This window comes from Streptomyces sp. NPDC048734 (genome assembly GCF_043198675.1).
Lineage (GTDB): Bacteria > Actinomycetota > Actinomycetes > Streptomycetales > Streptomycetaceae > Streptomyces.
This window is the reverse complement of record NZ_JBICUZ010000008.1, coordinates 1-57,363: the sequence shown is the minus strand read 5'-3', so window position 1 is coordinate 57,363 and position 57,363 is coordinate 1. Positions and strand designations below refer to the sequence as shown.

The 57,363-nt window shown below is 72.5% G+C and carries 48 protein-coding genes; 29 read left to right on the top strand and 19 right to left on the bottom strand.

The annotated features are described in order from the left end of the window. The first annotated feature begins 53 nt into the window (after positions 1 to 53). From ACGFQC_RS21700 to hutI, 3 genes are read left to right on the top strand one after another with little or no spacing between them, the layout of a single operon-like run. A complete protein-coding gene (locus ACGFQC_RS21700) occupies positions 54 to 1,256 on the top strand; it encodes an allantoate amidohydrolase (RefSeq protein ID WP_363086915.1) in 1,203 nt (400 codons plus the stop codon). Continuing rightward, the gene (locus ACGFQC_RS21695) at positions 1,253 to 2,626 is read left to right on the top strand and encodes a formimidoylglutamate deiminase (protein ID WP_363086525.1); all 1,374 of its coding nucleotides are present in this window, start codon (positions 1,253 to 1,255) and stop codon (positions 2,624 to 2,626) included. Before ACGFQC_RS21700 ends, ACGFQC_RS21695 begins: the two co-directional genes overlap by 4 nt. Beyond that, on the top strand, positions 2,623 to 3,918 hold the full coding sequence (gene hutI / locus ACGFQC_RS21690) for an imidazolonepropionase (RefSeq protein WP_363086524.1): 1,296 nt from the start codon (positions 2,623 to 2,625) through the stop codon (positions 3,916 to 3,918). Before ACGFQC_RS21695 ends, hutI begins: the two co-directional genes overlap by 4 nt. Here the strand turns inward: hutI and ACGFQC_RS21685 are convergent. Next, complete coding sequence (locus tag ACGFQC_RS21685) at positions 3,858 to 4,919, bottom strand: DMT family transporter (protein WP_363086523.1); 1,062 nt, start codon at positions 4,917 to 4,919, stop codon at positions 3,858 to 3,860. The two genes, hutI and ACGFQC_RS21685, sit on opposite strands and share 61 nt — an antisense overlap. Positions 4,920 to 5,164: 245 nt before the next feature. Next, positions 5,165 to 6,082 carry an RNA polymerase sigma factor SigF gene (locus ACGFQC_RS21680; protein ID WP_363086522.1) on the bottom strand — a complete coding sequence of 306 codons (918 nt, stop codon included), beginning with the start codon at positions 6,080 to 6,082 and terminating at the stop codon, positions 5,165 to 5,167. A 233-nt stretch (positions 6,083 to 6,315) separates the two neighbouring features. Here ACGFQC_RS21680 and ACGFQC_RS21675 point away from each other — a divergent pair, with 233 nt between their 5' ends. Together ACGFQC_RS21675 and ACGFQC_RS21670 are read left to right on the top strand one after the other, a co-directional pair. Continuing rightward, on the top strand, positions 6,316 to 6,693 hold the full coding sequence (locus tag ACGFQC_RS21675) for an STAS domain-containing protein (protein ID WP_363086521.1): 378 nt from the start codon (positions 6,316 to 6,318) through the stop codon (positions 6,691 to 6,693). A 343-nt stretch (positions 6,694 to 7,036) separates the two neighbouring features. After that, positions 7,037 to 7,519, top strand: a complete 483-nt coding sequence (locus ACGFQC_RS21670; protein ID WP_363086520.1) for an ATP-binding protein — start codon at positions 7,037 to 7,039, stop codon at positions 7,517 to 7,519. A 223-nt stretch (positions 7,520 to 7,742) separates the two neighbouring features. Here the strand turns inward: ACGFQC_RS21670 and ACGFQC_RS21665 are convergent, their stop codons facing one another. Then, entirely contained in the window at positions 7,743 to 9,239 is a 1,497-nt protein-coding gene (locus ACGFQC_RS21665) for an oligopeptide:H+ symporter (RefSeq protein WP_363086519.1), read from the bottom strand. A gap of 509 nt (positions 9,240 to 9,748) precedes the next feature. Between ACGFQC_RS21665 and ACGFQC_RS21660 the strand changes: the two genes are divergently transcribed. Further along, the gene (locus ACGFQC_RS21660) at positions 9,749 to 10,426 is read left to right on the top strand and encodes a response regulator transcription factor (RefSeq protein WP_363086518.1); all 678 of its coding nucleotides are present in this window, start codon (positions 9,749 to 9,751) and stop codon (positions 10,424 to 10,426) included. A gap of 354 nt (positions 10,427 to 10,780) precedes the next feature. Continuing rightward, complete coding sequence (locus ACGFQC_RS21655; protein ID WP_363086517.1) at positions 10,781 to 12,055, top strand: ATP-binding protein; 1,275 nt, start codon at positions 10,781 to 10,783, stop codon at positions 12,053 to 12,055. A 37-nt stretch (positions 12,056 to 12,092) separates the two neighbouring features. Here ACGFQC_RS21655 and ACGFQC_RS21650 read toward each other — a convergent pair whose 3' ends face one another. Next, positions 12,093 to 12,596: a GtrA family protein gene (locus ACGFQC_RS21650; RefSeq protein WP_363086516.1), complete on the bottom strand. Its 504-nt coding sequence runs from the start codon at positions 12,594 to 12,596 to the stop codon at positions 12,093 to 12,095. A gap of 200 nt (positions 12,597 to 12,796) precedes the next feature. On the opposite strand from ACGFQC_RS21650, the gene ACGFQC_RS21645 reads away from it, so the two are divergent. From ACGFQC_RS21645 to ACGFQC_RS21625, 5 genes are all read left to right on the top strand, one after another. After that, entirely contained in the window at positions 12,797 to 13,939 is a 1,143-nt protein-coding gene (locus tag ACGFQC_RS21645) for a 5-(carboxyamino)imidazole ribonucleotide synthase (protein WP_363086515.1), read from the top strand. Continuing rightward, positions 13,936 to 14,466, top strand: a complete 531-nt coding sequence (gene purE / locus ACGFQC_RS21640; RefSeq protein WP_363086514.1) for a 5-(carboxyamino)imidazole ribonucleotide mutase — start codon at positions 13,936 to 13,938, stop codon at positions 14,464 to 14,466. The genes ACGFQC_RS21645 and purE overlap by 4 nt, the downstream gene beginning before the upstream one ends. A gap of 5 nt (positions 14,467 to 14,471) precedes the next feature. Next, complete coding sequence (locus tag ACGFQC_RS21635) at positions 14,472 to 15,650, top strand: dipeptidase (RefSeq protein ID WP_363086914.1); 1,179 nt, start codon at positions 14,472 to 14,474, stop codon at positions 15,648 to 15,650. Positions 15,651 to 15,729: 79 nt separating this feature from the next. Further along, positions 15,730 to 16,002, top strand: a complete 273-nt coding sequence (locus ACGFQC_RS21630; RefSeq protein WP_363086513.1) for a type II toxin-antitoxin system Phd/YefM family antitoxin — start codon at positions 15,730 to 15,732, stop codon at positions 16,000 to 16,002. Beyond that, entirely contained in the window at positions 15,999 to 16,262 is a 264-nt protein-coding gene (locus ACGFQC_RS21625) for a Txe/YoeB family addiction module toxin (RefSeq protein WP_363086512.1), read from the top strand. Before ACGFQC_RS21630 ends, ACGFQC_RS21625 begins: the two co-directional genes overlap by 4 nt. Positions 16,263 to 16,401: 139 nt before the next feature. On the opposite strand, the gene ACGFQC_RS21620 is transcribed toward ACGFQC_RS21625, so the two are convergent. Both ACGFQC_RS21620 and ACGFQC_RS21615 read right to left on the bottom strand, forming a co-directional pair. Beyond that, on the bottom strand, positions 16,402 to 16,806 hold the full coding sequence (locus tag ACGFQC_RS21620; RefSeq protein WP_363086511.1) for a VOC family protein: 405 nt from the start codon (positions 16,804 to 16,806) through the stop codon (positions 16,402 to 16,404). 285 nt (positions 16,807 to 17,091) lie between these two features. Further along, positions 17,092 to 18,435: a UDP-glucose/GDP-mannose dehydrogenase family protein gene (locus ACGFQC_RS21615; protein ID WP_363086510.1), complete on the bottom strand. Its 1,344-nt coding sequence runs from the start codon at positions 18,433 to 18,435 to the stop codon at positions 17,092 to 17,094. A 206-nt stretch (positions 18,436 to 18,641) separates the two neighbouring features. Here ACGFQC_RS21615 and ACGFQC_RS21610 point away from each other — a divergent pair, with 206 nt between their 5' ends. Further along, positions 18,642 to 19,799, top strand: coding sequence for an acyl-CoA dehydrogenase family protein (locus ACGFQC_RS21610; RefSeq protein ID WP_363086509.1), 1,158 nt, complete (start codon positions 18,642 to 18,644; stop codon positions 19,797 to 19,799). A gap of 74 nt (positions 19,800 to 19,873) precedes the next feature. Here the strand turns inward: ACGFQC_RS21610 and ACGFQC_RS21605 are convergent, their stop codons facing one another. Together ACGFQC_RS21605 and ACGFQC_RS21600 are read right to left on the bottom strand one after the other, a co-directional pair. Then, the gene (locus ACGFQC_RS21605) at positions 19,874 to 20,503 is read right to left on the bottom strand and encodes an HAD-IA family hydrolase (protein ID WP_363086508.1); all 630 of its coding nucleotides are present in this window, start codon (positions 20,501 to 20,503) and stop codon (positions 19,874 to 19,876) included. Then, on the bottom strand, positions 20,496 to 21,782 hold the full coding sequence (locus ACGFQC_RS21600) for an LCP family protein (protein WP_363086507.1): 1,287 nt from the start codon (positions 21,780 to 21,782) through the stop codon (positions 20,496 to 20,498). Before ACGFQC_RS21600 ends, ACGFQC_RS21605 begins: the two co-directional genes overlap by 8 nt. Before the next feature lie 118 nt (positions 21,783 to 21,900). Between ACGFQC_RS21600 and ACGFQC_RS21595 the strand changes: the two genes are divergently transcribed. Then, positions 21,901 to 22,467: an acyl-CoA thioesterase gene (locus tag ACGFQC_RS21595; RefSeq protein WP_363086506.1), complete on the top strand. Its 567-nt coding sequence runs from the start codon at positions 21,901 to 21,903 to the stop codon at positions 22,465 to 22,467. Positions 22,468 to 22,612: 145 nt separating this feature from the next. Here ACGFQC_RS21595 and ACGFQC_RS21590 read toward each other — a convergent pair whose 3' ends face one another. Next, entirely contained in the window at positions 22,613 to 23,965 is a 1,353-nt protein-coding gene (locus tag ACGFQC_RS21590; protein WP_363086505.1) for an LCP family protein, read from the bottom strand. Between the two features lie 249 nt (positions 23,966 to 24,214). On the opposite strand from ACGFQC_RS21590, the gene ACGFQC_RS21585 reads away from it, so the two are divergent. After that, positions 24,215 to 25,258 carry a glycosyltransferase family 2 protein gene (locus tag ACGFQC_RS21585; protein ID WP_363086504.1) on the top strand — a complete coding sequence of 348 codons (1,044 nt, stop codon included), beginning with the start codon at positions 24,215 to 24,217 and terminating at the stop codon, positions 25,256 to 25,258. Positions 25,259 to 25,286: 28 nt separating this feature from the next. Here the strand turns inward: ACGFQC_RS21585 and ACGFQC_RS21580 are convergent, their stop codons facing one another. The 4 genes from ACGFQC_RS21580 to ACGFQC_RS21565 all read right to left on the bottom strand — a co-directional run bounded on the left by ACGFQC_RS21580 (position 25,287) and on the right by ACGFQC_RS21565 (position 31,317). Next, complete coding sequence (locus tag ACGFQC_RS21580) at positions 25,287 to 27,056, bottom strand: LCP family protein (RefSeq protein WP_393288518.1); 1,770 nt, start codon at positions 27,054 to 27,056, stop codon at positions 25,287 to 25,289. 53 nt (positions 27,057 to 27,109) lie between these two features. Then, positions 27,110 to 28,864, bottom strand: coding sequence for an LCP family protein (locus ACGFQC_RS21575; RefSeq protein WP_363086502.1), 1,755 nt, complete (start codon positions 28,862 to 28,864; stop codon positions 27,110 to 27,112). 265 nt (positions 28,865 to 29,129) lie between these two features. After that, complete coding sequence (locus tag ACGFQC_RS21570; RefSeq protein ID WP_393288517.1) at positions 29,130 to 30,167, bottom strand: LCP family protein; 1,038 nt, start codon at positions 30,165 to 30,167, stop codon at positions 29,130 to 29,132. A 391-nt stretch (positions 30,168 to 30,558) separates the two neighbouring features. After that, on the bottom strand, positions 30,559 to 31,317 hold the full coding sequence (locus ACGFQC_RS21565; RefSeq protein WP_363086500.1) for a TIGR03089 family protein: 759 nt from the start codon (positions 31,315 to 31,317) through the stop codon (positions 30,559 to 30,561). 129 nt (positions 31,318 to 31,446) lie between these two features. Here ACGFQC_RS21565 and ACGFQC_RS21560 point away from each other — a divergent pair, with 129 nt between their 5' ends. Continuing rightward, entirely contained in the window at positions 31,447 to 32,958 is a 1,512-nt protein-coding gene (locus tag ACGFQC_RS21560) for a peptidoglycan recognition protein (protein ID WP_363086499.1), read from the top strand. Positions 32,959 to 33,165: 207 nt separating this feature from the next. Beyond that, positions 33,166 to 34,248: an NDP-sugar synthase gene (locus tag ACGFQC_RS21555; protein WP_363086498.1), complete on the top strand. Its 1,083-nt coding sequence runs from the start codon at positions 33,166 to 33,168 to the stop codon at positions 34,246 to 34,248. A gap of 93 nt (positions 34,249 to 34,341) precedes the next feature. Here the strand turns inward: ACGFQC_RS21555 and ACGFQC_RS21550 are convergent, their stop codons facing one another. The 4 genes from ACGFQC_RS21550 to ACGFQC_RS21535 form a co-directional block, all read right to left on the bottom strand. Further along, complete coding sequence (locus tag ACGFQC_RS21550) at positions 34,342 to 35,385, bottom strand: DNA-3-methyladenine glycosylase family protein (RefSeq protein WP_393288515.1); 1,044 nt, start codon at positions 35,383 to 35,385, stop codon at positions 34,342 to 34,344. Positions 35,386 to 35,487: 102 nt separating this feature from the next. After that, positions 35,488 to 36,792, bottom strand: coding sequence for a coenzyme F420-0:L-glutamate ligase (locus tag ACGFQC_RS21545; protein ID WP_363086497.1), 1,305 nt, complete (start codon positions 36,790 to 36,792; stop codon positions 35,488 to 35,490). After that, the gene (gene cofD, locus ACGFQC_RS21540; RefSeq protein ID WP_363086496.1) at positions 36,789 to 37,748 is read right to left on the bottom strand and encodes a 2-phospho-L-lactate transferase; all 960 of its coding nucleotides are present in this window, start codon (positions 37,746 to 37,748) and stop codon (positions 36,789 to 36,791) included. Before cofD ends, ACGFQC_RS21545 begins: the two co-directional genes overlap by 4 nt. Before the next feature lie 76 nt (positions 37,749 to 37,824). Next, positions 37,825 to 38,355 carry a cysteine dioxygenase family protein gene (locus ACGFQC_RS21535; protein ID WP_363086495.1) on the bottom strand — a complete coding sequence of 177 codons (531 nt, stop codon included), beginning with the start codon at positions 38,353 to 38,355 and terminating at the stop codon, positions 37,825 to 37,827. 716 nt (positions 38,356 to 39,071) lie between these two features. Between ACGFQC_RS21535 and ACGFQC_RS21530 the strand changes: the two genes are divergently transcribed. The 3 genes from ACGFQC_RS21530 to ACGFQC_RS21520 all read left to right on the top strand — a co-directional run bounded on the left by ACGFQC_RS21530 (position 39,072) and on the right by ACGFQC_RS21520 (position 44,778). Further along, positions 39,072 to 39,341: a WhiB family transcriptional regulator gene (locus ACGFQC_RS21530; protein WP_363086494.1), complete on the top strand. Its 270-nt coding sequence runs from the start codon at positions 39,072 to 39,074 to the stop codon at positions 39,339 to 39,341. 167 nt (positions 39,342 to 39,508) lie between these two features. Continuing rightward, entirely contained in the window at positions 39,509 to 43,177 is a 3,669-nt protein-coding gene (locus ACGFQC_RS21525) for a glycosyltransferase (protein WP_363086493.1), read from the top strand. After that, positions 43,174 to 44,778, top strand: coding sequence for a DUF5719 family protein (locus tag ACGFQC_RS21520; protein ID WP_363086492.1), 1,605 nt, complete (start codon positions 43,174 to 43,176; stop codon positions 44,776 to 44,778). Before ACGFQC_RS21525 ends, ACGFQC_RS21520 begins: the two co-directional genes overlap by 4 nt. A gap of 36 nt (positions 44,779 to 44,814) precedes the next feature. Here the strand turns inward: ACGFQC_RS21520 and ACGFQC_RS21515 are convergent, their stop codons facing one another. Next, positions 44,815 to 45,264, bottom strand: coding sequence for a metallopeptidase family protein (locus tag ACGFQC_RS21515; protein ID WP_363086912.1), 450 nt, complete (start codon positions 45,262 to 45,264; stop codon positions 44,815 to 44,817). A gap of 294 nt (positions 45,265 to 45,558) precedes the next feature. Between ACGFQC_RS21515 and ACGFQC_RS21510 the strand changes: the two genes are divergently transcribed. From ACGFQC_RS21510 to ACGFQC_RS21475, 8 genes are all read left to right on the top strand, one after another. Then, positions 45,559 to 45,981, top strand: a complete 423-nt coding sequence (locus ACGFQC_RS21510) for a DUF3499 domain-containing protein (protein WP_363086491.1) — start codon at positions 45,559 to 45,561, stop codon at positions 45,979 to 45,981. A gap of 212 nt (positions 45,982 to 46,193) precedes the next feature. Beyond that, complete coding sequence (locus ACGFQC_RS21505; RefSeq protein ID WP_363086490.1) at positions 46,194 to 47,558, top strand: phosphomannomutase/phosphoglucomutase; 1,365 nt, start codon at positions 46,194 to 46,196, stop codon at positions 47,556 to 47,558. Positions 47,559 to 48,213: 655 nt separating this feature from the next. Next, positions 48,214 to 48,384 (top strand): Trm112 family protein, encoded by a 171-nt coding sequence (locus ACGFQC_RS21500; protein WP_150471318.1) that lies wholly within the window; start codon positions 48,214 to 48,216, stop codon positions 48,382 to 48,384. 267 nt (positions 48,385 to 48,651) lie between these two features. Next, positions 48,652 to 49,785: an SIS domain-containing protein gene (locus tag ACGFQC_RS21495; RefSeq protein WP_363086489.1), complete on the top strand. Its 1,134-nt coding sequence runs from the start codon at positions 48,652 to 48,654 to the stop codon at positions 49,783 to 49,785. A gap of 197 nt (positions 49,786 to 49,982) precedes the next feature. Then, a complete protein-coding gene (manA, locus tag ACGFQC_RS21490; RefSeq protein ID WP_363086488.1) occupies positions 49,983 to 51,134 on the top strand; it encodes a mannose-6-phosphate isomerase, class I in 1,152 nt (383 codons plus the stop codon). A gap of 194 nt (positions 51,135 to 51,328) precedes the next feature. Continuing rightward, positions 51,329 to 52,309, top strand: coding sequence for a cation diffusion facilitator family transporter (locus ACGFQC_RS21485; RefSeq protein WP_363086487.1), 981 nt, complete (start codon positions 51,329 to 51,331; stop codon positions 52,307 to 52,309). A gap of 349 nt (positions 52,310 to 52,658) precedes the next feature. Beyond that, positions 52,659 to 54,116, top strand: a complete 1,458-nt coding sequence (ahcY, locus tag ACGFQC_RS21480; protein WP_363086486.1) for an adenosylhomocysteinase — start codon at positions 52,659 to 52,661, stop codon at positions 54,114 to 54,116. Between the two features lie 187 nt (positions 54,117 to 54,303). Then, on the top strand, positions 54,304 to 54,918 hold the full coding sequence (locus tag ACGFQC_RS21475) for a hypothetical protein (RefSeq protein ID WP_363086485.1): 615 nt from the start codon (positions 54,304 to 54,306) through the stop codon (positions 54,916 to 54,918). A gap of 17 nt (positions 54,919 to 54,935) precedes the next feature. Here ACGFQC_RS21475 and ACGFQC_RS21470 read toward each other — a convergent pair whose 3' ends face one another. After that, positions 54,936 to 55,868, bottom strand: a complete 933-nt coding sequence (locus ACGFQC_RS21470; RefSeq protein WP_363086484.1) for an RDD family protein — start codon at positions 55,866 to 55,868, stop codon at positions 54,936 to 54,938. A gap of 127 nt (positions 55,869 to 55,995) precedes the next feature. Between ACGFQC_RS21470 and ACGFQC_RS21465 the strand changes: the two genes are divergently transcribed. Beyond that, positions 55,996 to 57,000, top strand: coding sequence for a stage II sporulation protein M (locus tag ACGFQC_RS21465; RefSeq protein WP_363086483.1), 1,005 nt, complete (start codon positions 55,996 to 55,998; stop codon positions 56,998 to 57,000). The last annotated feature ends 363 nt before the right edge of the window (positions 57,001 to 57,363 follow it).

Genomic DNA, 57,363 nt, shown 5'->3' with positions numbered 1-57,363 from the left:
CACCGCACGGGCCGGCGTCACCGCACGGGCCGGTCGGGGAGTCCTTCCACCGGATGTGGCGTGACCTGCGCCCGATCGGACGGCACCCGGACTCCGGCGGCTACCGCCGCTACGCCTGGACTGCCGCCGACGCCGACTGCCGGGCCTGGTTCAAGGAGCAGGCCGAGGCACGAGGGCTGGTCCACGAGGTCGACCGCAACGGCAACCAGTGGGCCTGGCTCGGCGACCCCGCCGCCGGGGACGCCGTCGTCACCGGGTCCCATCTCGACTCGGTGCCCGACGGCGGCGCCTTCGACGGACCCCTCGGCGTCGTCTCGGCCTTCGCCGCCCTCGACGAACTGCGCCGCAGGGGAGCGCGCTTCACCAAGCCCCTCGCCCTCGTCAACTTCGGCGACGAGGAGGGCGCCCGCTTCGGGCTCGCCTGTGTCGGCTCCCGGCTCACCGCCGGACACCTCACGGCCGAGCAGGCCCACCGGCTGACCGACGGCGAGGGCATCACCCTCCCGCGCGCCATGGAGGCCGCCGGGTACGACCCCGGCGCCATCGGACCGGATCCCGAGCGGCTCGCCCGGATCGGCGCGTTCGTCGAACTCCACGTCGAGCAGGGCCGCGCCCTCGACCTCAGCGGCGACCGGGTCGGCATCGCCAGCGCCATCTGGCCGCACGGCCGCTGGCGGTTCGACTTCCGGGGCGAGGCCAACCACGCCGGCACCACCCGGCTGACGGACCGCCGCGACCCGATGCTGCCTTACGCCGAGACCGTGCTCGCCGCCCGCCGTGAGGCCCGGCTCGCGGGTGCCGTCGCCACCTTCGGCAAGATCTCCGTCGAGCCGAACGGCGTCAACGCCGTCCCCTCCCTGGTGCGCGGCTGGCTCGACTCCCGCGCCGCCGACCAGGAGAGCCTCGACCGGGTGGTCGGCGGCGTCGAGGAGGCGGCCCGCGCGTACGCGCGGACGCACGGCGTCGACCTGGACGTCGTCCGCGAGTCCTTCACGCCCGTCGTCGAGTTCGACCACGCGCTGCGCGACGAACTGGTCCGGCTCCTCGGCAAGGACACCGACCTCAAGGTCCCCGTCCTCGGCACGGGCGCCGGACACGACGCCGGGATCCTCTCCGGGAGCATCCCGACCGCCATGCTGTTCGTGCGCAACCCCACGGGCGTCTCGCACTCCCCGGCCGAGTCGGCGGCCGAGGACGACTGCGTGGCCGGGGTGCGCGCACTCGCCGACGTACTGGAAGGGCTGGCCTGCACGTGACCCCCACGCAGCGGACACGGACGTACTGGCTGGAGCACGCCTGGCTCGACACCCGCGTCGAGCCGGGCGTCGCCCTCACGGTGTCGACGGGCGGCTCCGCCGCGGGCGCGGACGGCCGCATCACCGCCGTCCGCACGGGTGTCGCCACCCCGCCCCCCGGCGCCGAGATCCTGCGCGGCCTCACCCTCCCCGGGCTGGCGAACGCCCACAGCCACGCCTTCCACCGCGCCCTGCGCGGCACCGCCCAGGTCGGGTCCGGGACCTTCTGGACCTGGCGCGAGGTCATGTACTCCGTCGCCGACCGGCTGACCCCGGAGACCTACCACCAGCTCGCCCGCGCGGTGTACGCCGAGATGGCGCTGGCCGGCATCACGGCCGTCGGCGAGTTCCACTACGTGCACCACGCGCCCGGCGGCACGCCCTACGCCGACCCCAACGCGATGGGCGAGGCCCTGATCGAGGCCGCCGCCGACGCCGGCATCCGCATCACCCTCCTCGACACCGCCTACCTCTCCGCCGGCTTCGGACAGCCACCCACCGCCCACCAGCTCCGCTTCTCCGACGGCGACGCGCAGGCCTGGGCCGAACGCTGTTCACTTCTCAAGGAACGGGATCACGCACGGATCGGGGCCGCGATCCACTCCGTACGGGCCGTGCCCGCCGGGCAGTTGACGACCGTGGCCCGCTGGGCGCGGGAGCGCGGGGCGCCCCTGCACGTCCACCTGTCCGAGCAGACCGCCGAGAACGACGCCTGCCGCGAGGCCCACGGCCGCACCCCGACGCAGCTCCTCGCCGAGCACGGCGTCCTCGGCCGGGGCACCACCGGTGTCCACAACACGCACCTCACCGACGAGGACATCGCCCTCCTCGGCCGCTCCGGCACCGGCACCTGCATGTGCCCGACGACGGAACGGGACCTCGCCGACGGCATCGGCCCGGCCGTCGCCCTCCAGCGGGCGGGCTCCCCGCTCTCCCTCGGCTCCGACAGCCACGCCGTGATCGACCTGTTCGAAGAGGCCCGCGCGATGGAGCTGAACGAGCGGCTGCGCACCCGCACCCGGGGGCACTGGACGGCCGCCGCCCTCCTGCGGGCCGCCTCCGCCGACGGTCACGCGGCCCTCGGCCGGGACGACGCGGGCACCCTGCGGACCGGCGCGGCCGCCGACTTCACGACGATCGCGCTCGACTCGGTCAGGACGGCAGGGCCGCTTCCGCGGCTCGGGGCCGAGACGGCGGTATTCGCCGCGTCGGCAGCGGACGTGTCGCATACGGTCGTGGCCGGCCGGCACGTCGTACGGGACGGGGTCCACCGCCTCGTACCGGATGTGCCGAAGGCCCTTGCGGACGCCGTCGCAGCCCTGCGCGGATGACCGCGGGCCGCCCCTTCGCACGGCCCGTCCCCGTCCCCGAACCCGACCCCACCGCCGACCAGGCCAGCAAGGACGCCATGAGCAACGCGACGACCGACAGCCCCGCCCACTCCGCGAGCACCGCGAGCACGCTCGTCACCAACATCGCCGTCCTGGTCACCAACGACCCCTCCCTGGGTGACTTCTCCCCCCTCGGACTGATCCAGGACGCGGCCGTCGTCATCGAGGGCGACCGCGTCGTGTGGACCGGTGGACAAAGCAAAGCACCCGCCACTGACAACCGGGTCGACGCCGGCGGCCGGGCGGTCGTCCCCGGCTTCGTCGACTCCCACTCCCACCTCGTCTTCGCGGGCGACCGGACCCAGGAGTTCAACGCCCGGATGTCGGGGCGGCCGTACGGCGCGGGCGGCATCCGCACGACCGTCGCGGCCACGCGGGCGGCGAGCGACGCCGACCTCGAACGCAACCTCGCCCGCTACCTCGCCGAGGCACTGCGCCAGGGCACGACGACCTTCGAGACGAAGTCCGGCTACGGCCTGACCGTCGCCGACGAGGCCCGCGCCCTGCGCATCGCCGCCGCCCACACCGACGAGGTCACCTACCTGGGCGCCCACATCGTCCCCCCGGACTTCGCCGACGACCCCGCCGCCTACGTCGCCCTCGTCACCGGCGAGATGCTCGACGCCTGCGCCCCGCACGCCCGCTGGATCGACGTCTTCTGCGAGCAGGGCGCCTTCGACGGCGACCAGGCCCGCGCGATCCTCACCGCCGGCAGGGCCAGGGGCCTGCACCCCCGCGTCCACGCCAACCAGCTCTCCCACGGCCCCGGCGTGCAGCTGGCTGTCGAACTGGACGCGGCCAGCGCGGACCACTGCACCCACCTCACCGACGCCGACGTGGACGCCCTCGCGAACAGCGCGACGGTCGCCACGCTGCTGCCCGGCGCCGAGTTCTCCACCCGGGCCGAGTGGCCGGACGCCCGCCGCCTGCTGGACGCCGGCGTCACCGTGGCCCTCTCCACGGACTGCAACCCGGGCTCGTCCTTCACGTCCTCGGTCCCGTTCTGCGTCGCGCTCGCCGTACGCGACATGCGGATGACCCCCGACGAGGCCCTCTGGGCGGCCACGGCGGGCGGCGCCGCGGCCCTGCGCCGCACGGACGTGGGCCGCCTGTCCCCCGGCGCCCGCGCCGACCTGGTCCTCCTGGACGCCCCGAGCCACGTCCACCTGGCCTACCGCCCCGGCGTGCCGCTCGTCTCGGAGGTGTGGCGACGGGGCGTGCGGGTGGCCTGAGAGGGCTCGCTCACGGTGTCGCGCCCCTCGCCCGTGCCCCCGCGCCTCTCGCTCACGGTGTCGCGCTCCTCGCCTGCCGCCGTGCGCCCCCGGTCCGCCACCGACCGCCCCCACGCCGTACCGACGAGGACCAGCACCGCGCCCGCGAACCCCGGCCACCCCGGCCGGTCCCCGGCGAGCGCGATGCCCACGGCCGCCGCCCACACCGGCTCGGTCCCCAGCAGCAGGCTGACCCGGGACGGCGACGTACGGCGGACGGCCCACATCTGCACGAAGAACGCGAACAGCGTGCAGAACACGGAGAGGTAGACCAGGCCGGCCCAGTCCCCGGCGTCGAAACCGGCGGCGGCGGCCCACGGCGAGGCGCCCGTCCCCGGCATCGTCACCAGCACCGTGAACACGGCGACCGCCCCGCCCAGTTGGACCGTGGTCAGGGACAGCGCGTCCGCTCCCCGCACGGACTCCATCCGCGCCATCGCCAGCACGTGCACGGTCCGGGCGACCGCCGCCCCCAGCATCAGCAGATCGCCCCCGGACGGAGCGGTGAACCCGGCGCCCTGCGTCAGCAGCGCCACCCCCAGCACCGACACGCCCGCCGCCGCCAGGAACGCACCCGGCAACCGCACCCCGCGCACCCGGCTCTCCGCGAGCGGCGTGAACACCATGGTCAGGCTGATGATCAGCCCCGCGTTCGTGGCCGAGGTGTGCACCACCCCGTACGTCTCCAGCAGGAAGATCCCCGCGAGGACCAGCCCGAGCAGAGCGGCCCCCCGCCACTGCGCGCCGCTCAGCGCCCGCAGCCGCCGCCGGCCGACGGCCACCAGCACCGGGAGCACCACGGCGAACCGCAGCACGAGCACGGCCGGCACGGTGGCGGCGGTGGTGACGCCCTTCGCGGCGAGGTAACTGGACCCCCACACCGCGGCGACCAGCAGCACGGGAACGTCGATGAGCGGGCCGAGGCGGCCGAGGCGGGCCGGGACGGCGGGGGAGCCGGGCATGGGGTTCCTCACGAGCGGACGACGTGGCCGACCCAGCAGCGCCGCTGGTCATGGGACGGGGACAGCGTAGTCACCGGGGGGAATCCGGCCAGTGGGTTTCCACCATGAGGACACCCGACGTGGCACCCCGCGTGCGTACGGCTCCGCACGGCAAGGCCGCGCCCGGGTGGCGGCGTCCGACCGCTCACCCGGGCGCGGACCGCACTGGTCTCCGGCCGGCCCCGGTCCCCACCGGGGAGGCGCGCTCACTCCTCCAGCGTCAGGCCCTTGCGCAGCCGCACCAGCGTGCGCGACAGCAGCCGCGAGACGTGCATCTGCGAGATGCCGAGTTCCTCGCCGATCTCCGACTGGGTCATCCCGGCGACGAAGCGCAGCGAGAGGATCTTCCGGTCGCGGGGCGCGAGTCCGGCGATCAGCGGCTTCAGCGACTCGACGTACTCGATGCCCTCGAGTCCGTGGTCCTCGTAGCCGATGCGGTCGGCGAGGGCGCTCTCCGCGTCGTCCTCCTCCGGCTGGGCGTCCAGCGAGGCGGCGGTGTACGCGTTCGAGGCGGCCATGCCCTCGACGACCTCCTCGCCGGCGATGCCGAGGCGCTCCGCCAGCTCTGCCACGGTGGGGGCGCGGTCGAGCTGCTGGGCGAGTTCGTCGCCGGCCTTGGCCAGGTCGATCCGCAGCTCCTGGAGCCGGCGCGGGACGCGCACGGACCAGGACGTGTCACGGAAGAACCGCTTGATCTCGCCCACGATGGTTGGCATCGCGAAGGTGGGGAACTCCACACCACGGCTCAGCTCGAAGCGGTCGATCGCCTTGATCAGGCCGATCGTGCCGACCTGGACGATGTCCTCCATGGGCTCGCTGCGGGAGCGGAAGCGGGAGGCCGCGAACTTGACCAGCGCGAGGTTCAGTTCGACGAGGGTGTTGCGCACGTACGAGTACTCGTACGTGCCTTCCTCCAGCGACTCCAGTCGCTCGAAGAGGGTCTTGGACAGGGCCCGCGCGTCGACCGGTCCGACCTGGTCGTACGGCGGGATCTCCGGGAGTCCGGCGAGGGCGTCACGGGGATCGCCGCTCCGCTCGATGGGATTCAGCTGTTCCGGAGGGGGTGTCGACGTCGCCCTGTGGGTATGCGGAGCGTCGAGCCGGGGTGACATGATGTCCTCCATCGTTCTCGGCATATGGCTGCCGAAGCCAGTGCGTGCACTACGGTGTGCGGCGCCTCCAAAGCCGGCCGTGTCGGGTGTGTTCCTCTAGCCCTACCCGCTTTACTCAACCGATCGCAAGTATGGTTTGTTGGGTTATGTCCGTTTGTGGGTGATTGTTCGGCTGTTGGAGTGCGGATCGAAGGCGTAGTGTTCGAGGGCGTCAGCAGCAGTCACGACCTCGGGAGAGACACGGCATGGACCGCGGGACGGTCGGCAGCGCACAGTCTGGCCGGCTCATGGTGGAAGTGCGGGAAGAGGGCACCAGTGCCGTCGTGACCCCCGCCGGTGAGCTGGATCACCACACGGCCGATCTGTTGCGCGAGCCACTCGACGAGTGCCTCGCCAAGGGGCTGAGCCGGCTGGTCGTGGACTGCTCCCGGCTGGAGTTCTGCGACTCCACGGGGCTCAACGTCCTGCTCGGCGCCCGCCTGAAGGCCGAGGCCGCGGGTGGCGCGGTGCACCTGGCGGGCATGCTGCCCGTGGTGGCCCGGGTGTTCGAGATCACCGGCGCGGACGCCGTCTTCACCGTGCACGACACGGTCGAGGCGGCCCTCGTGGACGGCGACCGCTGACTCCGGGACCCGCCCGTCGGCCCTCACGGCGGCCGGGCGCGACCGGGACTCCCGCGCGCCACGGACGACCGGGGACGGACGGGCCGGTCACCTGTGGGCGAACGAGGGGTGTCCCGCCGGTCGTGTCGGGCAGGAGACACCTGAACATGTCGGTGGCACAGCACGAGGAGAGGGCGGGATGCGCAGACCGACCGTGCAGCGGCCGCTGAACGTGTGCAGGGACTCCGGTGCCGCCGGGGTGTCGTGCACCCTGGGGATCCCCCGTCGTGCGAACGATGAACCGCGGCACGAACTGAACGCTGAAGTGAACCCTGAACTGGTGAATCGGTGAGGTGAAGCGCTGATGAGCACCACCCGGCCTTACTCGCCGGGCGACCGCGGCCCGGAGCCCAGCGGCGCTTCCGGAGCGTCGTCGGGTCGTCAGGTCCGTACGCTGAGCTTCGACGGCGAGAGCGGTGTCGTCCCGCTCGCCCGCGACTTCGCCCGTCAGGCGTTGTACGCGTGGGGCTGGCTGCCCGCCGGAGGCGCCGACCAACGGGCCGCCGCCGAGGACGTGCTCCTCGTCGTCTCCGAACTGGTGACCAACGCCTGCCTGCACGCCGAGGGGCCCGACCGGCTCCAGATCGGCTGCGACAACAAGGTGATCCGCGTCGAGGTCTCCGACCGCGGCAGCGGCCAGCCCGCCCCCCGCAACCCCCACCGCGCCGGCCGCCCCGGCGGCCACGGCATGTTCATCGTGCAGCGTCTCTGCCTGGACTGGGGGGTCGTACGGACCCCGGGCGCCGCGGGCAAGACGGTCTGGGCGGAACTGGGCGCCCCGGCCTGAGCCGCGGCGCCCCTCGCGGCGCCGCCGTGGCCTCCCCTCCCGCGCTGCCGCCACGGCGCCCCCTCCCCGCGGTGCGTGCGTGCCGTACCGGATGCCGCCCGCGCCCCTGGCAAGACGGCGCCGGCGCCGCGGCGCCCCGCTGAACGCGCCGAGGGCCGCCGCGACCGGAGTCGTGGCGGCCCTGCGGGAACCGTGAGGGACGGGAACCGTGCGGGAGGGGACGTCAGCGGACGTCGCCCATGAGTTCCTTGACGCGCTTGCGGTACATCCACACCGCGACACCGGCGACCACCGCGAGCGTGGCCTCCGTCGCGACGATGCCCGTCCTGTTCAGGTCGACGCCGGCGATGGAGAGCAGACCGGTGGTGGCGTCGCCGGCGGTGACGGCCAGGAACCAGACGCCCATCATCTGCGAGGCGTACTTCGCCGGCGCCATCTTCGTGGTGACCGACAGGCCGACCGGGGAGAGCAGCAGCTCGCCGACGGTCTGCACGAAGTAGATCGCCACCAGCCACATCGCGGCCGCCTTGTGACCGCCCTCGGCGATCGACAGCGGGGCGAGGAAGAGGAAGAAGGACGCGCCGACCAGGACCAGGCCCGAGGCGAACTTCACGATCGTGCTCGGCTCCTTGCCGCGCCTGTTCAGCGCGAGCCAGAACCAGGCGAAGACCGGGGCCAGGGCCATGATCAGTACCGGGTTGACCGACTGGTACCAGGAGACCGGGAACTCCCAGCCGAGGACGGTGTTGTCGGCGGAGGAGTCGGCGAAGATCGACAGGGTCGAGCCGCCCTGGTCGTAGATCATCCAGAACACGGCGGCGGCCACGAAGAACCAGATGTACGCGGACATCTTCGACTGCTCGGAGCGGTCGAGCTCCCTGTCCCGCTTGATGTTGACCAGCACCATCACCGGGATGATCACACCGAGCAGGGTCAGCGGGACCAGGATCCAGTTCAGCGTGTAGTGGCCGGAGAAGCCGACGATCGCGTACGCCACGACGGCGATGCCGGCCCAGATCGCGGCCTTGCGCAGCGTGCCGGCCTTCTCCTCGGCGGACAGCGGCTTCGGCACGACGCTGGAGCGGTCGGCCAGGTGGCGGCTGCCGAGCAGGAACTGTGCCAGGCCCAGCGCCATGCCGAGCGCGGCGAGCGCGAAGCCGAAGTGCCAGTTCACGTTCTCGCCGATGGTGCCGATGATCAGCGGGGCGGCGAAGGCGCCGAGGTTGATGCCCATGTAGAAGACGGTGAAGCCGCCGTCACGGCGCGGGTCGTCCGGGCCGTCGTAGAGGTGGCCGACCATCGTGGAGATGTTGGCCTTCAGCAGCCCGGAGCCGATCGCGACCAGGCCCAGCCCGGCGTAGAAGGTCCCGGAGGACGGCAGGGCCAGGGTGAGGTGGCCGAGCATGATCACCGCACCGGCGACGGCGACGGTCCTGCGCGGCCCCCAGACGCGGTCGCCGAACCAGCCGCCGGGCATGGCGAGCAGGTACACCAGCGACACGTACACGGAGTAGATCGCGGTCGCGGTGCCCGCGTTCAGGTGCAGGCCGCCCGGTGCGACCAGGTACAGCGGGAGGAGAGCCCTCATGCCGTAGTAGGAGAACCTCTCCCACATCTCGGTCATGAAGAGAGTGGCCAGTCCGCGGGGGTGGCCGAAGAAGGTCTTCCCGGTTCCGGGGGTTCCCGGACTGACCGAGTCCTTCGTCAGGCTGGACGCCATGGTCGTTCCTTGCTGGTCGGGACGCGCGGTGAGGCGTGCGCGCCCGGTTGGGGCGGCCGGCACCGGCTCGATCGGCCCGTCCACCCACGCCCACGGGCAGGCCGCTCCGGGTCACGGAACGGCGGACGGCGACCACCGGGATCCACGCCCCGCGAGTGGGGGCCCGGCCACAGGTCGTTCCTTTCGAAGGCCGGCGGAGAGCCGGCCCGCACACAAAAGAGACCCTCAGCGTCAAGTCGAGCGCCAAAGGTCCCCGTGGTGCTACAGGCGTCCTTTCACCATACGGCAGGACAGAACCGGATATGGAAGGACTTGAGGCGCACATCACAGGCCAGACAGGAACCAGGGCGAGGTTTCCAAGGTCCATACCAGGATGGCATCCCGCGACCTCAGGTCCGTACCAGGGGCGGCGAGGCCGTCGCGGGCGGGTTGTCCGGCATGTCCCCGAGTAAGAGCCGGGGTCGGGCATCACACCCTTGGCCCAGTCCCACGCGGACTACCATCGCCTCATGACCCGTGTACTGCTCGCCGAGGACGATGCGTCCATTTCGGAGCCGCTGGCCCGCGCCCTGCGCCGGGAAGGGTACGAGGTCGAGGTGCGTGAGGACGGACCCTCCGCGCTCGACGCCGGAATGCAGGGCGGCATCGACCTGGTCGTGCTGGACCTCGGGCTCCCCGGCATGGACGGCCTGGAGGTCGCCCGGCGACTGCGCGCCGACGGCCACGCCATCCCCATCCTGATCCTCACCGCGCGCGCCGACGAGGTCGACACCGTCGTCGGACTGGACGCGGGCGCCGACGACTACGTCACCAAGCCGTTCCGGCTCGCCGAACTCCTCGCCCGCGTCCGGGCCCTGCTGCGGCGCGGCTCCGTCGAACCCCAGCAGCCGCCCGCCACGCACGGGGTCCGCATCGACGTCGAGTCGCACCGCGCCTGGATGGGCGAGGAGGAACTCCAGCTCACGGCCAAGGAGTTCGACCTCCTGCGGGTCCTCGTGCGCGACGCCGGCCGGGTGGTCACCCGCGACCAGCTGATGCGGGAGGTCTGGGACACCACCTGGTGGTCCTCGACCAAGACCCTCGACATGCACATCTCGTGGCTGCGGAAGAAGCTGGGGGACGACGCGGCGAACCCCCGCTACATCGCCACGGTGCGGGGCGTGGGCTTCCGCTTCGAGAAGAGTTAGCCGCTCCGAGGAAAACCGGCCGGTTCGAGAAGAGCCGGCCGCTTCGAGAAAGGCCGGCCGCTTCGAGAAAGGCCGGCCGCTTCGAGAAGAGCCGGCCGCTTCGGGAGAAGTGGGACGCTTCGAGAGGATCCGGCCGGCGAGCGGCCGGCCGGGGATCCGGCCGGCGAAGGGCACGACCGGCGGCGGCCCGGTCGGCGAGGTGCCCGGTCGCCGAAGGGCCGGCCGGCGGCAGCCGCGGGTCACCGCCGCCGGGGCCGGGCCGTCCGCGCCCCGCGTCAAAGCCGTGCGCGGAGGCGGCCCCACCCCGGGCGAGCCACCCCACCCGTCCCGTGAAGCCACCGTCCGGAGGGCCCTGTGCGTCGCCGTCTGATCCAGTCCACGCTGGCCGTCGTGCTCGTCGTGATCGCCGTGTTCGGGGTCTCCCTCGTCATCGTCGAGACGCGCACGATCAGCAACAGCGCACAGGAACGCGTCGAGCTGGAGGCGTCCCGCCTGGCCAGCATCGTGGACAGCCGGCTCGCCGGTGCCGGGACCGTCGACGCCGAGGTGCTGCGCAGCCAGCTCACCCACGAGCGGTACGCGGTGGTCCGGATGCCCGGGAGACCGGTCATCGCGGTCGGCAGCCGCCCCGAGGGCGACGTCATCCGGGGCGAGGCCCGGGGTGAGGAGGGGGAGACCGTCGTCGTCGAGGAGCCCCGCTCCTCCGTGACCCGCGAGGTCGGCCGCACCCTGCTCATCATCGGCCTGGTGGCGCTGCTCGCGGTGGTCGCCGCGGTCCTCCTGGCCATCCGCCAGGCCAACCGGCTCGCCTCCCCGCTCACCGACCTCGCCGAGACCGCCGAACGCCTCGGCTCCGGCGACCCCCGCCCCCGCCACAAGCGGTACGGCGTCCCCGAGCTGGACCGGGTCGCCGATGTGCTCGACTCCTCCGCCGAGCGCATCGCCCGCATGCTGACGGCGGAACGCCGGCTCGCCGCCGACGCCTCCCACCAGCTGCGCACCCCGCTCACCGCCCTGTCCATGCGCCTGGAGGAGATCACCCTCACCGACGACCCGGACACGGTGAAGGAGGAGGCCACGATCGCGCTGGCCCAGGTGGAACGCCTCACCGACGTCGTGCAGCGCCTGCTGACGAACTCCCGCGACCCCCGCACCGGCTCCGCCGTCACCTTCGACCTCGACGAGGTCATCCAGCAGCAGCTCGCCGAGTGGCGCCCGGCCTACCGCGGTGTGGGCCGCGCGATCGTCAGCTCCGGCAAGCGGCACCTCCAGGCGGTGGGCACCCCGGGCGCGGTGGCCCAGGTGCTGGCGGCCCTCATCGAGAACTCGCTCATGCACGGTGGCGGCACGGTCGCCCTGCGCACGCGGGTCACCGGCAACCAGGCGGTCATCGAGGTCACCGACGAGGGCCCCGGCGTCCCCCCGGACCTCGGCGCCCGCATCTTCGAGCGCACGATCAGCGGCCGCAACTCCACCGGAATCGGCCTCGCGGTGGCCCGGGACCTCGCCGAGGCCGACGGCGGCCGCCTGGAGATGCTCCAGACCAAGCCGCCGGTCTTCGGCCTGTTCCTGTCACGAACGCACCCGGAGAAGAAGTCGCACCAGGACACGGAACCCACGGTGAGGTGACCGGCCGGCCCGTCCGGGAGCCGCGGCCCCGGGCCCCTCAGCCCACCCGCTGCTTCGCCGCGGCCCCGGCCGCCGTCACCCGTGATTCCCCGACCGCGGACCCCCGTCGGGGCATCGCCTTGAACACCCACGTCCGGTACGACCAGAACCGGAACAGCGTGGCGATCCCGATCCCGAGGAACTTGAACACGTTGCTCTGCAACGGGCTGTCCCACCCGAACCCGTACGTCGCCAGGAACAGCAACCCGTTCTCGATGACCAGCCCCACCGCGCTGAACAGCAGGAACAGCGACATCTCCTTCGTACGCCCGCTCTTGTCCCGGTCCCGGTAGGTGAAGTACCGGAACCCGACGTAGTTGAAGGCGATGGCGACCACCGTGGCGATGACGCTCGCGCGCACCACCTGGAGATCGGTGACGTGCCGCACGAAGTTGAACACACCGAGGTTGACCAGCAGGCCCGCCCCACCGACCGCGCCGAATTTGGCGAGCTCGCGGGCGACCCTCCGCAGCCGTCCTTCCCCCGAGGAACCATGTGCCATGGTCGTGCAGGCCCCCGTCCGGGTGTCGGTTTCGTCAACCCAGCCATGCTAACCATCCCCCCTCGCGAGTTTCCTGTGCTGCCGCCCCACCGCCGCGGAACGGCCCGGTGGGAAGCCGGGAAACCGCCGCCGGCGGGCCGCCGAGGGCCCGGTGGGAGGCGCGGGACCGGCCGGTGCGGCGTGGCCGATACCCTAGGGGCGTGACGTTCCCGGTAGTCGGCATGGTCGGCGGGGGCCAGCTCGCTCGTATGACACACGAGTCGGGCATCCCGTTGGGCATCAGGTTCAAGCTCCTCAGTGACACTCCTCAGGATTCCGCGGCCCAGGTGGTGAGCGATGTCGTCGTCGGCGACTACCGCGACCTGGACACGCTGCGCGAGTTCGCGCGGGGCTGCGACGTGATCACCTTCGATCACGAGCACGTCCCCACCGAGCACCTCCGGGCCCTGGAGGCGGACGGCATCCCCGTCCGCCCGGGCCCCGAGGCGCTCGTGCACGCCCAGGACAAGGGCGTGATGCGCGCGAAGCTCGACGCGATCGGCATCCCCTGCCCACGGCACCGCATCGTGGCCGACCCGGCGGACGTCGCCGCGTTCGCGGCGGAGGGCGGTGAAGGTTTTCCGGTCGTCCTCAAGACGGTCCGCGGCGGCTACGACGGCAAGGGCGTGTGGGTCGTGAACTCCGCCGAGGAGGCCGAGGACCCCTTCCGCGCGGGCGTCCCCGTCCTCGCCGAGGAGAAGGTCGACTACGTCCGCGAGCTGGCCGCGAACGTCGTGCGCTCCCCGCACGGCCAGGCGGTCGCCTACCCGGTCGTCGAGTCCCGGCAGGTCGACGGCGTCTGCGACACGGTGATCGCCCCCGCCCCCGGCCTCGACGAGACCCTGGCGCTCCGGGCCGAGGAGATGGCCCTGACCATCGCCAAGGAACTCGGCGTCGTCGGCCACCTCGCCGTCGAGCTGTTCCAGACCCGCGACGGCCGCATCCTCGTCAACGAGCTGGCGATGCGCCCGCACAACTCGGGCCACTGGACCATGGACGGCGCGATCACCTCGCAGTTCGCCAACCACGTCCGCGCGGTCCTCGACCTCCCGCTCGGCGACCCGCGCCCGCGCGCCAGGTGGACGGTCATGGTCAACGTCCTCGGCGGCGACTACCCGGACATGTACTCCGCGTACCTGCACTGCATGGCCCGCGACCCCCAGCTGAAGATCCACATGTACGGCAAGGACGTGAAGCCCGGCCGCAAGGTCGGTCACGTCAACACCTACGGCGACGACCTCGACGACGTGCTGGAGCGCGCCCGTCACGCTGCCGGCTACCTGAGAGGCACGATCACCGAATGAGCCCAGTCGTAGGCATCGTCATGGGGTCGGACTCCGACTGGCCCGTCATGGAGGCCGCCGCCCAGGCCCTCGACGAGTTCGAGATCGCGTACGAGGTCGACGTCGTCTCCGCGCACCGCATGCCGCGCGAGATGGTCGCCTACGGGGAGCAGGCCGCCGACCGCGGGCTCAAGGTGATCATCGCCGGCGCGGGCGGCGCCGCCCACCTGCCCGGCATGCTCGCCTCCGTCACCCCGCTGCCGGTCATCGGTGTGCCCGTGCCGCTGAAGTACCTCGACGGCATGGACAGCCTGCTGTCGATCGTGCAGATGCCGGCCGGCGTTCCCGTCGCGACCGTCTCGGTCGGCGGCGCCCGCAACGCCGGTCTGCTCGCCGCCCGCGTCCTCGCCGCGCACGACGAGGACCTCCTCGCGCGGATGCGCGACTTCCAGCAGGACCTCAACGACCAGGCCACCGAGAAGGGCAGGCGCCTGCGCGCCAAGGTCGAGGGCGGCGCGAACGGCGGCGGCTTCGGCTTCGGGAAGTGACGGCGATGACCTTCCTGGAGCAGGCCCGGGAGCTGCTGCGCGAACACCCGGTCGTCGACGGCCACAACGATCTGCCGTGGGCGCTGCGCGAACAGGTCCGCTACGACCTCGACGCCCGTGACATCGCCACCGACCAGCACACCCACCTGCACACCGACATCCCCCGCCTGCGCGCGGGCGGCGTCGGCGCGCAGTACTGGTCGGTGTACGTCCGCTCGGACCTGCCGGGCGCGGTCCCGGCGACGCTGGAGCAGATCGACTGCGTACGGCAGCTCATCGACCGCCACCCCGGGGCGCTCAGGGCCGCCCTGACCGCGGCCGACATGGAGGCGGCGCGCGCGGAGGGCCGTATCGCCTCGCTCATGGGCGCGGAGGGCGGCCACTCCATAGCCAACTCGCTGGGCACCCTGCGCGGGCTGTACGCGCTCGGCGTGCGGTACATGACGCTCACCCACAACGACAACGTGGACTGGGCGGACTCCGCGACCGACGTGCCGAAGGCCGGCGGGCTGACGGCGTTCGGCCGCGAGGTCGTCCGGGAGATGAACCGCGAGGGCATGCTCGTCGACCTCTCGCACGTCGCGGCGACGACGATGCGGGACGCCCTCGACGTCTCCGCCGCGCCGGTGATCTTCTCGCACTCCTCCTCGCGGGCGGTCTGCGACCACCCGCGCAACATCCCCGACGACGTGCTGGAGCGGCTGCCCGCCAACGGCGGCGTCGCCATGGTGACGTTCGTGCCGAAGTTCGTGCTCCAGGCGGCCGTGGACTGGACGGCCGCCGCGGACGAGAACATGCGCGCGCACGGCTTCCACCACCTCGACACCACCGCCGACGCGATGGCGGTCCACCGCGCCTTCGAGGAGGCGAACCCCCGCCCGGTCGCCACCGTGGCGACGGTCGCCGACCACCTCGACCACATGCGCGAGGTCGCGGGCGTCGACCACCTCGGCATCGGCGGCGACTACGACGGCACCGCCTTCACCCCCGAGGGCCTCGGCGACGTCTCCGGCTACCCGAGGCTCCTCGCCGAACTGCTGGAGCGCGGCTGGTCGAAGTCCGACCTCGCCAAGCTGACCTGGCAGAACGCGGTCCGGGTCCTGGCCGCCGCGGAGGACGTGGCCCGCGACCTCCGGGCCACCAGGGCACCGTCCAACGCGACGATCGAGTCGCTCGACGGCTGAGGCCGTCCGCAGCGGTACCGGAATGTCGTACGAGTGCGGTACGGTGTTCCGGTACCGTATTCGGAAGGGGTGGCCGTCCATGACCATAAGCGCCAGCGAAGCCCGCCGGGACCTGTTCCCCCTCATCAAGCGGGTCAACGACGACCACACGCCGGTCCGGATCAGCTCGAGGAGCGGTGACGCGGTGATCATGTCGGCGGACGACTACGAGGCGTGGCAGGAGACGGTCTACCTCCTGCGGTCACCGGCGAACGCGCGACGCCTGATGGAAGCCGTCGCCCGGGACAGGGCGGGAGCTTCGACCGTCGCCATGACCGTCGAGGAACTGCGGGACCTTGCGGGGGACGGGTGAGGAGCGTCCACTTCGACCCGGACGCCTGGGAGGACTTCCTCTTCTGGCTCGGCTCGGACCGTGGAATGGCCCGTCGGATCACCCGCCTGATCGGCGAGATCCAACGGGACCCCTTCACCGGCATCGGCAAGCCCGAGCCCCTCAAGGGCGACCTCTCCGGCTACTGGTCCCGCCGGATCGACGACGAACACCGCCTCGTGTACCGGGCCGACGACAAGGAACTGAAGATCCTCAAGGCGCGCTACCACTACCACCACTGAGGCCGGCGGCTTCGTGCCACGCCCACCCGACCGGTCCCGGGAGGCCCCGGCACCGGACCCCGCTCCCCGATCAGGCCCGACCCGAACGAAAGACCCCAGGGCCTCCCGTCCGGATCCGGTCGGGCCCCCGGGCCGGCGCTCACGACGAGGCGTGCTCGATGCGGCACAGGCAGAACGGGTGTCCCGCCGGGTCGGCGTACACCTGGAAGTCCTTCTTCTCCCGGTCCTCCAGGTCCAGCGGCCGCGCGCCCAGCTCCAGCACGCGGGCGTGGGCCGCGTCGACCTCCTCCCAGGTGGCGCCGGCGTCGAGGTCGAGGTGGAACTGCTGGGAGTTGCGGTCGGAGCGCGGCCACTCGGGCGGGGTCAGCCCCTCCGCGCGCTGGAAGGCCAGCCGGGGCCCGCCGGGGACCTGGAGCACGTACCAGTCCCCGTCCCCCTCCTCGGCCTGCGGGGTGCCGCCGACGACGGCGGCGTAGAACTCGGCCAGGGCAAGCGGGTCGGGACAGTCGAGCACGACGGAACGCAGACGGGCGGCGGGTGCCATGACAGCCTCCTCGGTCGGGGTGCGACGGATGCCGAGGCGGACGGGTGCCCGGAGGGGCCGCCGCCCTAACGCACAGGGAGTTCACATGTCGCGCACCGCGCCCGTGCGGCACAATGCACACAGACGACGGTTCGGCCGACTGAGCCTCGGCCGAACCGGCGTCACCCGCGCGCCGGACCCGCGCGCCGGACCCGCGCGCCGGACCCGCGCGCCGGACCCGTGTGCCGGGCGCCCGTGTGCCGGAGGCCCGCGTGTCAGGTGCCTCCGTGCCGCGTGCCCCCCGTGTCAGGCGGTCGGGCGGCCCATCGCCCGGTACGTCCAGCCGGCCTTGCGCCACAGCACCGGGTCGAGCGCGTTGCGCCCGTCCAGGATCAGCCGCGCCGCCGTGACCTCGCCGAGCTGCGCCGGGTCCAGCTCCCGGAACTCCCGCCACTCGGTCAGGTGCAGGACGACGTCGGCGCCCCGGACGGCCTCCAGGGCCGAGTCGGCGTAACCGAGCGTAGGGAAGACGCGGCGGGCGTTGTCCATGCCCTTCGGGTCGTAGACGGTCACCTGGCCGCCCTGGAGGTGGATCTGCCCGGCGACGTTCAGCGCCGGCGAGTCCCGCACGTCGTCCGAGTCCGGCTTGAAGGTCGCGCCGAGCACGGCGACCCGCTTGCCGAGGAACGGCCCCCCGCCCAGCGACTGCCGGGCCAGCTCCACCATCTGCCCGCGCTGGCGCATGTTGATCGAGTCGATCTCGCGCAGGAAGGTCAGCGCCTGGTCGGCGCCCAGCTCGCCCGCGCGGGCCATGAACGCCCGGATGTCCTTCGGCAGACAGCCGCCACCGAAGCCGATGCCGGCCCGCAGGAACTTCTTTCCGATCCGGTCGTCGTACCCGATGGCCTCCGCCAGCTTGGCCACGTCACCGCCGGCGGCCTCGCAGACCTCCGCCATCGCGTTGATGAAGGAGATCTTGGTGGCGAGGAAGGAGTTCGCGGAGGTCTTCACCAGCTCGGCCGTCGGGAAGTCCGTGACGACGAACGGGGAGCCCTCCCCGACCGGTCCGGCGTACACCTCCCGCAGCGTCCGCTCGGCCCGCTCGCTGCGCACCCCGACCACGATCCGGTCCGGGTGCAGGGTGTCCTGCACGGCGAAGCCCTCCCGCAGGAACTCCGGGTTCCACGCCAGTTCCGCGTCCTCGCCGGCCGGCGCCAGCTCGGCGATCGTGCGGGCCAGCCGGTCCGCGGAGCCCACCGGCACGGTCGACTTGCCCACCACCAGCGCGGGCCGCTCCAGATGCGGGGCGAGCGAGGCGATCGCGGACTCGACGTACGACATGTCGCAGGCGTACTCGCCGTGCTTCTGCGGGGTGTTCACGCACACGAAGTGGACGTCGCCGAACGCGCCGACCTCCGCCCAGTCCTGGGTGAAGCGCAGCCGCCCGCTGGAGCCCTCGAACCCGGCGACGTGCCGCCGCAGCAGCTCCTCCAGGCCCGGCTCGTACATCGGGGTCTCGCCCCGCTCCAGCATCTCGATCTTCTCGCGCACGACGTCGAGCGCCAGCACCTCGAAGCCCAGTTCGGCCATGGCCGCGGCGTGCGTGGCACCGAGATAACCGGTGCCGATCACGGTGATCTTGAGGGCCATGCGTGCTCCTGGGCTGGGTCGGGCGGGGGCCGGATGCGCGCAACGAGCATAGTCGGGGCGTACGGGCGCCCCTCACCGGGCAGTTCACCGGTGCGGAGACCTGTCGCCAAGCTCACGTATCACTGTCGTGGGCAGGCCTCTAAAATTTGAGTTACTTAACGGTAATTAGCGAGATCACACCCAGCGTTCTTGGAGCGTGAGAGACCTTGGCCGGATCGGCTGACTTCGACCTGTACCGCCCGTCCGAGGAGCACGACATGCTCCGGGACGCCATCCGCTCGCTGGCCGAGGCGAAGATCGCGCCGTACGCCGCGGCGGTCGACGAGGAGGCCCGCTTCCCCCAGGAGGCCCTCGACGCGCTGGTCGCCAGCGACCTGCACGCGGTGCACGTACCCGAGGAGTACGGCGGCGCCGGCGCGGACGCGCTGGCCACGGTCATCGTGATCGAGGAGGTGGCCCGCGCCTGCGTGTCCTCCTCGCTGATCCCGGCCGTGAACAAGCTCGGCTCGCTCCCGGTGATCCTGTCCGGCTCCGAGGACCTGAAGAAGAAGTACCTGGCGCCGCTGGCCAAGGGCGACGCGATGTTCTCCTACGCCCTGTCCGAGCCCGACGCCGGCTCGGACGCGGCCGGCATGAAGACCCGCGCCGTGCGCGACGGCGACCACTGGATCCTCAACGGCGTCAAGCGCTGGATCACCAACGCGGGCGTCTCGGAGTACTACACGGTGATGGCCGTCACCGACCCCGAGAAGCGTTCCAAGGGCATCTCGGCGTTCGTGGTGGAGAAGTCCGACCCGGGCGTCTCCTTCGGCGCCCCGGAGAAGAAGCTCGGCATCAAGGGCTCCCCGACCCGCGAGGTCTACCTCGACAACGTCCGCATCCCCGCCGACCGCATGATCGGCGAGGAGGGCACCGGCTTCGCCACCGCGATGAAGACCCTCGACCACACCCGCATCACCATCGCCGCCCAGGCCCTCGGTGTCGCCCAGGGCGCCTTCGACTACGCCAAGGGCTATGTCCAGGAGCGCAAGCAGTTCGGCAAGGCGATCGCCGACTTCCAGGGCATCCAGTTCATGCTCGCCGACATGGCCATGAAGATCGAGGCCGCCCGCCAGCTCACCTACGCCGCCGCCGCGAAGTCCGAGCGTCTCGACGCCGACCTCACCTTCCAGGGTGCGGCCGCCAAGTGCTTCGCCTCCGACGTCGCCATGGAGGTCACCACGGACGCCGTCCAGCTCCTCGGCGGCTACGGCTACACCCGCGACTACCCCGTCGAGCGCATGATGCGCGACGCCAAGATCACCCAGATTTATGAGGGCACGAACCAGGTCCAGCGGATCGTCATGGCCCGCAACCTGCCGTAACGCCTTCGCGCCGCACGACTGTCGCCCCCGGCCCGCGGAACGGGCCGGGGGCGACAGTCGTGTGCGGACACGCCCTAGGCGAACAGCGGCTCCAGCGCCTTCTCCAGGTCGGCCGCCGTGCGGAAGTGGACGGCCGTCATGCCGAGGGCGGCGGCCGCCTCGACGTTCTCCTCGGTGTCGTCGACGAACAGGCAGCGGTCGGGGCGTACGCCCGCCCGTGCCGCGCCCAGCTCGAGGATGCGGCGGTCGGGCTTGACGAGGCCGACACGGGCGCTGCTGACGACCTCGTCGGCCAGCTCGGTGAGGCCCATGGCCTCCAGGTCGCGCTCCAGCCCGAGCGTGGCGTTGGTGACGAGGACCAGCGGCACCCGGACCCGTGCCCGGCGCAGCAGTTCCAGCACCGTCACGTCGGCCCGGAAGGGCGACTCCAGCAGGGCGGTGCCCAGCGCCCAGCCCGTCTCCTCGTCCACCAGCCCGGCCAGCCCGGCCGCGATGGACGCCACCCACTCCTGCTCGGTGATCCGCCCCAGCAGCAGCGGTCCGTCGACCTCGGGCGAGAACGCCACCTTCTTGGTGGTGCCCTCCGTGACCCCCGCGACCCGTTCCAGCGCCTCCAGGTGGGTGGAGTCGAAGGTCCGGATCACGTTGTCGACGTCGCACAGGACCGCGTCGAAGGGCCGCGCGGCGGTGGACCGGTCAGTCACTCGACACCGTGACCTTCTCGTCGTTCTTCAGCTGGCTCACCAGCTGCTTCACCTTCGCCTTGTCCCAGACGAGGTTGCCGCCGCTGGACCCCGAGATCGGCATGTTCATCGACTTCCCGTCGCCGCCGTTGACGCCCTTCATCGCGAAGAACATCGACCCCAGGTCGTACAGGCCCATGTCCTTGTCGACGACCAGGGTGTCCAGGCCGGCGCTCATGGTCGGGTACAGCTTGAACGGGTTGAGGACCGTGCCGGGCGTGGCGACCTGGCCCGCGAGGGCCGCGAGGAACTTCTGCTGGTTCTTCGTACGGTCCAGGTCGGAGCCGGCGAGCGCGTACCGGGTGCGGACGAAGGCGAGGGACTCCTCGCCGTTCAGGGTCTGCTTGCCCTTCTTGAGGTCCGCGCCGGACTTGGTGTCCTTGATGTCCTGCGGGATGTCGATCTCGACGCCGCCGACCGCGTCCACGATGTTCGCGAAGCCGGCGAAGCCGATCTCCACGTAGTGGTCGATGCGCAGCCCGGTGTTGAACTCGACCGTGCGGACGAGCAGCTCCGGGCCGTCCATCGCGTACGCCGCGTTCAGCTTGGTGTGCCGGCCCGTGCCCGCGTACCGCTTGCCCGACTCCGAGCCCACGAACGACGGGATCTCCACGTCCGAGTCGCGGGGCAGCGAGATCAGCGTGTCGCCGTTGGACCCGGTGTGCAGGATCATCATCGAGTCCGTGCGCTTGCCCTCGGCGGAGCCGGTGTGCAGCGCCTTCTTCTCCTCGGCGGACATGCCCTCACGGCTGTCGGAGCCGACGATGAGGAAGTTGGTGCCCTCGCCGGCCTCGGGCCGGTCGATGACCTTCGACAGGTCGACCTCGCGGTTCAGCTTGGAGTCGGCCCAGAAGTACGTCCCGACGGTCGTCACGACCAGCACCGTCGCGACGCTGATCGCGGTCCACTTGATCCGGCGGCGCCAGTCGGGCGCGGGGCGCGGGGCACCGGCGTCGCGGCCGCCCGGCCCGTCGGATCCGCCGCCGCCGTAGACCTGGCCCGTGCTGTAACCGCTGTCGTATCCGGTGTTCCGGGCGTTGGTGTAGTCACCGTTGCCGTCGCCGCCGTATCCGTGGCCGTCGACGTACGACGGCTGCGGCGGGACGCCGGCGCCCTGCGGCGGGGCGGCCGGACCGCGGCGGACCTGTCGCATCACGCGCGCGCTCTCGGGCCGTGCGCTCGCGCCGCCGCGTCCGTAGCCGCGGTTGTTGTCGGACCATCCCTCGGGCCAGTCATTCATGCGCCCAGTGTGCCGGGAAGCGCTGTGTCCCTCACAGGGGCGTCGGAGAATCAGCGCCCCGCTGTTGCCAACCTGACACAAAGTCCCGGCTTGTCCGCCTCGGCATAAGGTGGAGGCCATGACAGACCAGGTCACCCCAGGGGACTCGGACACCCCGGACGCCTCGGACATCCCGGGCAAGCCCACGTCCGCATCGCGCACCACGCTCAGCCACATCATGAGCCACAACGACACCAACCTCCTGGGCACGGTGCACGGTGGCGTGATCATGAAGCTCGTCGACGACGCGGCGGGCGCGGTGGCCGGCCGGCACTCCGGCGGACCCGCCGTCACCGCGTCGATGGACGAGATGGCGTTCCTCGAGCCGGTCCGCGTCGGTGACCTGGTCCATGTGAAGGCCCAGGTCAACTGGACCGGCCGGACCTCCATGGAGGTCGGTGTCCGGGTGCTGGCCGAACGCTGGAACGAGTCCGCGCCGCCCACCCAGGTCGGGTCGGCCTACCTCGTCTTCGCCGCCGTCGACGCCGACGGCAAGCCCCGCCGCGTCCCTCCGGTCCTGCCCGAGACCGACCGCGACCGCCGCCGCTACCAGGAGGCCCAGATCCGCCGCACCCACCGCCTGTCCCGCCGCCGGGCCATCCTGGAACTGCGCGAGCGCCGGGCGGCGGAGGGCTTCGACCACTGAGGCGACCGGGGCGACCGGGGCGAGCGGGGCGGCCGAGACGACCGGGGCGACCGGGGCGGCCGAGACGGCCGAGGTGACTGAGACGGCCGGGGCGGTGGTCGATCCGCCCGTCCAGGTGTCCCCTCGGCCCGGCGGAACCGGGCGGTCAGGCGCAGCCCACCTCGTCGCCGCGGACCACCGCGGACCCGCCCCGGTCCGGGGTGTCCGCCCGGACCTTGCGGACGTGGTGGGACTCCGTGCCGGTGGTGACCTTCAGGGTGGGGCCGAGGCCCGGGACCGGGCGCAGCACGCTGCCGGGGAGGGCGGCGGCCAGGGACTTCGCGGAGCGGTCCCAGCGGGGGTCGTGGGAGATGACCGTGCGGCGCACCGAGGTGTCGCGGGCCGTGGCCGGCTGTCCGGTCGTACGGAAGCCGGTGGCGCGCAGCGCCGTGTCGACCTGCTTGGCCAGGCCGGGCGTACGGGTGCCGTTCTCCACCTGGACGCGGATCTGCTGCGGGGGCACCTCCACCCGCACGGCCCGGCCGCGGGAGCGCGGCGCCGCGGCGAGGGGCTTGTCGTCTCGCAGGGCCCTGAAGAGGCGCTCGGCGCGGACCGGGTCCCACTTCACGGTCGAGCCGATGCCCTTCACGGCGTACCCCATCCGCCCGAGGGGGACGGTCGCGAACTCCGACGAGGAGGGGGAGAAGGTGCGCATCGCCCGCCCGAGGTCCAGCAGCTCGTCGGTGCCGAAGCCGCGGTCGGCCCGCACCGAGCCCAGTACCGCCCGCGTCACGTCGCGGAACTTCAGCGGGTTCAGCAGGATCCCGGAGGAGGTCGCCCGCTCCACCAGCCCGGCCAGGAACTGCTGCTGACGTTTCATCCGGCCGAGGTCGGAGGAGGCGTCGGAGTGCCGTGAGCGGACGTACTGGAGGGCCTCGCCGCCGCGCAGGATGTGGTCGCCGGGCGCGAGGTCGAGGCCGGTGTAGGAGTCGGTCAGCCGCCGGTCCGTGCAGATCCGCACGCCGCCGAGGACGTCGACGGTCTTCATGAAGCTGGTGAAGTCGACCTCCAGGTAGTGGTCGATCTTCACGTGGGTCATGTGCTCGACGGTCCGCACGGTCAGCTGCGGTCCGCCCTCCGCGTACGCCGCGTTGAGCTTGACGGGGTGGCCGTGGTGCTTCTCGCCGGTGGTCCGGTCGGTGTGCGGGGGCGTCTCGGCGTAGGAGTCGCGCGGCAGGCTCACCACGCTCGCCCGGTCCCGGTCCTCCGAGATGTGCACGATCATCAGCGTGTCGGTGCAGTGGCAGGGCGCGCCCCCGAGCCGGTAGCGCCGCCGTTCGGCCTCGGTGATCCGGTCGCGGCCGTCGGTGCCGACCATCAGCACGTTCATGCCGTGGCCGGCCCGCGGGCGGTTCTTCATGTCCTTGAAGGGGTCGACGCGGGCGATCCCGGAGTCGAGGCCGCTGACCAGGATGTGGCCGATCCCGGCGGAGGCCAGCACGACGACCGAGAGCGTCATGGTCGCCCGCACGGCCCAGCGGGGACGTTTCCCCGGTGCGGGGCGGGCCGGCCGGGGCCGCGGGCGGCGGGCCGGCCGGGAGGCGGGGGACCGGGGCGGGGCGGGAGACAAGCGGGTCACCTCCGGGCGACGGCCGTACGCGGCGTACGAGGGAGCCGTGAGCACCGTAGGCCGATGCGATCTGCCGCCCGCCGCACGCACCCGGCGGCGCGCACCGGTGTCCCCCGTTCGCGGTAACGTGATGCTCCTATGAACGCGAAGTCCGACGTGCAGCTCCCCGCCGTGTCCGTCATCATGCCCGTCCTCAACGAGGAGCGGCACCTGCGCGGAGCGGTCCAAGCCATCCTCGCGCAGGAGTACGCAGGCGAGATGGAGGTCGTGATCGCCCTCGGTCCGTCCACGGACCGCACGGACGAGATCGCCGCCGAACTCGTCGCGGACACCGCGGCCGACCAGAACAAGCGCGTCCACACCGTCCCGAACCCGACGGGCCGTACGCCCGCCGCCCTGAACGCCGCGATCAAGGCCTCGCGCCATCCGGTCGTCGTCCGCGTCGACGGGCACGGCATGCTCTCGCCGAACTACATCGCCACCGCCGTCCGGCTCCTGGAGGAGACCGGCGCGCAGAACGTCGGCGGCATCATGCACGCCGAGGGCGAGAACGACTGGGAGCACGCGGTCGCCGCCGCGATGACCTCGAAGATCGGGGTCGGCAACGCCGCCTTCCACACCGGGGGACAGGCCGGCCCGGCCGAGACCGTCTACCTCGGCGTCTTCCGGCGCGAGGCGCTGGAGCAACAGGGCGGCTACAACGAGGAGTTCATCCGCGCCCAGGACTGGGAGCTGAACTTCCGCATCCGCGAGGCCGGCGGACTGATCTGGTTCTCGCCCGAGCTGAAGGTGTCCTACCGCCCGCGGCCCAGCGTGAAGGCGCTCGCCAAGCAGTACAAGGACTACGGCCGTTGGCGGCACGTCGTCGCCCGCTACCACGAGGGCTCCATCAACCTGCGCTATCTCGCCCCGCCGACCGCGGTGTGCGCGATCGCGGCCGGGACCGTGGTCGGTGCCGCCCTCACCCCGCTCGGCTTCCTGGTCCCGGGCGGCTACCTGGCGGCGATCGCCCTCGGCTCGCTGCCGGCCGGCAGGGGACTGCCGCTCAAGGCGCGCCTGCAGATCCCGGTGGCCCTCGCCACCATGCACATGTCGTGGGGATTCGGCTTCCTGACCAGCCCGAAGTCGCTGGCGAAGAAGGTCATCGCCTCCCGCCGCCCCGCGGTCCTCAGCGCGAACTGAGCACCGCGCGGCGGCCGGTGGGCCCGGTCTACCAGGTGTAGGCCGGGTCCACGTGCATGCACTGGCTGGTGTCGGCGGCGTTCATCGTCTCCGCCGAGGCGGGCGTCCTGTCGTCCTTCACCGGCGCCTTGTACGCCGTGCCCGAACGCCAGTCCGCGCCCACGAAGAGGGTGACCCCGGAGACCTCGGTGGACCGCTTCACCTGGCCCGTCGGGACCCCGAGGACCTTCGCCACCCGCAGCGCGTCGGCCTGGAGGTCGGCGCTCGGGTAGCGGATCACCGTCGTCTTCTCGGGGGTGGCCGGCGAGGTGTCCGCCCTGGCCCCGGTGAAGCCCTTGCCGACCAGCAGCTCCGTCACCGAGGCCGCCCGTCCGCGGGCCGCGCCCAGCGTGTCGGTGTACGTGCCGTTGTGGACCCGCACGGCGATCTCGTCGTCCGCGGCGGCCGCGTCCGTGACCGACGGGGACGGGCTCGCGGTGGCCTTCGCGGCGTCCTTGCCGTCCAGGGCGATGTCCTCGCGCACCAGCCGGAACAGCTTCTCGGCGTCCTCGGTGGGCACCACCCGGCCGGGCTGCGCGGTGTCGTACCGGTTGGGCATCGTCGTCATGGTGATGCGCTCGGTGGGCACCTTCTGCAGCTCGGTCGCCAGGTCGTACATCTTCTTGATGCTGTCCAGGCCGTCGTCGACGGTGATCGCCCGCGTGGCCGCCTCGGCGAGCTTGCGCAGTCCGTTCGGGTTGGTCAGCTTCGCCTCCGAACGCAGCTGACGGACCATCGAGTTCATGTACATGTGCTGCGCCTTGGCGCGCGCCAGGTCGGTGTCGTCCTCGAAGCCGTAACGCGTGCGCAGCCACTGCAGGGCCTGCTCGCCCTTGATGTCGTGGGTGCCCTCCGCCAGCTTCAGGCCGGAGCCCTTGCCGGTGCTGGTGTGCGAGTGGATGTTGGCGTCCACGCACACCGGGACGCCGCCGATCGCGTCCGCCATCGACACCACGCCGGCGAAGTCGATCATCATGAAGTGGTCGATGTGGATGTCGGTGAGCTTCTCCCAGGTGGCCACCGTGCACCCCGGACCGCCGCGCCCCAGCGAGGAGTTGGTGATCTCCCGGGTGAGCGCCCGGTACACCTCGCCGGTGTCCGGGTCGGTGCACTTGGGGAGGTCGAGCAGGGTGTCGCGCGGCATGCTCACCACCGACATGTTGCTGCGGTCCGCGGACACGTGCAGCAGCATCTGGACGTCGGCGAGAGGCGTGCCGTTGAAGGTGTCCTTGGCCCCGCCGAGCTTCTGGTTCTCCGCGGTGTCCCGGGCGTCCGAACCGATCAGCAGGATGTTCAGCGCCTTCTGCCCGGCCTCGTTGGCCTTGGTGTCCGCCGCCCGGTCCTTGGCGTCGCCCAGGTTCAGCTCGTCGCTCTTGATGTTGGCGTTGAGATGCTCGTAGTAGAGGTATCCGGCCCCCGCGCCGCCCAGTATCACCAGGGTGAGCACGGTCGCCGACCAGCGCAGCGCACGCCGTCTGCGCCCTCTGCGGCCGGTGCCGCGGCCGCCGTCACCGGCCCCGCCCGCGCCGCCGTCCCGGGCGCCGTCCCCCGCGCCGCCGCCGTCCCGGGCGCCGTCCTCCGCGCCGCCGCCGTCCCGGGCGCCGTCCTCCGCGCCGTCGTCCTCGGCCGTCGTCCCGTCGTCCTCGGCCGTCGTTCCGTCGTCCGCCGTCGTGGACGTGGTGTCCCCGGTCCCGGGAACCGTCCCCCGTACAGTGCTCCGCCCCACTGGCCCTGCCCCTCCCCGCCGTGCGCCTGACATGACACGGGCCCGTCCCGCGTCAAGTCAGACGCTTGACGGGCCCGCAGGGTTACCTACTTGGCGCACTGGACCTTGTCCGCCGTGGACTTGTCGACCGTGTCCGGCACGGCCGTCGGGGCCGTGAGTGAGACGCCCGCGCCCTTGAAGTCCTTGCCCAGCGTCAGCGTCATCGTCGGCAGACCCTGGGCGTTGGTGACGCTCTCGCCCGGCTTCAGCGCGGTCCCCGGCAGCCCCATGACGGCGGCGAGCTTGCGTGCCTGGGCGGCCTGTTCCGGCGCGTACTCGAGCGTCGTCCTGCTGAGTTCCTCCGGCGCGTTGCCGGCGTTCTCGGACTTCGTCACGCCCTGATCATTCTGCAGCCAGCTGAGAGTGGCCTGTGCGCTGCCGCCCTTGGCGCCGCCGTTCATGATCCGCACCCGCACCTCGGAGGCCGCGGACTGCGTTCCCTTGAGCCGGGCCGCCGCGGCCGCGGCGGCCGCGTCCTTCGAGGCCTTCGCCTGCTCCTTCACCTCGGTGAAGGACACGTCGTCCTGGATCATCCGGAAGACGGTGGGCGCGGTCGACTGGTTCAGGACGACCGTGGCCTTGACCTTCTCGGCCGGGTTGTCGACGACCGGCACGGTGGTGAAGGTCAGGTTCTTGGTGTTGAGCTTGCCCAGCTCCAGACCGAGATCCTTCAGCTTGGAGATGCTGTCCAGCTGGGAGTCGACGGTGAGCGCCTTCGTGCCCGCCTCCGCCAGCTTGATCATCTTGGTGGGGCTGGTGAGCGTGTCGTTCGACTTCAGCTTGCGCATCAGCGAGCCGAGGAACTGCTGCTGGATCGCGATCCGGCTCAGGTCGCCGCCGAAGCCCACCGAGTGCCGGGTGCGCAGGAACGCCAGCGCCTGCTCGCCCTGGACGGTGTGCGTGCCCTTCGACAGCTTCAGGTGGGAGTCCGGGTCGTCGATGTCCTTGGCCAGGCACACCTCGACCCCGTCGACCGCCGTCGTCAGGGTCTTGACCGCGTTGAAGTCGGCCACCATGAAATTGTCCGCCTGGACGCCGGTCAGCTCGGTCACCGTGCGCACGGTGCAGCTCGGCGTGCGGCCGTCCTGGCCGAGGCTGGTGTTGAAGCGGGCGCCCTCGGTGCCCTTGATGACCTTGCTGGTGCCGTCCTCCTGCTCGGTCGGGCAGTCCGGGATGTCCACGATCAGGTCGCGCGGGATGCTCAGCGCGGTCGCGTTCGTCCGGTCCTTGGAGACGTGCAGCAGGATCGTGGTGTCGGCGTGGCCCGCGCTGCCGGCGTCGCCGTAACCCTCGTTGCCCGCGCCGGTGCGCTTGTCGGTGCCGATCACCAGGATGTTGATCGCCTTGTCCTTGCTGAAGCCACCGGTGCTCGCGCCGTCGTCGGAGACGGAGGTGATGTTGTCGTTGAGGTGCTCGAGGTAGAGGTAGGCCGCACCGGCGGTGCCCACCAGGACGAAGGCCATGACCCCGCCGGTCCACAGCAGGATCTTCTTCGTGTTCGTCTTCTTCGCCGGCCGGCGCCCGCGCCTGCCCGGCGACGGCTCCTCCGGCGCGCCGCGGCGGCGGCGCGGCCCCGGAACCTCCGGGGCGTCCCGTTCCGGAGCCGCCGTACGGCTGCCGGTGGCGGGTTCGGAGCCCGGCCCGCCGCCCGCCGCACGGGCGGGACGCCTACGGGGCCCGGGCACAGCCGGCTGCGGTGCGGAATCAGCCAGTCGCAGTTCGTATTCGCCGGTGTCCGGGTTGAGTACCCACTGGTCTGCGGGGTCGATGTTCTCCGCCCGCCCACGGCCTTGCGCGTCCACGGTTGTCCGAATCCTCCGTCGGGGCCACGCGGCGCCTTTCCCCCTCTGAGGCGCTCGGGTCTCGGTCACACAGTGCTCGACCCCAGAACGGTCCTCAGGCCGGGTGCACCGGATCGCTCACACTATCCGCCAAGTTCGGCGCGCAGCGACGACGGTGACAAATTCCACGTCCCTACAACCGGGCAATACGGGCCAATTCCTTGAACTGGAGTTCGCCGTGGCCCGGCGGTTTGGGAAGCGCTTTACCCGCGGTCGTGCGCGCGGCTCACGTGCAGGTGTGATCGCCGGCCGTGTTCCCCCGGAAAGTCGGTTCGGCGGGACTCGGCGACGCGTACGCATCGTGATCGGGCGACTCCGAAGAGGTCGGATTCCCCGGCTCTTTCCCGGTGACGGAGACGGGTGCGTCCGTCCTCAACCGCTCGAAGAGTTTCTCCGCCGCGGGCTCCACCAGCTGGTCGCGATTGGCGTTGTAGACGTACGACTCCCGCGGGACGGTCAGGAAGCGCACCTGTCCGGTGGGAATCTCGCGCAGGCCGCGCACGAGGTCGTACAGACTGCGCAGGCTCGCCAGGGCCGGGTCGGTGGTGAGCGAGGACGTGGCCGCGTCCAGCACCGGGTACAGCTTCACCGGGTTCAGCAGGACGTCGTTGCTCTGCGCCTTGTCGACGAGCGCGCCGAGGAACCGCTGCTGGCGGTCCATCCGGTCGGTGTCGCTGCCGTCGCCGAGGGTCTTGCGGGCGCGGACGTAGCCGAGGGCCTGCTCGCCGTCGAGCGTCACCCGCCCCGCGGGCAGCCGCAGCTTGGCCGCCTTGTCGCGGATCGGCTCCTTCAGGCACACCTCGACGCCGTCGAGGGCGTCGACCATCTTCTTGAAGCCGTGGAAGTCGACGACGACGTGATGGTCGATCCGGACGCCCGTCAGCTTCTCGACCGTGCGGATCGTGCAGGCCGAACCGCCCGTCTGGAAGGAGTGGTTGAACATCGCGAACATCGGCGCCGACCGGGAACCGTCCGGCCGTCGGCAGGCCGGCACGTCCACCATGAGATCGCGGGGTATCGACACGGCGGTCGCGCTGCGCCGCCCGGCGGACAGGTGCAGCAGGATCGTCGTGTCCGACCGCTCGGTCCCCGAGTCCCGCCCGTACGCGCTGTTGCCGTCCCCCGCGCGCGAGTCCGAACCGATCAGCAGCACGTTCCGCGCGTCCTTCACCAGGGCGGTCGGCCGTTCCTTCGCGTACCGCGCCAGCTCCGCCGCGGCCGCCTCGTCCGGCGTGATGTTCCCGTCGAGCTCGGCGTACGCCATCCACCCGGCCACCCCGGCCCCCACCACCAGCAGCGCCACCGTCCCCAGCCCGGCCCCCGCCCACCGCCGCCGACGCCGACGCGCGAGCCCCGCGCCGAGAGCGGACGCCCCGCTCCCCGGCCCGAGAGGCCCGTCCGCACCGCCGGCCGGTCCGAGAGGCTCTGCCGCGCCCTCATTCCCACTCACGCCGGCACCCACCCCTCCCGCTCACCGTACGAAAACGCCGTGCAGTCCCTACGACGATGCCGCGAGCGGAGGCGAAGCGCGGTCGGGGGAGGCCGAACGGGCGACGGGGTGGGGAGCGGGCCGGGCGGACGGCCGTCCGTGGCGCCGGCGGCCCCCGAGGCCGGGATCCGGGCAGTGGGGACGCCCGTCGGCCGGTGCGTCGCGGCTACCGTGCCGTGGCGGTCACCCGTTCGCTGTCGATGCGCCTGGCCAGGGTCTCCTCCGACGCCTCGGCCAGGTTCCGGCACAGCACGACCGAGCCGCCGGTGGCCAAGGGGGCGTACAGGCCGGCGCTGAGACCCTCCCAGGTGTCGTACGGCAGGCCCGACAGGAGGCGGGAGCCGGGGCCCGTGAGGCCGAGGGCCGGCGCGTCGGCGCGGGCGCGCTCCACCAGCTCCGCGCCCGTGTACTCCGCGCCGGCCACGATCAGCGCCGGCGCCTCGGGGTCGACGGGCGCGTACGGCGCGAAGCGGTCGCCGTGGGTGGGGACGTCCACCGCGTAGTCGGCGTACCCCTGCGGCGGCGCCGGGACGAACCGGCGGCCCAGCGGCGCGAGCGACAGCGCGTACCGCTCGCCCCGGCACGCCAGCCCCGCCTCGAACCGGCCGGGACCGGCCACGACGAAGTCCGCGCGGGCCGGGTCCCCGGCCGCGTCCGCGACGACCCCGACCGAGGAACACGCCACCAGCCACACCGCCGTCTGCCAGTGCGCGGGCAGCAGCAGCGCGACGCGGTCACCGGGCTCGGCGGACAGCCCGTCCTGGAGGAGGTTGGCGGTCTTGGCCACCCAATTGGCGAAGGTGGCCACGGACAATTCCACCCGTTCGCCCGTGGTGTCGTCGTAGAAGGTCACCAGGGGACGGGCGGGATCCGCGGCGAGCGCGGAACGCAGCAGGTCGGCGGGGGTGCGGTCAGTGGCGTTCACCCGCGTCAGCGTACGCGCAGCCCTCGGGTGAACGCCCGCCGCCGGGCCACCGGTTCGGCCGAACGCCCTCCGGCACCCCGTCAAGACCCCGATGGACAGAAATGTATGACTATGTCCACGATCGGTGGCATGCGTGGACTGCTTGCTTCCTCGATCGGCGTCACCTGTGCGGCCGCGCTGGCCCTCCCGCTGACGCCCCCCGCCTCCGCGGTGACGACGCGTCCGGCGTCGACCGCGCAGGCGGCGCCCGCCGCGGCCCGGCCCGCCGGCCCCGCCGCCCCGCTCGCCGGCAGCACCCAGTCGCTGCCCCTGACCCCCCTCGCCCGCGACCGCGCCGGCGGCGGCACCGGAGCCGAACAGGGCCTGCCGCCCCGCGACGTAAGGTCCTTCTCCCTCCTCGGCGTCGTCTGGGACGACCCGGACGCCGAACTGCACGGCCGCGTCCAGGTCCGTACGCGCGCCGCCGGCACCGGCACCTGGTCCGGCTGGCAGGACGTCGAGACGCACAACGCCGACCACGGCGCCGACCCCGACACACCCGAACGCGCCTCGGGCCACGTCCGCGGCGCCACCGCCCCGCTGTGGGTGGGGGAGTCGGACGGCGTCGAGGTCCGCGTCAGCCCGGACGCTGAGCGGCGTACGGAGGACACCGCGGACGGCTCCCGCACCATGTCCTCGTCCCTCGGACTCCCCGCGGGGATGCGCCTGGAACTCGTCGACCCCGGCAGCACCGCCCCCGCCCCCGCCCCCGTGGGCCCGCTCCGCGGCCGGGCCGCGCCCGCTCAGGCCGCGGCCGGCGTTCCGGTCGACGCCCCTGCTGACGCGGTGGCGGGCGCGGCGGCCGACACGGCGGCGGGCACGGCGGCGGAGCCGGCCGCCGGCACGACGGCCGAGCCGGTGGAGGCCTCCGTCACCAACGCCGCCCTCGCCCCCCTCGGCACCACCGAGATCCCCGCCCTCGACCTCGCGGGCACCGAACGCGAACTCCTCACCCTCCGCTCCGGCGAACTGACGACGGCTCAGCGCGCGAAGCCGTACATCGGTCCCCGCCCCGGCATCGTCACGCGCCGCGGCTGGGGCGCCGACGAGAAGCTGCGGGAGAAGAACTTCGTGTACACCACGAAGGTCAAGGCCGCCTTCGTGCACCACACGGCCTCGGGGAACACGTACAAGTGCTCACAGGTCCCGTCCCTCATCCGCGGTATCTACCGCTACCACGTCAAGAGCATGGGGTGGCGGGACATCGGCTACAACTTCCTCGTCGACAAGTGCGGCACCATCTACGAGGGCCGCGCGGGGGGCGTGGCGAAGCCGGTCCTGGGTGCCCACACCCTCGGCTTCAACAGCAACAGCATGGGAATCGCCGTCCTCGGCACGTTCACGTCCACCAAGCCGACCGCCGCGGCGGTCAAGGGCATCGCCCGCCTCACGGCATGGAAGCTGGGTCTGTCCGGCGCCGATCCGAACGGAAAGACATACCTGAAGTCCGGCGGTGGCAATCTCTACCGAAAAGGTAAGAACGTACGACTGAACGTGATCTCCGGACACCGGGACGGCTTCGCCACGGAATGCCCAGGACGGCAGCTCTACGGCAAGCTCGGCTCGGCCCGTACGACCGCGGCCGGCTACCAGGGCCGCTGACGTCGAGAAACCGGAGCCCCGGGGCCGGGGAGGCCCCGCCGGGCTCCGGCGGTACGGGGACACGTTCAGCGGGGGGCACCGTCCATAGCCGTCGGGGGGACTGCGCGTGGGACACCGCACGGCCATCGAAGTTGCCGCACCACCGTCTGCATACACTGGCCGGCCGAAAGACAGTTCGGCCGGTCCCGGCAGGAAGCAGAGACGAAGGTGACAGAAGCGATCCTCCTGGTCGGCGGCAAGGGCACCCGGCTGCGCCCGCTCACGGTGCACACGCCCAAGCCCATGGTCAGGGCGGCGGGGGTGCCGTTCCTCACGCACCAGCTGGCGCGGGCGAGAGCGGCGGGCGTGGACCACATCGTCCTCGCGACGAGCTATCTGGCCGAGGTCTTCGAGCCGTACTTCGGCGACGGCTCGTCGCTGGGCCTCCACATCGAGTACGTCACGGAGGAGGAGCCCCTCGGCACCGGCGGCGCCATCCGCAACGTCGCGTCCCGGCTCCGCTCGGGCCCCGACGAACCGGTACTCGTCTTCAACGGCGACATCCTCACCGGCCTGGACATCAAACGGTTGGTGGCCACCCACGAGGAGACGGCGGCGGACGTCTCGCTGCATCTCACGAGGGTGACGGACCCCAGGGCGTACGGCCTGGTCCCCACGGACGACACGGGCAGGGTGCTGGCCTTCCTGGAGAAGCCCCAGACCCCCGAGGAGATCGTCACCGACCAGATCAACGCGGGCGCCTACGTCTTCCGCCGCTCGGTCATCGACACGATCCCGGCCGGCCGCCCGGTCTCGGTGGAACGCGAGACGTTCCCCGGCCTCCTGTCCGCCGGCGCCCACCTCCAGGGAATGGTCGACTCGACGTACTGGCTGGACCTGGGCACCCCGGCGGCCTTCGTCCGGGGCTCGGCGGACCTGGTGCTCGGCCGTGCCCCGTCCCCCGCGGTCCCCGGCCGCTGCGGCGACCGCCTGATCCTGCCGACGGCCACGGTCGCGCCCGACGCCAAGCTGACCGGCGGCACGGTGGTCGGCGAGGGCGCGTTCGTCGCGGAGGGCGCGCGCGTCTTCGGCTCGACGATCCTGCCCGGCGCGGTGATCGAACCCGGCGCGGTCATCACCGACTCCCTCATCGGCACCCGGGCCCGCGTGGGCGAACGCTCGGTCCTCACCGGCACGGTCATCGGCGACGGCGCGGTGATCGGCGCCGACAACGAACTCCGTGACGGGGCGAGAGTGTGGTGCGACGCGAGAATCCCGGCGGCGGCCCTGAGATTCTCCTCGGACCGGTAGCCGCCCCGTCGTTCAACCCGCCCGAGCGGTGGAGGCGGAGGAGAGCGGTGGAGGCAGGGGCGGCGGGGGTGGAACATCCCCCGGTGCCTCTCCTCAGAGCCTCCCGATGTCCCCCACCGGCATCCGGGGACCCCGCCGCTCGGGCGTCCTCCCGCTCAACAGGATCAACCGCGCGGCCCGGTGCCGCTGCCCCGCGTACGGCTCCAGCAACGCCAGCATCACCGCATCGTCCGCGTACCTGTCCCGCGCCAGTGCCCACCCCACGATCCCCGGCAGATGCAGATCCCCCACGGTCACGGCGTCCGCCGCCCCGTGACTGCGCTGCACGACCTCCGCGGACGTCCACGGCCCGATCCCCGGCACGGCCTCCAGCCGGGCCTGCGCCCGATCCGGCGGCATCCGGACCGTCTCCTCCAGCCGCCCGGCGACCCGCACGGCCCGCAGGACCGTCGACGCCCGCTTGTCGTCGACTCCGGCCCGGTGCCATTCCCACGAGGGGATCAGCGCCCAGGTCCGCGGCGCCGGCATCACCCACAGCCGTCCACCCGCCGCGGGTCCGGGCGCCGGCTCCCCGAACTTGCGCACCAGCGTCCGCCACGCCCGGTACGCCTCGACCGTCGTGACCTTCTGCTCCAGGACCGACGGGATCAACGACTCCAGCACCAGCCCGGTCCGCAGCAGCCGCAGCCCCGGCCGCCGGTGCCGGGTCGTGGCCACCAGCCGGTGCCGGGCCACGAAGGCGCCGGGATCGTCCGCGGCCCCGAGCAACTCCGGCAACCGCTCCAGCAGCCACTCGGCCCCCGGCCCCCAGGCCTCCCCGCGCACCGCGCTCTCACCGGGCACCACCGAGACCCGCAGCGTCCCCGGCCCGCCGGGCGTCAGGCTGGCCCGCCACACCGACCCGTCGGGCATCGCCCGGAACGTCGGGTCCGCGGGCCCACGCCGGAGCGGCCCCAGCACCAGCCCGAGATCGAGCGGCCCGTCCGGCACCCAGGTCCGTACCCGCCCGGCCGCGGACACCTGCCGGGACACCCCGGCGCCCCCGCCGGCAGTCCCGCCGCGCACGGGCACGGGGGCCCCTCCCACGCCCTTCAGGCGGTGGGGGAGCGCGGGCCGGGGATCGAAGCGTCCTGCCACGGGTGAGGTCCTAGCTGGGCGGGGTCGGGCGAGCGGACCGGGAGGGGCCGCGCCACGCGACGACCGGAGCCCTACGAGGGTAGGCGCGAAACCGCCCGAGGGTCACCGCACCTCCACGAAGCCCGCCACCTCCCGCACACCCCGGACCTTCGGCTCCTCCGCCGGATGCCCGACCGCCACCGCCCCCATCGGATCCCAGTCCCCGGGCAGCTCCAGCACCTTCCTCACCACGTCCCGGCAGAACATGGTCGACGACACCCACGCGGACCCCAGCCGCTCCCCGGCCAGCGCGACGAGGAAGTTCTGCACCCCGGCCCCGGTCGCGACGACGAACATCTCCCGCTCGGCCGCGTCCCGCCGCGCGTCGCCGTAGGTGTGCGAGCCGTCCATCACCAGGCACGGCACGACCAGACAGGGCGCGTTGCGCAGGACGTCCCCGCGCCGCACCCGCTTGGCGATCGACTCCTCGGACCTGCCGTCCCGCCGCAGGTCCTCGATCCACGCGTCCCGCATGGCGTCCAGCAGCCGGACCCTGGAGCCCGCCGACTCCAGGAGCACGAACCGCCACGGCGTCGTGTGATGCGGCGCCGGCGCCGTCAGGGCGGCGGCCACGGCCCGCCGCAGCGCGCCGGGATCGACCGGCTCGTCGGTGAAGGAGCGCACGGTCCGCCGCTGGGTGACCGCCAGCCGTACGGCCTCGGACGTCCCGAGCCGGAACATGTCGTCGCGCGCGCCGCGCACCATGGCACGGGCGCCCTCCCCGTCGCCGTCGGCCATGACCTGGGGCAGACCCCGCACCACGGCCACGGGCAGCCCCGCGGCCTTCCCCTTGACCAGATCGCCCGCGGCGGCCAGCTCGTCCGCCGTGGCGACGACGGTGGCGCCGAGCGGGTTGCCGTACGCGTCCGTGCCGCCCCGCAGGTCGTCCAGCACGCGGACGCCCGCGGCGCCGATCGCCACATCGGTGAGTCCCGCGCGCCAGGGCCGCCCGAAGGTGTCGGTGACGAGGACTCCGACGTCGACGCCGAGCGTGTCGCGCAGCCCGTCGCGGATCGCGCGCGCGGAGGCGTCCGGATCCTCGGGCAGCAGCAGTACGGTCCCCGCGGGGGTGTTGGAGGCGTCGACGCCGGCGGCCGCCATGACCAGGCCCTGCCGGTTCTCGACGATCCGTAGCGCCCCGCGGCGGGCCACGACCCGCACGGTCTCCGCGTCGATGGCGGCCTCCCGGTCGTCCGCCCGCACGACGCGTCCTTCCGCCTTGGACACGATCTTCGAGGTCACCAGCAGGACGTCCCCGTCGGCGAGCCCCGGCTCGGCGGCGGCGATCAGCTTGGCGAGGTCGTCGCCGGCCCGCACCTCGGGCAGCCCGCCGACGGCCCAGACCCGGTAACCGGTCTCCGCGCTCACGCGCCCCGCACCTCCTCGGCCAGCGCCAGCGCCTCCGCGGCCATCCGCGCGCTCGCCTCGACGTCCGTCATCATCAGCGGGACGGCCCGGCAGCGGATCCCGGCGGCCTCGATCCGCGCCACGCAACCCGCGTCGACGGTGTCCACGAGCCAGCCGTCCAGCAGCCCCGAGCCGTAGTGCTCGGCGACCGCGGCGGCCGTCGACTCGACGCCGACCGCCGCCAGCACCTTGTCGGCCATCCCGCGCACGGGCGCGTCCCCGACGATGGGGGAGAGGCCCACCACCGGCACCCCGGCCTCGGCGATCGCCTCACGGATGCCGGGCACGGCGAGGATCGTGCCGATGGACACGACCGGGTTCGACGGCGGGAAGACGATGACGTCCGCCTCGGCGATCGCCTCCAGCACACCGGGCGCGGGCTTCGCCTGCTCGGCGCCGACCGGCACGATCGCCTCGGCCGGCACCGACGCCCGCAGCCGCACCCAGTACTCCTGGAAGTGGACGGCCCGGCGCTCGCCGTCCACCTCGACGGCGACATGCGTCTCGACGCGGTCGTCGCTCATCGGGATCAGCCGGACCCCCGGCTTCCACCGGTCGCAGAGCGCCTCGGTGACCGCGCTGAGCGGATACCCGGCGCCGATCATCTGCGTCCGCACGATGTGCGTGGCGAAGTCCCGGTCGCCCAGCCCGAACCACTCGGGTCCCACGCCGTAGGCCGCGAGCTCCTCCTTGACGCGGAACGTCTCGTCGGCCCGCCCCCAGCCCTGCTCCTCGTCGATGCCGCCGCCGAGCGTGTACATCACCGTGTCGAGGTCCGGGCAGACCTTCAGCCCGAAGAGGTGGATGTCGTCCCCGGTGTTGCCGATGACCGTGATGTCCGCGTCCGGCGCGGCCCGCTTCAGACCGCGCAGGAACCGGGCACCACCGATGCCGCCTGCCAGAACCACAATGCGCATGCGCCAAGTCTTGCAGGCGGGTACGACAACCCGTCACACAGTCACCGCCCACCGCCCCCGGCCGGTGGGCGACGGGTCACGCGGTGACGGCACGCCCCTCGCAGGACGGCGCCGCGTGCATAGGCATCTCCGTCAGGCCGGGGAAGTACACGTGCAGGCTCACGGCCGGCTCCAGCGTGTCGTTGACCACCTCGTGGACGTACCCCGGAGCGAACACCCTCCCCCACTCCCGGCTCCGCTCGGGCCCGGTGGCCCCCACCGGACGCGCGGACAACGCGCGCGTGCCGTGCTCCGTGCGCTCGGTCAGCGTGCCCTCCAGGACGGTCAGCACCCCGGAGGAACGGCCGTGGCCGTGCGGTCCGGTGCCCTGTCCGGGCACCCAGGACAGCAGCCACACCTCGTAGCCGGGGCCGGTGCGCAGCCGGTGGTACCAGCGGCTGGTCGCGTCGTACCGGACGAGGTGCTCCCACTGGGAGCGGTCGGCGGCGATGGACCGGGCCAGGCCGGCGAACTCGGCGACGGTGGCCGGGTGCTCGCGGGGGGCCTGGAGGAGGTGCGGGACTTCGAGGATGTCGCCGGCGATCTGGAGGTCGCTGTCGCTGTTCATGGGATGCGGTGGTCCTCGGCGGGAGAAGAGGCGGGGGGCTGGGTGTCACGTGCCGTCCGCCCGGATCACGGGCGAGAGGGGTGCCCTGGTGAGGGCGTGGAACAGGCAGCCGAGTCGAGGTCGGACTCAGGAGCAGCCGGAGCGACGGAACAGGCTCAACAGCTGGAACGGCGACAACAGCTACAGCGCGCCCGGGCAGCACCGTGGGACCCGGCGGTACGGGTCGAGGTGAGCGCCAAGTTCGCGAGCATGCCCACAAGGACAGCGGTTTACACCCTCGGTGTCAACTCGGCAGCCGTCGGGCGAGACCGGTTCACCTCATCAGGTTCATCTGCGAGGTGAAAGGTTTGTGCATGCCCTCACCGGGACACATGGCGCACAAGCCGGGCGCGAGGACCCGTTGCGATCCCGTGGTCCGACTGTGATCCGGTTCGCTTCCGGGCGCGTGTCGGAACGAGATCGCCCCCCTGGGCGTCCTTCCCGCACAGGAACTGTGTGGGGCGGAGGCCCTCCGGGGCCTCATCTGCGTGTCAAGGTTTATGACGATTTGAACACTTAACGCATGGCCTTGGTTCCGCAGAGTGAATAAGAGGCCCAATAGCAGATCTCAGCTTGACTCGCCCGGAGCAGCACACTTGTAATTTCACTCGTGTCGTTCAGCCGACATCGGTAACGGCCACGTCACGGGGACGCGAAAGACAGAGCGAGGGGCGCACATGACCGAGCTGGTGCAGCAACTGCTGGTCGACGTCGACGACACGGACGAGGAACTCGGCTGGCAGGAGCGCGCACTGTGCGCCCAGACCGACCCCGAGTCCTTCTTTCCCGAGAAGGGCGGCTCCACCCGCGAGGCCAAGAAGGTCTGCCTCGCCTGTGAGGTCCGCTCCGAATGCCTCGAGTACGCCCTTGCCAACGACGAGAGATTCGGCATCTGGGGCGGACTGTCCGAGCGGGAGCGCCGCCGACTGAAGAAGGCGGCCGTCTGAGCACGGCCCGGCCCGGACTTCGAACGGCCCGTCGCGGGCGGCTTGTCCACAGGCGGCGGGCCGCCGTCGTGCACAGCCGATAGTGTGGGCGCTCGTCCGAGACGCCCCGCCGCCCCCGTGCGGCGCAGGCGTCCACCGCAGTCCACCGAACCGGGGCCCGTACCTCGATGTCCGTGCACAGCCAAACGGCAGGTCAACGCGACGCTGCCACTCCTGAGTTCCCGCGCCACGTGGTGACCGCGGTCCTCGTCTCCCACGACGGCGCCCGCTGGCTGCCCGACGCGCTCGCCGGGCTGCTCGGCCAGGAGCGTCCCGTCCAGGCCGTCGTGGCCGCCGACACCGGCAGCGCGGACGACTCGGCCCAGCTGGTCACCGACGCCCTCGGCGCCGACCACGTCCTGCACCTCGCCCGGCGCACCGGCTTCGGCCAGGCCGTCGAGGAGGCGAGCCGGACCGCCCCGGTCCTCACCCCCGACGAACTGCCGTACCTCAGACGCCCGAGCGGCTGGGACCCCGTCACGCGCACCTGGCACGACGACGCCTACGACCTGCCCGACCTCCCGCACGGCGAACCCGTCCAGTGGCTGTGGCTGCTGCACGACGACTGCGCGCCCGAACCCGACGCCCTGGCCGAACTGCTGCGCGTCGTGGAGAACGAACTCGCACTGGGCCGTGACGACGTCGCCGTCGTCGGCCCCAAGCTCCGCGGCTGGTACGACCGCCGCCAGCTCCTCGAGGTCGGCGTCACCATCGCCCACTCCGGCCGCCGCTGGACCGGCCTGGACCGCCGCGAACAGGACCAGGGCCAGCACGACCACGTGCGTTCCGTGCTGGCCGTGTCCACCGCCGGCATGCTCGTCCGCCGCGACGTCTTCGAGGAACTCGGCGGCTTCGACCGCCGGCTGCCCCTCATGCGCGACGACATCGACCTGTGCTGGCGGGCGCACGCCGCAGGCCACCGCGTCCTCGTCGCCCCCGACGCCGTCGTCCGGCACGCCGAGGCCGCCTCCCGCGAGCGGCGCGCCGTCGACTGCGCGGGCCGCACCACGTCCTCCCCCCACAAGGTCGACAAGGCCGGCGCCGTCTACACCCTCCTCGTCAACAGCCGTACGGCCCTGCTGCCCTGGATCCTGGTCCGCCTGGTCGTCGGAACCCTCCTGCGGACCGTCGCCAACCTCGTCGGCAAGGTCCCCGGACAGGCCCTCGACGAGATCCGCGGTCTGCTGGGCACCCTGCTGCGACCCGAGCGGATCATCGCCGGACGGCGCCGGCGCGGCAGCTCCCAGATCGACAAGGACGAACTGCGCCCGCTGTTCCCGCCGCCCGGCGCGACCGTACGGGCCACTGTCGAACAGGTGGCGGGCAACCTCTTCGGCGCCACCGACACCGAGACCACGACCGGAGCCGGCCGGCACGGCGGCGCCGTCGAGTCGGGGCCCGGCGGCGACGACGCCGACTTCCTCGAGGTCGAACAGTTCGCCCGCCTCAAGCGCATCGCCCGCAAACCGGGCCCGGTGCTCTTCCTGGTGCTGCTGCTGGTCTCCCTGGTCGCCTGCCGCAACCTCCTGGGCGGCGGCGCCCTCGCCGGAGGGGCCATGCTGCCCGCCCCGGCCGACGCCTCCGAACTGTGGTCGCGCTACCTCGACGCCTGGCACCCGGTCGGCGCCGGCGGCACCCCGTCCGCCCCGCCGTACCTCGCGGTCGTCGCCCTCCTGGCCTCCCTGCTGTTCGGCTCGACCGGCCTCGCCGTCACCGTGCTGCTGGTCTGCTCGGTGCCGCTGGCGGGCCTCACCGCCTACTTCGCCTCCCGCCCGCTCATCGGGTCGAGCCTGCTGCGCGCGTGGGGCGCCGTCGTCTACGCCTTCCTGCCCGCCGCCACCGGCGCCCTCGCGGGCGGCCGCATCGGCACCGCCGTCCTGGCCGTCCTGCTGCCGCTCATCGCCCGCGCGGGCATCGCCGCGAGCGGCCTCGCCCACACCTCCGGCGCTCGCGGCAGCTGGCGCGCCACCTGGGCGTACGCCCTGCTGCTGACGCTCACCACCGCCTTCACGCCGATCGTCTGGCCCATCGCGCTGGTCCTCGGCCTCGCCGTCCTCGCCGTGCGCCGCACCGACATCCCCGCCCACGGCCTGCGCTTCCTGGTCCAGCTCGGCACCCCCCTGCTGGTCCTCGCGCCCTGGTCGCTGTCGCTGCTCCCGCTCGGCTTCTTCACCGAAGCCGGCCTGGAGTACGGCCCCTCGGCGGCCTCCGCGACCGACCTGCTCGGCATCAGCCCCGGCGGCCCCGGCACGGTCAGCGGCCTGATGCTCATCGGCGTCGTCCTGGCCGCACTGGCCGCCCTGCTGCGCACGGAGCGCCAGTTCGGCATCTGGACGGCCTGGGCGGTCGCCCTGGTCGGCCTCGTCTTCGCGGTCCTGTCCAACACCTCCGCCTGGGCCGGCCCCGCCACCCTCGTCTACGGCATCGGCCTGCTCGCCGCCGCCCTCATGGGCGCCGACGGCGCACGCACGCGTGTCGCCGAGCAGAGCTTCGGCTGGCGCCAGCCGGTCGCCGCCCTCATCGCCTTCGCCTCGGCCGCGGGTCCGCTGCTCGTCGCCGCGGGCTGGATGCTCGGCGGCGCCGACGGCCCCCTGGAGCGCCGCACCCCGGTCCAGGTGCCCGCGTTCGTCGCCGAGGAGAGCAACACCCGCGACCAGGCCCGCACCCTCGTCCTGGAAAGCGACTCCGCCGCGCACGTCGGCTACATGCTGGTCCGCGGCTCCGGCGCCCGCATGGGCGACGCCGAACTCGCCACGGCCGGGGGGGAGAACGCCCCCCTCGGCAAGGTCGTCGCCAACCTCGTCGCCGGCTCCGGCGCCGACCAGGCCGACCAGCTCGGCAAGTTCGCCGTCCGCTACGTCCTCGTCCACAAGGGGGCGCCCCGCGAGGTCACCCGCGTCCTGGACGCCACCCCCGGCCTGTCCCGGCTCAGCCAGCAGGACGACAGCGCCCTGTGGCGCGTCGACCAGGAGGTCTCCCGCGCGGCGATCGTCACCGACTCCGGCAAGGGCACCCCGACGGCGGTCGCCGCAGGACCGGTCGACATCCACACCACGGTCCCCGCGGGCGCCGACGGCCGGATCCTGCGCCTGGCCGACGCCGCCGCCGACGGCTGGACCGCCACCCTCGACGGCGAGCCGCTCACCCGCACCACCGTCGACGGCTGGGCCCAGGGCTTCGAACTGCCCGCCTCCGGCGGCCGCCTGGACGTCACCTACGACGACCCGTTCGGCCACACCGCCTGGCTGTGGGCGCAGGGCCTCCTCGCCCTCGTCCTGGTCGTCCTCGCCCTGCCCGGGCGCCGCCGCGACGTCGACGACGACCTCCCCGAGGAGCAGCCCGTCCCGGCCCGGGCCGTCGAGGGCGAGGGCCGCCGCGCCCGCCGCCTGCGCGCCCAGGCCGAATCCGAGGACCCCGGCCGGGACGAGGACGTCACACCCCCCGCGCCCGAGGAGACCCCGGCCGCGGTGCCGCACCAGCAGTCCTACGACGACTGGGAGGCGCCGGCCGACCCGCCCACCCGGTACGACGCCTACGGTAACGAGCAGTACCAGGGCGTCCCCCAGCAGTACGCGGCCGGAAACTACGACCAGGCCTCCTACGACCCGTACCAGGCGGGCCGGTACGACCCGTACGCCTACGAGGCCCGGCCCGAGGCCACCGCCGCGTACGACCGGGCCTACCAGCAGAGCTACGACCCGTCGGCGTACCAGCAGGGCGGCCACGACCCCGCACACGACCCGGCGCAGCACCCCCACGGCACCGGCAGCGAGCGCCCCGACGGGAGCCAGCAGTGAACCGCACCACCCTGTCCCTGATCGCCGGCACGGTCGCACTGGCCGCCGTCACCGGTTTCGCCACGCTCAGCGAGCCGGACGCGTCCGGCACGGACACCGCCGAGGCGGCCGCGGTCCTGCCCGTGGAGCGCACCGGCCTGCTCTGCCCGGCACCCAGCGCCTCCGACCTCGCCGAGACGACGTACACGTCGTTCACCCCCGTCACCAAGGGCACCGGAAGCGACGGCTCGGCCGAACTCCTCGCCGTCTCCGAAGAGTCGACGGACACGGCCGTCGACGAGGACACCGGGGAGCCGGCCGGGGACGACGAGAACACGGACGGGACCGGCACCGGCGAGACGGACACCGACAAGGCGGCCGACGGCGAGAAGGCCGACGACAAGAAAGCCGACGACCAGAAGACCGCGGCCGAGCCGGTCCTGACCCCCAAGGCGCCCGGCACCCCCGTCACCGCCGAGACCTCCGGCGCCGACGAGCCCGCGCTCGTGGGCACCGCCGAAGGCAGGTTCGCGCCCGGCTGGACGGTCCAGCAGACCACCCAGGTCACCGCCGGCAACGGCCGCGGCCTGCTCGGCGTCACCTGCACCGCCCCGGACACGGAGTTCTGGTTCCCGGGCGTCAGCACCGCGGCCGACCGCACGGACTACGTCCACCTCGTCAATCCCGACGACTCCGCGGCCGTCGCAGACATCGAGCTGTTCGGCAAGGACGGCACCGTCACGACCACGGTCGGCGAAGGTCTGACGATCCCGGCGCACTCCAGCAAGCCCATCCTGCTGTCCACCCTCACCGGCGAGAAGCAGGACGACCTGACCGTCCACGTGAACGTCCGCAGCGGCCGCGTCGGCGCCGCCGTACAGGCCCTGGACGACAAGCTCGGCGGCGACTGGCTGGCCGCGTCCACCGACCCCGCGGGCACCCTGGTCGTCCCCGGCATCCCCAAGGACGCCACGGCGGTCCGCCTCGTCGCCTTCGCGCCGGGCAACGCCGACGCCGACCTCAAGGTGCAACTCGCCTCCCCCACCGGCCTGATCACCCCCGCCGGCCAGGAGACGATGCACGTCAAGGGAGGCATGACGACCGCCCTCGACCTGGGTGACGTCACGCGCGGGGAGGCCGGCTCGCTGGTCCTGACACCCACCGACGGGTCGGCGCCGGTCGTCGCGGCCGTCCGGGTCGTGCGCGGCAAGGGCGACAAGCAGGAGTCGGCGTTCATCCCCGCCACCGGCCCGGTCGGCACGCGCGCGTCCGTCGCCGGCAACGGAGCCAAGGACGCCACGCTCTCCCTGACCGCGCCCACCGCCACCGCCAAGGTCGAGGTCACCGCGTCGGCGGGCACCGGCGGAGGCACCGCGGTCTCCAAGACGTACACGATCAAGCAGGGCACCACCCAGGACGTCCCGCTCCCGGTCCCCGCGGGCCTCAAGGGCACCTACGCCCTGACCGTGGAGAACCTCACCGCCGCACCCGTCTACGCCGCCCGCACCCTGACGGCGACGGAGAGCGGCATCCCCGGCTTCACCGTCCAGACCCTGCCGGACGACCGGGGCACCGTGGCGGTACCGGAAGCCGACGAGGACATGACGGTGCTGCAGAAGTGAGTACGGCGAGGACTGAGCGCGCGGCCGCCCGCGCGCTCAGTCCTCGTCGTAGCGGGGATCGACCGTCTCCGGAGTCAGCCCCAGCAACTCCGCCACCTGTTCCACGACGATCTCGTGCACCAGCGCGGCCCGCTCCTCCCGCCCCTTGGTGCGGATCTCGACGGGCCGCCGGTAGACGACCACCCGCGCGCGGCGGCCGTCCCGCGCGGAGACCGTGCCGCCCAGCGGAACCGCCTCGTCGTTCCACGGCTCCCCGGAACCGTCCAGCCGCGGCACCTCGAGCACCACGAAGTCGATGTCGGCGAGCTGCGGCCACCGCCGCTCCAGCCGGTCCACCGAGTCCTGCACCAGATCCGCGAACACCTCGCCGCGGCTCGCCGCCAGCGGTACCTGAGGGGGCGCGATCGGCCCGCGCATCCCTCTTCCGTGGCGATCACGACGACGAGGGCCGGGGGCTGCGGCACGAGGCGGTACGGGGCTGTCCATCACCACCGCAGAGTAGTCCCCGCCGCCACCGGCCGCCCGGCTCCACGCGGCAACCCGGCCACCGTCCGGCCGCTCGCTCCGCATGTCCCGGGACGGCCGTTCCGGCCAAGGTCCGGCTCGATTCCGTATCTCTCCGAGACCGTCGAACTCGCGGCAAATGACGGTGTTTGTCCGCTCCGGCGACCGGGCCTGGACACCTTCCTCACCCTCAGGACTGGTGTTCGCGCAGGTCAGCGGGGTATGACTGGAGTCGTCTGTGGGGCGTTTCACAACCCGACACGGTGGAGTGACCTGGTGGAGAGTCGTCGCGGCCCGCTCAAGAGTGCGGTACCGTCCAACATCGTGAGCCCTGTACGTCGCTGTTCGCGAACCGCCTGCGGCCGACCCGCCGTCGCGACGCTGACGTACGTCTACGCCGACTCGACCGCGGTCCTCGGCCCGCTCGCCACCTACGCCGAACCCCACTGCTACGACCTGTGCGCCGAGCACTCCGAGCGCCTCACCGCCCCGCGCGGCTGGGAGGTCGTCCGGCTCCTCGACGGTTCGGCTCCCACCCGTCCCAGCGGCGACGACCTCGAAGCGCTCGCCAACGCCGTCCGTGAGGCGGCCCGCCCACAGGGACGCGTGGCCGGCGCCGGCGGCGCGAGCCGCGGGGCGGACCCGATGGAGGTCGCCCGCCGCGGCCACCTGCGGGTGCTGCGCTCGCCGGACAACTGACCCGCCCGCTCTGTGCCGTCCGGCCGACGCACGGCCACGGCCCTGCCGTCGCGGCGGACGGAACCGGATCGAAAGCTTCCCTTCCCCGTGGCTCCGACCTGAGGTGACGGCGCGCGTCACGTCTGCGGGCCGGAGCCGGCGGACCCGCGACGGCCTGTCGGTCGCGCCGGGTAGTTTGTGGTGACTGACGAGACTTTCAGGAAGGTTTGGCCGTGGCTGCTGATCTGTCGCAGATCGTGAAGGCGTACGACGTACGCGGGGTGGTCCCGGATCAGTGGGACGAGTCGCTGGCCGAACTGTTCGGGGCGGCCTTCGCCCAGGTGACCGAGGCCGAGGCGATCGTCGTCGGCCACGACATGCGCCCCTCGTCCCCCGGCCTGTCCGCCGCGTTCGCCCGTGGCGCGGCCGCACGCGGCGTGCACGTGACCGAGATCGGCCTGTGCTCCACGGACCAGCTGTACTACGCCTCGGGCGCGCTGGACCTGCCGGGCGCCATGTTCACCGCCTCGCACAACCCGGCGCAGTACAACGGCATCAAGCTGTGCCGTGCCGGCGCCGCCCCGGTCGGCCAGGACACCGGCCTGACACAGATCCGCGAACTGGTGCAGACCTGGTCCGAGACGACCGGCCCCGAACCGGCCGCGCGGCCCGGCACCATCACACGGGCGGACACGCTGGACGACTACGCGGCCCACCTCCGCTCCCTCGTCGACGTCACCTCCATCCGCCCCCTGAAGGTCGTCGTCGACGCGGGCAACGGCATGGGCGGCCACACCGTCCCCACCGTCCTCGAAGGCCTGCCCCTGACCGTCGTCCCCCTGTACTTCGAACTGGACGGCACCTTCCCCCACCACGAGGCCAACCCCCTCGACCCCGCCAACCTCGTCGACCTCCAGAAGCGGGTGCGCGAGGAGGGCGCCGACCTCGGCATCGCCTTCGACGGTGACGCCGACCGCTGCTTCGTGATCGACGAACAGGGCGACCCGGTCTCCCCGTCCGCGATCACCGCCCTCGTGGCCGCCCGCGAACTCGCCCGGTACGGCGGCAAGGGCACCGTCATCCACAACCTGATCACCTCGTGGACCGTCCCCGAGGTCGTCAGGGAGAACGGCGGCACCCCCGTCCGCACCCGCGTCGGCCACTCCTTCATCAAGGCGGAGATGGCCCGCACCGGCGCGATCTTCGGCGGCGAGCACTCCGCCCACTACTACTTCAAGGACTTCTGGAACGCCGACACCGGCATGCTGGCCGCCCTCCACGTCCTCGCGGCCCTCGGCGGCCAGGACACCCCCCTGTCCGCCCTCGTCGCCCAGTACGACCGCTATGCCGGCTCCGGCGAGATCAACTCCACGGTCGACGACCAGAAGGCCCGCATCGCCGCGATCAGGTCCACCTACGGCGCCCGCCCCGACACCACCCTCGACGAGCTGGACGGCCTCACGGTCACCACCCCCGACTGGTGGTTCAACGTCCGGCCCTCCAACACCGAACCCCTCCTCCGCCTCAACGCGGAGGCCCGCGACGAGGCGACGATGAGGAAGATCAGGGACGAGGTCCTGGCGCTCATCAGAGGCTGAGACACGAGATCGCCGCGCCGACGGTTCACGGACGCGGCACGCTGGCCGACACCGGTGGCGTGTGCACGGGGCTGAGCCGGTTGATGTCGGCGGGTCGCGTACGGGGCTGAGCCGGTTGATGTCGGCGGGTCGCGTACGGGGCTGAGCCGGTTGATGTCGGCGGGTCGCGTACGGGGCCGAGCCGGTTGATGCCGGTGGGTCGCGTACGGGCGCGCCGGTTGATGCCGGTGGCGTGTGCACGAGGCCGAGCTGGTCGACGCCGGTGGCGCGCACGGCGGCGAGACCGAGGTGAGGGCCGAACTCGTCGACGGCGCCCTGGAGGTCACCTTCACCGAGCCGGTCCGCGGCGGGCGGTTCTTGGACGGGTGCGTGCTGGTCGACGCCGGGTGCTTTCAACCCGTCCGGGGCATCCCCTCCGGGGGAGCTCGAGAACGAGGCCGTCCAGACCGATCGGGGGTCCAGGGGGTGGATCCCCCTGGCGGGGCGCTGAAGGGGCAGAGCCCCTTCAGGACGGGACGGGAAGGGGCGGCGGGGGCGACAAACCCCGCACCGGACCACCCCACACCCCACCCCCACCAGCGGTACCCTGACCAGGCACATCCACCCCGGACCCACCAGCCACATCCACCCCGGACCCACTCCGAAAGGACACCCCATGCCGCTCGAAGCCGGCCTCCTGGAGATCCTCGCCTGCCCCGCCTGCCACGCCCCCCTCAAGGAGCAGGACACCGAGCTGATCTGCACAGGCCAGGACTGCGGCCTGGCGTACCCGATCCGCGACGGCATCCCCGTCCTCCTCATCGACGAGGCCCGCCGCCCCGCGTAACGGTGCCCGGCCCGCCGTACGGGCCGAAGCCGACCGCACGCGAGGCGACCCGCACGCGAGGCGACCCGCACGCGATGCGCACGCCAGACGATGCGCACGCGAGGCCACGCTCACACGAGGTCACGCGCACGCTGGGATACGCGCACACGACGCGACCCGCACGCTGGGCCACACGCACGCGAGCGACCGCACGCAAGACGACCCGCACCGCTCGCCCGCGCAGCGCCCCGCACACCGACGACCACAGGCGATCGGAGACCTGACGCCATGCTCGACGAATCGCTGCTCGACACGCCGGAGGCCCTGGCCGAGGCGGACCACCGCGCCCTCCTGCGGGGAGCGGCCGAGGCCGGCGCCCGCGTCCGCACCGCCGTCCGGCACGCCACCGAGGCAGGCGTGCAGCGGCTCGAACCGGACGGCCGCCCGCGCGCGATCCTCCTCGCGGGCCCCGGCGCCGCCGCCACCTGCGTCGCCGACCTCCTCGGCACACTCGCCGGCGCCGCCTGCCCGGTCACCCGCCTCGCCCCCGCCGGCGTGGCCCCCGCCGCGGGCGCCCTCCGCTGGGAACTCCCCGGCTGGGCCGGCTCCGTGGACCTCCTCCTCATCACCACCCCCGACGGCACCGAGCCCGGCCTCTCCCTCCTCGCCGAGCAGGCGTACCGCCGCGGCTGCACCGTCGTCGCCGTGGCCCCCGCCGGCTCCCCGCTCGCCGAGGCCGCCGACGCGGCGCACGGCCTGTTCGTCCCGATGGCGACCGCCCCGTACGAGCAGGACGAGCAACCCCCCGTCGCGGCCTCCGCCCCGGGGGTCCTGTGGGCGCTCCTGACCCCCCTGCTCGCGCTCCTGGACCGCATCGCCCTGATCTCCGCTACGCCCGAGGAACTCGAGAAGGTCGCCGACCGCCTCGACCACGTCGCCGAACGCTGCGGCCCGGCCGTCGCGACCTACAGCAACCCCGCGAAGACCCTGGCCGCCGAACTCGCCGACTCCCTCCCCGTGATCTGGACGGAGGGCACCTCGGCCGGTCCGGCGGGCCGCCGCTTCGCCGCCGCCCTCGCCGAACTCGCCGGCCGCCCCTCCCTCGTGGCCGAACTCCCCGAGGCCCTCGCCGCGCACAACGCCCTGCTCGCCGGCCCGCTCGCCGCCGGCGCCGATCCGGACGACTTCTTCCGCGACCGCGTCGAGGAAGCGCCCGCCCTGCACGCGCGCGTGGTGCTGCTGCGCGACCGCCCGATCGGCGGCCTCACCGCCGCCCCTGCCGCCCGCGAGCTGGCCCTCAGCCACGACACACCGATGAGCGAGCTGGAACCGGAGGCCGGCGACGAACTCGTCGCCCTCTCCGAACTGATCGCCATGACGGATTTCGCCGCCGTTTACCTGGCGCTCGCTTCGGGAGCCTGATCTGACGACGACTGTCCGCCCGGCCCCCGAAAGCCGGCACGGACCGTCGCCCCGGACAGCAGCAGGCAGCCGGCCGGCCGCCGCACACCTGACGGCCGACAATGACCGCCGGTGGCCGGTGGCCGCCCGCCGGCAACGGCAGCCGACCGCCGCCCGCCCGACCGCAGGACAGACAGAACAGGCAGGCAGACACCCGCATGGACCGCCTCGACAACACCATCCGCCCCTACGCCTGGGGTTCCCCCACCGCCATCCCGCACCTGCTCGGCGTCGAACCCACCGGCGAACCCCAGGCCGAGATGTGGATGGGCGCCCACCCCGGCGCCCCCTCCCGCACCGGCCGGGGCGCCCTCGGAGAGGTCATCGAGGCCGCCCCCGAGCGGGAGCTGGGCGAGAAGACCGTCGCCAAGTTCGGCCCCCGCCTCCCCTTCCTCCTCAAGCTCCTCGCCGCCGGCGCCCCCCTCTCCCTCCAGGTCCACCCCGATCTGACCCAGGCCCAGGAGGGCCACGCCGACGAGGAACGCCGCGGCATCCCCGCCGACGCCCCGCACCGCAACTACAAGGACGCCAACCACAAACCCGAACTCATCTGCGCCCTGACCGAGTTCGACGGCCTCTGCGGCTTCCGCGACCCGGCCCGCGCCGCCGACCTCCTCGACGCCCTCGGCGTCGACTCCCTCAAGCCGTACGTCGACCTGCTGCACGCCCAGCCCGAGGAGGCGGCCCTGCGCGAGGTCCTGACGGCGATCCTCACCGCGGACCCGGACGAGATGGCCCGCACGGTCGCGGCCGCGACCATTGCCTGCGACCGGCTCGGCGGCGACCACGCCCCCTACGCCGGCCTCGCCCACCACTACCCCGGCGACCCCGGCGTCATCGCGGCGATGCTCCTCAACCACGTCCGCCTCCAGCCGGGCGAGGCCCTCTTCCTCGGCGCAGGCATCCCGCACGCCTACCTCAACGGCCTCGGCGTCGAGATCATGGCCAACTCCGACAACGTCCTGCGCTGCGGCCTCACCCCCAAGCACGTCGACGTCCCCGAACTCCTGCGCGTCGTCCGCTTCGAGTCCGGTGATCCCGGCGTCCTGCGCCCCGAGGCCGCCCCCGACGGCGAGGAGGTCTACGAGACCCCCATCGACGAGTTCCGCCTCTCCCGCTACGTCCTCCCCGAGGGCGCCGCCCCGCACGACCTCACCCTGACGACCCCGCAGATCCTGCTCTGCACGGCCGGCACCGTACGGGCGGGCGAGCACGACCTGACACCCGGTCGGTCCGTCTTCGTCCCCGCGGGCGAAACAGCCGAAGTGTCCGGAACCGGCACCGTCTTCAGGGCCACCGTGATCGCCTGACGCATCCCACCCGCCCGTCCGGGCACACGCACGACGGGCCGGACTGCAACAATGACCCACCGCAAAGGTCGGGCAAAGCCGAAGACGGCGTACAGCCCGGCCGGCACCCGCACGAGGCGACCCAGGGGCGGCATCCGAACCCGCCCCGGGACGACCCCGAGAACGACCCGAGGACGAAGGGACCACGCGACCACATGAGCGCGTCAGGCGGCACCAAAGCGATCGTTGCGGCACTCGCCGCCAACCTCGCGATCGCGGTATCGAAGTTCGTGGCGTTCCTCTTCAGCGGCTCGTCGTCGATGCTCGCCGAGTCCGTGCACTCGCTCGCCGACTCCGGCAACCAGGCCCTCCTCCTCGTCGGAGGCAAGAAGGCGCAGCGCGAGGCCACCCCGCAACACCCCTTCGGCTACGGCCGCGAGCGCTACATCTACGCCTTCCTCGTCTCCATCGTCCTGTTCTCGGTCGGTGGCATGTTCGCCATCTACGAGGGCTACGAGAAGATCAAGCACCCGCACGAGATCGAGCACTGGTACTGGCCGGTCGGCGTCCTCGTCTTCGCGATCATCGCCGAGTCCTTCTCCTTCCGGACGGCCATCAAGGAGTCCAACACCCTGCGCGGCAAGAAGTCCTGGAAGGAGTTCGTCCGCCACGCCAAGGCACCCGAACTGCCCGTCGTCCTCCTGGAGGACCTCGGCGCCCTCGTCGGCCTCATCCTCGCCCTCGGCGGCGTCGGCATCGCCCTGGCCACCGGCGACGGCGTCTGGGACGGCATCGGCACCCTCTGCATCGGCGTACTGCTCATCCTCATCGCGCTCGTCCTGGCCGCCGAGACCAAGTCCCTGCTGCTCGGCGAGGCGGCCGGCGTCGAGGACGTCCAGAAGATCGAGGCCTCGGTCGTCGACGGAGCGACCGTCACCGGCATCATCCACATGCGCACGCTCCACCTCGGCCCCGAGGAACTCCTCGTCGCGGCCAAGATCGCCGTACGGCACGACGGCACCGCCACGGAGATCGCCGACGCCATCGACGCCGCCGAGTCCCGCATCCGCCAGGCCGTCCCGATCGCCCGCGTCATCTACCTCGAGCCCGACATCTACAACGAGACCGAGGCCGCCAAGGGCCCCGACCCCGAGGCCACCCCGGGCGGCCCGGCCCACCCCCCGGCCGACCACTGACCCCGCCCCCCCTTCCGGCCGACCACCTGCCCGGACCGCCCGACGGGGCCCGCCGACCACCGGCGGGCCCCGCCGCCTTTCCCGGACCAGGCCGGTCACATCGGCGTGATCTGTTCGCCGACGGACTGGGGCCGCCCGCCGCGTCCGGTGTAGCTTGGAACGGAGCCAGACGTCGCTGCTGATGGCGGTCGGGCGGTCGCACACGGACCGTCCGAGGGAGAGAGGGCCTCCGACGGACTGCGCTGCGCGCACGCGGGCATGCCTGTGTCCCCACGGGGCACCCCTGTGTCCGCTCGCCGCGCAGACCAGCCGTACCCAGACCTCTCCCCAACCCGAGGAGCAGCTCCACATGACCACTGTCGACAACCGGCAGGACTTCAAGGTCGCCGATCTCTCCCTGGCCGAGTTCGGCCGCAAGGAGATCACCCTCGCCGAGCACGAGATGCCCGGCCTGATGTCGATCCGCAGGGAGTACGCCGAGGCCCAGCCCCTCGCCGGCGCCCGCGTCACCGGCTCCCTGCACATGACGGTGCAGACCGCCGTCCTCATCGAGACCCTGGTCGCGCTCGGCGCCCAGGTCCGCTGGGCCTCCTGCAACATCTTCTCCACCCAGGACCACGCGGCCGCCGCCATCGCCGTCGGCCCCGACGGCACGCCCGACAACCCGCAGGGCGTTCCGGTCTTCGCCTGGAAGGGCGAGACGCTGGAGGAGTACTGGTGGTGCACCGAGCAGGCGCTGACCTGGCCGGACAGCCCCACCGGCGGCCCGAACATGATCCTGGACGACGGCGGTGACGCCACCCTGCTGGTCCACAAGGGCGTCGAGTACGAGAAGGACGGCAAGGTCCCCTCGGTCGACACCGCCGAGAACGACGAGCACCGCGTCATCCTCGAGCTCCTCAACCGCACCATCACCGACGGCTCCCAGAAGTGGACGCAGCTGGCCTCCGAGATCCGCGGTGTGACCGAGGAGACCACCACCGGCGTCCACCGCCTGTACGAGATGCAGCGCGACGGCGTCCTGCTGTTCCCCGCGATCAACGTCAACGACGCGGTCACCAAGTCGAAGTTCGACAACAAGTACGGCTGCCGTCACTCGCTGATCGACGGCATCAACCGCGCCACCGACGTCCTGATCGGCGGCAAGACAGCCGTCGTCTTCGGCTACGGCGACGTCGGCAAGGGCTGCGCGGAGTCGCTGCGCGGCCAGGGCGCCCGCGTCATCGTCACCGAGATCGACCCGATCTGCGCGCTGCAGGCGGCGATGGACGGCTACCAGGTCACGACCCTCGACGAGGTCGTCGACAAGGCCGACATCTTCATCACCACGACCGGCAACAAGGACATCATCATGGCCTCGGACATGGCCAAGATGAAGCACCAGGCCATCGTCGGGAACATCGGCCACTTCGACAACGAGATCGACATGGCCGGCCTCGCCAAGGTCCCCGGCATCGTCAAGGACGAGATCAAGCCGCAGGTCCACACCTGGACCTTCCCCGACGGCAAGAAGATCATCGTGCTGTCCGAGGGCCGCCTGCTGAACCTGGGCAACGCCACCGGCCACCCGTCGTTCGTGATGTCCAACTCCTTCGCGGACCAGACCCTGGCCCAGATCGAGCTGTTCACCAAGCCCGGCGACTACCCGACCGGCGTCTACACCCTGCCCAAGCACCTCGACGAGAAGGTCGCCCGCCTCCACCTGGACGCACTCGGCGTGAAGCTCACGACCCTCCGCCCCGAGCAGGCCTCGTACATCGGCGTCGACGTCGACGGCCCGTACAAGTCGGACCACTACCGCTACTGAGTCCACCCGGCCGCTGAGGAGCACGTCCGCGCACGAACGCACTCCTCAGCACCAGGTCCTCCGAGGCAGGCCCCCGCACCCCCGTGTCGGGGGCCTGCCCCGTCGGCCTCCGGCCGGACCGGCCGTCACCCGCACCGGCCCGGCACGCCGAGGTGACCGGACCAGACCGTCACACCCCAGGACCCCCATGCCCCGCGGCCGCTATTCGCTCCACGATCCGCACGATCACACCCCCCTCGCACACGAACACTTCCAATGCGCCCCCGGTCCCTCCGGCTGGCGCTATGTCTCCCGGCTGACCACCCCCACCGGCGACCACCACGGCTCCGTCGACCTCACGCTCGACGCCCTCGGACGCCCTCTCCGCCTCGAACTCCACGCGAGCGACTGGCAGGTACGCGGCGCGGCCCTCGACGGCGTCACCTGGGTCCGAACCGACCCCAACGGCACCCACGCCACGGAAGGCAACGTCCCCGCCCACGCCTTCACCGGCACCTCCCCCGCGTTTCTCGTCGCCACCACCCGCCTGCTGCGCCTCACCCCCTCCGCGTCCGCGACCCGCGTACGCCTCGTCGCCTTCACCGACCCGGTCCTCGCCCCGCGCACCGTGGACCAGTCCTGGGCCTTGGTGAGAAGAGAAGCACACACCACTGACAACGGGCCCCTGACCGTTGACGAATACCAGGTCACAGCCCTGGACACCGGTGAACAGCACAGCGTGCACATCACCGGGGACGTCGTCCTCGCGGCGCCCGGCATCGAGCTGGAAGACCTCGAGTCGCCCCCGTCGGCCTTCGACTGAGCCCACCCCGGCGACGGCTACGCGGGCGGGACGAACCCGGGGCCGGACCGCTCACCCGACGGCGGCTCCACCGGAGAAGCGCTCTCCGGCGCCGCAGCCGGCGCCCGACCCGCCCCGACACCCCCTTGCACGACCGGCGGACCCGGGACCGGCGCGCCCGACGGCCCGGCCCAGGCCGCCGAGCCCTGCCCCGCCACCGGCCCTCCGCCGAACGCCCGCCGCGCCTCCCGCACCTGCCGCTCCTGCACCACCGCGGCCACATACGCGGCCGGCGCCACCCCCGGCGGCACCGCGGCCCCCGTACGCTCCGCGAGATCACCGGCCAGACGCTCCGCCATCGCCCACCCCACCTGCGGATCCAACTGGTTCATCCGCCCCAGGTACTGCCGGGCCGCCAACCACAGCCCGTCCGGCACCGCCGACAGATCGAGCCCCGAGAACCTCCCGGCCAGCCACGGCGGAGGAGGCGGAACGAAACCCACCCGCGCCGCGGGCACCCGCTCCCGCACCACAAGCGTTCCCGCGAACACATCACCCAGCCGACGCCCCCGCGCCGACACCAGCGAGGCGACGCACGCCACCACCCCGGCCGTCAGCAGAATCTCCACCACCCCGAGCGCACCCCGTACCAGCGCGTGCCGGAACCGGATCGGCCCCCCGTCGTCCCGCACCACCCGCAGCCCACAGGCCGCCTTCCCGAGGGACCGCCCATGGCTGAGGGTCTCCACCGCTATCGGACCCCCCACCAGCACCAGCAGGAACGTGGCGATCGACACCGCCGTGCGCGCCGCCTCGTCCAGGGACGCCGTCGCCACCAGCAACGCGACACTCACCGCCGCATAGGCCACCAGAGCCACGGTCAGATCCAGCGACACGGCCAGCGCCCTGCTGGGCAGCCTGGCAGGCTGCAGCTCCAACGCCACCGCCTCACCCGTCACCAGCTCGCTCATGCCCGCGCCCCTTCCCTGACCTGCCGCGACACCGGCCAGTCTGCCAAGCTGAGAGCGCATCGCGCCGCAGTACGACAAGCTGACCCCGACCGGTCCGCCGACGAGCAGCCGAGGAGCAGGCACCCCGATGGACCTCGACGTCTTCGTCTCCGCCCACCGAGCCGAATGGGACCGCCTCGACGCCCTGCTGCGCCGCCGCAACCTCACGGGCACCGAGGCCGACGAACTCGTCACCCTCTACCAGCGCACCGCCACGCACCTCTCCCTCATCCGGTCCAGCGCACCTGACCCGCAGCTCACCGGCCGACTGAGCCAACTGGTGGCACGCGCGCGCAGTGTCGTCACGGGCACCCGTAAAGCCTCCTGGCGTGACGTCACCCGCTTCCTCACCCGGAGCTTCCCGGCGGCGGTCTACCGATCCCGCCACTGGTGGGTCCCCACCGCCCTGGCCTCCACGGCACTCGCGGCGCTCCTGGGCTGGTGGATCGGCACCCACCCGGAAGTCCAGTCCTCCATCGCGGCCCCGGACGAACTCCGTGCGCTCACTCGCCCCGGCGGTCAGTACGAGACCTACTACTCCAGCCACCCCGCAGCGTCCTTCGCCGCCCAGGTGTGGACGAACAACGCCCAGGCCGCCGCGATGTGCCTGGTCCTGGGGGTCTTCCTCGGTCTCCCGGTCCTCTGGATCCTCTTCCAGAACATGCTCAACCTCGGTGTCGGCATCGGACTGATGTCCTCGGCGGGCCGACTCGACACCTTCCTCGGCCTGGTCCTCCCACACGGCCTGCTCGAACTGACCGCGGTCTTCGTAGCCGCGGGGACCGGCCTCCGGCTCGGCTGGAGCGTCATCGATCCCGGCTCCCGCCCTCGCCGCACGGCTCTGGCAGAGGAGGGCCGGGCCGCCCTCGGCATGGCGATCGGCCTGGCCCTGGTCCTCTTCGTCTCCGGTGCCATCGAAGGTTTCGTCACCCCGTCGGACCTGCCCACCTGGTCCCGCATCACCATCGGCATCACTGCCGAGCTGGTCTTCCTCGCCTACGTCTACGTCCTGGGCGGCAGGGCGGCCCGAGCCGGCGACACGGGCGACCTCGAAGCAGCCGAACGCAGCGCCACGGTGCCGACCGCCGCCTGATGTGCATGTACGGCGGATGAACTGCTAGTCTCCTCTTCGCCCCGCAAAACCTGTTGACACAGGTCGTGTGGGGAGGTAGATTCGAACAGTTGCCTGGACTGGACTGAACCGGTCGGCGGCAAGGTTAGTATCTATAGAGCCTCTCGGAACTGGATTCCGTAGAAGCACCCCGAATGCATCGGAAATAAGTGGCCGGTCAGACCGGCCCGGAACTTCTGATAAAGTCGGAACCGCCGGAAAGGAAACCGCGAAACAAAAGCGGGAGCCCGGAAAGCGCCGAGGAAATCGGGCCGGGAAACGGTCTGGTAGAGTCGGAAGCGCAGGACCGAAGGGAAGCGCCCGGAGGAAAGCCTGAGAGAGTCT

Excerpts from the sequence above, each read along its gene's own strand:
- ACGFQC_RS21700 (WP_363086915.1), top strand. The coding sequence starts at position 54 with ATGTGGCGTGACCTGCGCCCGATCGGACGGCACCCGGACTCCGGCGGC.
- hutI (WP_363086524.1), top strand. The coding sequence starts at position 2,623 with ATGACCGCGGGCCGCCCCTTCGCACGGCCCGTCCCCGTCCCCGAACCC.
- ACGFQC_RS21685 (WP_363086523.1), bottom strand. The coding sequence starts at position 4,919 with ATGCCCGGCTCCCCCGCCGTCCCGGCCCGCCTCGGCCGCCTCGGCCCG.
- ACGFQC_RS21680 (WP_363086522.1), bottom strand. The coding sequence starts at position 6,082 with ATGGAGGACATCATGTCACCCCGGCTCGACGCTCCGCATACCCACAGG.
- ACGFQC_RS21675 (WP_363086521.1), top strand. The coding sequence starts at position 6,316 with ATGGACCGCGGGACGGTCGGCAGCGCACAGTCTGGCCGGCTCATGGTG.
- ACGFQC_RS21670 (WP_363086520.1), top strand. The coding sequence starts at position 7,037 with ATGAGCACCACCCGGCCTTACTCGCCGGGCGACCGCGGCCCGGAGCCC.
- ACGFQC_RS21665 (WP_363086519.1), bottom strand. The coding sequence starts at position 9,239 with ATGGCGTCCAGCCTGACGAAGGACTCGGTCAGTCCGGGAACCCCCGGA.
- ACGFQC_RS21660 (WP_363086518.1), top strand. The coding sequence starts at position 9,749 with ATGACCCGTGTACTGCTCGCCGAGGACGATGCGTCCATTTCGGAGCCG.
- ACGFQC_RS21650 (WP_363086516.1), bottom strand. The coding sequence starts at position 12,596 with ATGGCACATGGTTCCTCGGGGGAAGGACGGCTGCGGAGGGTCGCCCGC.
- purE (WP_363086514.1), top strand. The coding sequence starts at position 13,936 with ATGAGCCCAGTCGTAGGCATCGTCATGGGGTCGGACTCCGACTGGCCC.
- ACGFQC_RS21635 (WP_363086914.1), top strand. The coding sequence starts at position 14,472 with ATGACCTTCCTGGAGCAGGCCCGGGAGCTGCTGCGCGAACACCCGGTC.
- ACGFQC_RS21630 (WP_363086513.1), top strand. The coding sequence starts at position 15,730 with ATGACCATAAGCGCCAGCGAAGCCCGCCGGGACCTGTTCCCCCTCATC.
- ACGFQC_RS21620 (WP_363086511.1), bottom strand. The coding sequence starts at position 16,806 with ATGGCACCCGCCGCCCGTCTGCGTTCCGTCGTGCTCGACTGTCCCGAC.
- ACGFQC_RS21615 (WP_363086510.1), bottom strand. The coding sequence starts at position 18,435 with ATGGCCCTCAAGATCACCGTGATCGGCACCGGTTATCTCGGTGCCACG.
- ACGFQC_RS21600 (WP_363086507.1), bottom strand. The coding sequence starts at position 21,782 with ATGAATGACTGGCCCGAGGGATGGTCCGACAACAACCGCGGCTACGGA.
- ACGFQC_RS21595 (WP_363086506.1), top strand. The coding sequence starts at position 21,901 with ATGACAGACCAGGTCACCCCAGGGGACTCGGACACCCCGGACGCCTCG.
- ACGFQC_RS21590 (WP_363086505.1), bottom strand. The coding sequence starts at position 23,965 with ATGACGCTCTCGGTCGTCGTGCTGGCCTCCGCCGGGATCGGCCACATC.
- ACGFQC_RS21585 (WP_363086504.1), top strand. The coding sequence starts at position 24,215 with ATGAACGCGAAGTCCGACGTGCAGCTCCCCGCCGTGTCCGTCATCATG.
- ACGFQC_RS21580 (WP_393288518.1), bottom strand. The coding sequence starts at position 27,056 with ATGTCAGGCGCACGGCGGGGAGGGGCAGGGCCAGTGGGGCGGAGCACT.
- ACGFQC_RS21570 (WP_393288517.1), bottom strand. The coding sequence starts at position 30,167 with ATGGCGTACGCCGAGCTCGACGGGAACATCACGCCGGACGAGGCGGCC.
- ACGFQC_RS21560 (WP_363086499.1), top strand. The coding sequence starts at position 31,447 with ATGCGTGGACTGCTTGCTTCCTCGATCGGCGTCACCTGTGCGGCCGCG.
- cofD (WP_363086496.1), bottom strand. The coding sequence starts at position 37,748 with ATGCGCATTGTGGTTCTGGCAGGCGGCATCGGTGGTGCCCGGTTCCTG.
- ACGFQC_RS21535 (WP_363086495.1), bottom strand. The coding sequence starts at position 38,355 with ATGAACAGCGACAGCGACCTCCAGATCGCCGGCGACATCCTCGAAGTC.
- ACGFQC_RS21530 (WP_363086494.1), top strand. The coding sequence starts at position 39,072 with ATGACCGAGCTGGTGCAGCAACTGCTGGTCGACGTCGACGACACGGAC.
- ACGFQC_RS21525 (WP_363086493.1), top strand. The coding sequence starts at position 39,509 with ATGTCCGTGCACAGCCAAACGGCAGGTCAACGCGACGCTGCCACTCCT.
- ACGFQC_RS21515 (WP_363086912.1), bottom strand. The coding sequence starts at position 45,264 with ATGGACAGCCCCGTACCGCCTCGTGCCGCAGCCCCCGGCCCTCGTCGT.
- ACGFQC_RS21500 (WP_150471318.1), top strand. The coding sequence starts at position 48,214 with ATGCCGCTCGAAGCCGGCCTCCTGGAGATCCTCGCCTGCCCCGCCTGC.
- ACGFQC_RS21495 (WP_363086489.1), top strand. The coding sequence starts at position 48,652 with ATGCTCGACGAATCGCTGCTCGACACGCCGGAGGCCCTGGCCGAGGCG.
- manA (WP_363086488.1), top strand. The coding sequence starts at position 49,983 with ATGGACCGCCTCGACAACACCATCCGCCCCTACGCCTGGGGTTCCCCC.
- ACGFQC_RS21485 (WP_363086487.1), top strand. The coding sequence starts at position 51,329 with ATGAGCGCGTCAGGCGGCACCAAAGCGATCGTTGCGGCACTCGCCGCC.
- ahcY (WP_363086486.1), top strand. The coding sequence starts at position 52,659 with ATGACCACTGTCGACAACCGGCAGGACTTCAAGGTCGCCGATCTCTCC.
- ACGFQC_RS21475 (WP_363086485.1), top strand. The coding sequence starts at position 54,304 with ATGCCCCGCGGCCGCTATTCGCTCCACGATCCGCACGATCACACCCCC.
- ACGFQC_RS21470 (WP_363086484.1), bottom strand. The coding sequence starts at position 55,868 with ATGAGCGAGCTGGTGACGGGTGAGGCGGTGGCGTTGGAGCTGCAGCCT.
- ACGFQC_RS21465 (WP_363086483.1), top strand. The coding sequence starts at position 55,996 with ATGGACCTCGACGTCTTCGTCTCCGCCCACCGAGCCGAATGGGACCGC.